Raw genomic sequence first — 41711 nt, 5'->3', positions numbered from 1 at the left:
TCGCCCTGCACACAGCCTCCGGACAGTCCAACGATCTTGACGCGCCCGTAGTACGGAGCCGTGTTCCCCGCCCGACGGCAGGGACCGCCCGGGCCAGGAAGAACACCAGCGTTCCCGAGCGGCAGCCGGACCACGGCCCGGCGACGCGAGTTGAATTCGGCTCCCCGCGCCCGCGGGGCTCAGCCGCACCGGGCCGTCGTCTTCGCGTTGGCACTGTCGGCGTCCCCGCCCGTGGACCGGAGGTCAGGGGTGGAACACCACCTCCGGGTCGGCCGCGTTCGGGCCGTCGATCGACAACCCGGCCGAGACGAAGGACACCGATCCGCCCCGGGGGGACGGGGGTGCCCCGCGCTCGCGGTCGGGCGTTCCCCGGTCACTCGCCCGGGTGCGGTGCGGATGCGCCGAAGTTAGTTTGTACACAGGCGATGCACTCGCAGTGCCGGTGGACCGGCGAACCCGATGGGCGCTTCGGGGCTGGTGACACGAAGCAACGGAACTCCGGCAGAACGGCGAATCGGGCATCGCCCGGTCCGCCAGGAGATGGAAGGGTGTCGCACATGGCAGAGAAATTGTCGCGGGCCTGGACTGCGGACGAGGCTGCCGAACACCGGCGGTCGCGCGGTCCGGACCGGGCGGGCGAGGCCGTCCCGATGGATCGGACTGCGGGGGTCTCCAGTGGTGAGGACCATCTTCCCGGCGTGGAGAGCGACTACGCCGGCGACGACGGCCGCGGTGACGACCCCACGCCGCAGGAGGGATGACCGTGGGACTCTACTTCCAGAACAGCACGTCGAAGACCGTCTGGTTCGCCTACGCCTATTCGGACAGCGGCTGCGCTTCGAAAGGTGACCCGTGGTCGAAGACCGGATGGTTCATGGTCACTCCGCACACCGATCTGAAGGTGCGTTCCGGACCGGTCAACGGGGCGAAGTACTTCTTCTTCGCGGAGAACCAGGACAGAACCCTGAGCTGGGGCGGAGAATTCCTCACCCAGATGCCGGACCGGGCCTTCGACTGGTGCTGGACCACGGGGAGCACCGACTCCCGGCTGCTCGGCATGAAGAAGATCCTCGTGCCGGTTTCCTCGATCAACCATACGATCAACGTCATCGGGCCCTGACGGGAGTGGGCCGTGCGGGCCGCCCGCTCCTATGGTGGAAGAACCCCCGTACGGGCAGGTGGATCGTGAACGGACCCGTCATCGACTACCAGGACGTCTTCCGGGCTCTGCCGAGCGCGGTCGCGCTGCTGACCCGCGACCTGGTGTACGCGGATGCCAACGAGGCGTTCCTGGCCGTCTCCGGACGCACCCGCGAGCAGCTCGTCGGCCGCTACCTGTTCGATGTCTTCCCCGACAACCCGAACGACCCCTCGGCGAACGGCGTGCGCAACCTGCACGCCTCGCTGGAGCGCGTCCTGGCCACCGGCGAGCGTGACACCATGGCCCTGCAGCGCTACGACGTCGAGGACCCGGTGCGCCCCGGCGTCTGGCACGAGCGGTACTGGAGCCCCGTGAACGCCCCCGTCCTCGCGCCGGACGGCACGGTGGCGCTGCTGTTGCACCGTGTCGAGGAGGTCACGGATTTCATGACGGCCCGCGGCTCCCACGACGGCAGCCGCACCCCTGTCCTGGAGGCCGAGCTGTACACCCGCGCCCGGGACCTGCAGGAGGTCAACGAACGTCTGCGCGGCGCCCACGCCCGTGAACGCGAGGTCGCCCTCCACCTGCAGGAGGCGATGCTCCCCGCGCCGCGCCCGCTGGGCCACCACCGCGCGGCCGTACGGTACCGTCCGGCCACCGGGGCCCTGAACGTCTGCGGCGACTGGTACGACCTGGTGGACCTTCCCGGCACGGTCCACACCGCCGTCGCCGTGGCGGTCGGCGACGTCGTCGGGCACGGACTGCGCGCGGCCGGCGTCATGGGCCAGCTGCGCAGCGCCCTGTCCGCCGCCTCCCGCGTCGCCGACGGTCCCGCCGAGGCCCTGGACGTGCTGGGCCTGTACTCCCGCTCCGTCGACGGGGCGGAGAGCGCCACCGCCGTGTCGGTCTTCGTCGACTGGACCAACCACACCCTCACCTACAGCAGCGCGGGCCACCCGCCGCCCGCGCTGTGCGGCCCCGACGGCACCGTGGTCCTCCTCGACCGGGCCACCGATCCCCCGCTCGGCGCCCGCCCGGAACACGTCCCCCGCCCCCAGGTCCGAACCGGCTTCGCCGAGGGCTCCGTCCTCGTCCTCTACACCGACGGGCTCGTCGAACGCCGGCGCGAGGACATCGACACCGGCCTCGACCGCCTCGCCCGCTCCCTCGCCCGGCACCGCCGCGCCGATCCCGAGACCCTCGCCGACGCGCTCCTGGCCGACCTCGTCCCGCCCGCCGGACTCACCGACGACACCGCCCTGATCGTCCTGCGCCTGTGACGGCCGGAGCCCGCGGCCCGAGGAGCCGCGCAACGCCGGAAGGGGGAGGCCGTCACTGGCCTCCCCCTCCCCCGGCGTCACATCACGCGGTCACCGGGTGAGATTGACGGTGAACTCGTTGGCCGGATCGTCGCAGTGCACCACCTTGTTCGGCCGGTTGCCCGGGCCGTCGCCGATGATCGGTGCCGGGGCGTCGACCGCCCACGGGTTGCCGCCGCTGCCGCGGGTGGCGGCCGAGCAGGATGCGTAGGCGTTGCCGTTGGGAGCGGTGGCGGGGAAGTTGGAGAAGTTCCTCCAGTCCCCGCCGTTGATCCGCTGGTTCGACGGGCGGCCGAGGTTGTCGGTCAGCCGGTCGTCGATGTACAGGTACAGGTCGGGCATGTAGGACTGGAAGACGATGCCGTTGGAGGGCGTCGCGTCGCCGTTGCGCTGGAAGTGCATCGGCTTCACGGACCCGTCGGCGCAGAAGGCCGCGGCGATGTCCTGCCAGATCGGGGGCGCGTTGCCGATCATGGAGCCGCCCATGTTGTTGTTCCAGGACCCGCTGTTCTTGAAGAACATCGCGTAGACGTCTCCGGCGAACCGCCGCACCGCGTGGTTGGTCCGCACGCTCGCGTTGACCTTGTCCACCCACGCCTTGACGTTGTCGTTGATCGACTTGTGGCCGATCATCGCGCGGTAGCCGTGCACGCCGCCGCCGACGGCGCGGAAGTCGACGCACTGCTTGGCGTCGTCGATGCGGGCCCCGCGGAAGTGCGGGAAGTACGCCTGGCCCGGGGTGTCCCCGTCCGTGTAGGGGTGGGAGGTCTGGACGTTGCCGTACTCCAGCGCGTCCTGCGTGGTGTAGTCGATGTCCGGTGCCGCGATCCCGTAGTCCGCCTCGATCGTCTTCATGATCCTGGTGACGAAGTGGGGCAGGTGGGCATTGCCGACGCGGGCCCGGTAGTTCGACCCGGCGCTGCCGTCGACGATCTTCCCGTCCTCGCCGACCACGAAGGTCACGTTCACATCGGACTTGATCTTGTAGCTGTTCGGGTCGCTGTACGCCTGGGAGGCGGGCTCGGACACGTCGGGGCGCAGGTTGGACATGGCCATCCAGACCGGGATCGACATCGCGGGGGCGGAGCCGTCCGCGCGCGGGGCCGAGCCGCCGGCCCTGATGTCCTTGGCCCACTGGTCGGCCGCGTCCCAGGTCTGCTGCCCCGTGCACTCGCCGACGGCCTGCGCCGTCGGGCACCGCGCCTCGGAGGCCAGACCCCGGGCGTCGGCCCCGTCCGGGTTGTTCCACAGCGGCCCCTGGTCGGCCAGACCCAGCCCCCAGTCGTAGAGGGCCTTCATGGACCGCACGGGCGAGTTGATCTCCGTCGACACCGGCCAGTTGGAGTTCAGCTCCTGGTTCGGGTCGAAGATCGCGGCCGCGGTCAGGGAGCGCTGGACGAAGGTGCCCCTGATCGGCTTGAAGGCCACGGAGTTCCAGGCGATGTCGCGGTCGGCGGTGCCGCCCTTCGAGTAGTTCGTCAGTGTCACCTTCGGGGTGGAGGTGAACTTGTACGCGCCCAGCGACACCCACTGGCCGTTGTTCGCGTCCTGGTCGACGTACCGCTCGTACGGGCCGCCGACGGCGCCGTCGACGACGTACTTCGCGTCCTTGGTCTGCGCTCCGGTGTCGGGGATGTAGGCGTAGACGGCGGCGAGGTCGTACGACTTGCCCGCCGTCCACTCGCCCACGATCGTCATCCGGTTGCCGTCGCCGCCGTAGTGGTCCTCGTCCCGGGTGTGGGTGTACCAGAAGTGGCCGCCGTGACCGCCGCCGATCGAGTGCAGATCGGCCTTGGCCTCGTAGTGCTGGTCCCAGTCGGGATGGAAGGTGAACTGGAACGTGCCCGTCGACGCCGCCGGCCCGCAGGCCGACCAGGTCGGTGTACCGGCGGGGACGGAGGTGACGACGTCGGAGCCCGCCGGGGCGCCGGCGCACACCGGAGTGCCGTTCTTCAGCCGGTAGCCCCGGCCCGGCTCGGCGCGCAGGGTCTGGTACTTGATGTTCTCGTGCCCGCACGTCTGGTCGCAGTCGGGCTTCCAGGTCGTGTTCTCCTGGTTCCACCAGAACTGGCGGTAGCAGGCCTCGTCCGGGCAGTCCACCGGGCTGGAGGGGTTGCAGTTGTTCTTGGTGTTGCAGAAGGTGCTGATCGGCGGGCTGACCCGGGAGCGGTCGGCGACGGTGGTCCACCAGGCGGGGTTGAAACCGGCGGAGTTGAACCCCGATTCGCCCTTCCAGTCCTGGCGGCCGTCCGTGCCGTAGGAGAAGCCGGTGTCGATGGACCAGGCGGACCAGCCCATCACCTTCATCTCGTACGGCCAGTACTGCGGCGTCGCCGCGTCACGGATGTTGTTCGTGTTGAGGCTCACATCCATGAACGGGTGGTCCCAGGCGCCCTTCTTGTACATGGGGTTGGCGGGGTTGTTGTACCAGCCCAGGCCCCAGGCGCCGCCGTTCTGGCCGGCCGCCGACTTGGGGTTGAAGCCGAGGTTGTAGTTCCAGGCCGCCGTGAACCAGTTCTCCACCCGGGACGGATCGTCGTTGTTGACCGCGATCTTCTGCCCGTCGGCGTGCACCTCGTTCCACTTGTCCGAGAGGATCTTCATGGAGGCGGCGATGTTGGTGGCGTAGTCGACGGCGATCGCCTTCTGCAGCGCCGGATCGAGGCTCGTCTCGCCGGTCTTCTCGTGCCCCTTCAGCCGCATGCCGTCGGTGACCTGGCCGACGCCGTAACCGCAGTCGGACTTGTCCCAGTTGATGCGCCAGTAGCCGAGCAGCGTGTCCTTCGTGCTGTGGCCGTAGTAGCCGTCCACGGCGGCCAGCGGGCTGCCCATCTGGCCGGGGACCGCGCCGGACTCGGCCTGCCACAGGTTGGACTCCTGCGCCAGGATGCCGAGCAGCACATTGGCGGGGATCCGTCCGCCGCCCTTCAGCTCCGGGCGGGGGAAGAGCCCCTGGGGGTCGATCGTGAGGAGCCCGGCCTGGCCGCGGTAGTCGCCCTGACGGATCCAGTTGCTGCGCAGCTCGCCGCGCACGGCCATGTCCACCGCCCACTCGACCTGGTTGGGCGTCGGCTGCAGCGCCTGCACACTCATGTCGTTGCGGGAGACGGAGCACCAGCGGTCGGTGTCACGGGGGTCGTGGGAGTCGGGCGCGGCCGCCGTCGCACGGGCCGTTGTACGCGGCTCGGCGTCGCCGGTCAGGGCCGGGGACGGATCGTCGGCGGGGCTCGGCTGCGTCGGGGCGACCGGCTGCCGGACCTCCTTGCCCGTCGCCGTGACGGTCGACGTGACCGTCGTCGTGGTGCCGCCGGCCGGCGTCCCGGGGGCCGGCCCGGAGGGGGCAGGCGCACCCGCCTCGGGCCCGGCCGCCCCGTCGAAGCCCTTCCCGGCCGCCTTGATCCGGTTCAGTCCGGCGCGGACGCCGGGGGTGAGGACGGGGGCGACGGCGAGGTGGCCCTGGGAGGAGACCTCGGTGCCCGCCGGCACGTCGAGCCGGGTGACTCCGCTCCCCTCCACCTTGACGTCCCGGGGACGGCCGGTGAGGAAGGCGCGGCCCTGCGCGCCGGACACCAGCTCCAGCTCGCCGAGGTTCCCGGTGGCGACCGTGAGCGGCTCACCGGCGCCGCTGTACACCTTCGCCTGCGCCGTCCCCGTGTCCTTGCGGTCCACGAAGCCGATGCGGTCCCCTGCCATGGGGCGGATGTCGAAGGGGATGCTGTCGCCCCCGGCGAGTCGGCTGATCGTGCCCTTGCCGTCGATCCGGACGAGATCGCGGCCCAGACCGGCGACCACACCGTCCTTCACCGGTACCGCCGACGACACCTGCCCCCGCAGCTCCCCGGTCTTCGTGACCGCGGTGCCGGCCGTGTCCACGGTGATCACCTGGGTCTTCACCTGCGCCGCGTCGTTCATGTCGCGGTACTGGGTGAAGGCGGCCGTGTGCGTGGTGGTGTTGCAGGAGGGGTCGAAGTAGGCGAGCGTGGCGGTGAACGGCAGCTTCGTCACCTCACCCGTCGTGGTGTTCACGATCGCCGTGAACGCGCCGCCCTGCATCAGGTCGGGCTTGTTGGTGAACGCGCGCGGGGCGTACACGGCGGCCACGTGCGAGTCGTCCATGACGCACTGGTTGCCGATCCAGGAGTCGGCCGGCAGTCCGGGCTCCGCCAGCGCGGCGACCGTCCTCCACTCGTACGCCGCCGCTTCGTCGGCGACAAGGATCTTGAAGGCCTCGGCGTCGGCCGCGCCGGTCACCGCACGGTCCTCGGAGGCCTTCCAGCCCTTTCCCAGCGTCTGGTCCGGACTGTCCACGCCTAAGGAAACGGCGGGTGGCGGCACGTCCCCGGCGGAGACGGCCGGTGCGGCGGCCGCGGGAAGGGCTTGGAGCAGGCCCGCGGTCAGGGCCGCGCAGGCAGCCACCGCGGCTACCGGCATGCAGGCCCGTCGGATGGATCGCAAAAGAGAACTCCCCCATGGTTTCGTGTCTCGTCGGTCGGGGGCTGTGCCCGCTCGGGAACAGCCGGGTTCACCCGCCCCGGCGGGGCCGCGCCGTCACAGGGCTGCCCCGCCGGGGTGCCTCCCGTCAGTACCGCATCTGCCAGTGCTGCTCCGGCGGGAAGTCCGAGGCGCAGGTCCACAGGGTGAGGTAGGTGCCGTTGCCGGACGAACCGCCCTTGTTGGTGAGGCACTTGTCCGAGTAGTTGGTCTTGATGGACCAGTCCGAGGACCAGAACTGCTGGCTGCGGTTGTTGCCGCTGTCGTCGCACGGCCACAGGGTGAGCACCGCGCCGTTGACGTTGTACGCGTCGCCCTGCGGGGTCAGGCACTTCCCGCTCGCCTTGTGGACCATCTGGTAACCGTCGTGGTCCCACCGCTGGAGCTCGTCCCCCGTACAGGTCCACAGCGTGATGACGGTTCCGTTGGCCGTGCTGTTGCCCTTGGGAGTGGCGCACTTCGCGGGGTACCAGGTGCCGGGGCCGACCGGGGTGATGAGCTCGCCCCAGTTGGGGCCGGCCGCCGAGGCCTGCGGGGCCACGGCGGCATGGAAGCCCGCCGCCATGAAGAGCGCCGAGAGGAACACTATTGGCTTGCGCATGACATACCTTTCGTCAGGGAGGGCCACTGTCTGCAACAAGGGTCGAATCTAGCCGCGCCCGGCGGGGCGGACTGTGCGAGGCGTGCAGCATTCCTCCACCGTCCGCGCAGCGCTTCTCGCACACCGGCGATGACCGAAGCCCGGCGGCGGGGTTCCTTCACCCCGGGTCGGTTCGTCCCCCCGGCTCGTCCTCCCAGCGGAGCAGGTCACCCGGCTGGCAGTCGAGCACCTCGCAGAGCGCGGCCAGCGTCGAGAAGCGCACGGCCTTGGCGCGGCCGTTCTTGAGCACCGCCAGGTTGGCGGGCGTGATCCCTATGCGCTCCGCGAGTTCACCCACGGACATCTTCCGCCGGGCCAGCATCACGTCGATGTCGACCGCGATCGGCATCAGATCACCTCGTTCAACTCGGCCTGCATCAGGGCCGCTTCGACGTCGCGGGCGACGGCCTGGGCGAGCAGCATCCGCAGCACGAGCACGATGAGCGCGACCCCCAGAACGGCCACGCCGATCCCGCCCATGATGAGGGTGACGCCGGGATCGTCCCGCTGGCCCGGCGCGTTCAGAGCCGTGACCGAGAACCACACGAGAGCGGCCGCGACGATCGCGCCGATGATGCCGTCCACGTAACGGAAGGCGGCGTGGGAGAACACGGTTCCGCGGCGCACCATCGCCACCAGTCGCCAGACGCAGAGCAGGGCGACCTGCGCCGCCCCGATGCCCAGGACCGTGACCACCCGCAGCGCGGTCAGCGGGAGCGTCCCGTCCTCCGGGTCGTTCCCGCTGACCAGGGCCCACACCATCATGGCCTGTACGAACACGGTGCCGGTCAGCACCACTACGAGCACGGCGCGCAGCGCGCGCACTGTCAGCTTGCCCATGATCCATCCATCCATCGAGTTGCGATGGGAATCTATCGAATTTCGATAGGGCGAGCAAGGGGCCGCCAGCGGCGGCCTTGCGTACGGACCGCGGCGGATCGCGGCGGATCGAGGCGGATCGCGGCGGATCGAGACGGATCGCGGCCTGTCAGTTTCCGGTGAGGTGCCCCTGGACGCACTGCCTGTACTGCTGCAGGGAGTCGGGCTGGTAGCAGTCCTGCGTCTTGTCGGCGTACCAGACGACGAAGACGGCGACCAGGACGGACACCACGATCGCGAGGGCCGAGGTCACCACGCCGGCGATGGCCCGGCCCCGGCCCACCCCGGTCCGCCCGGCCGTCACCAGGGCGGCGATGCCCAGGGCCAGGCCGACGACGCCGAGCAGACCGCCGACGAAGACGATCGAGGTGCTCAGGCCGATCACGCCCAGGACCACGGCGGCGCCGGCCGGACCGTTCCGCCGGGGTCGGTCGGCCCGGGCGAATGCGGTGTGCCGTATCGGCGTCTCCGTCTCCGGGGTGTTCATCTCTCGGGTGTTCATCAGGTCTCCTCCGGTCAAGTGCTCGGGACACGATCCTGGCGTCCGGGGGCGCTGCCGCACATCGCGGAAAGGCGGGAGGAAGTGCTCCCCCGATCGGGGGAGGTCGCTCGGTCGCACCTCGGCGATACTGGGACGATCATGCTCAAGGGAATTCGGCCGTTGCTGCGCGGCTCCACCTATTCGGGAATGCTGTTCGCCTACTGCGGGGCGTTGGCGAGCCTTCCGCTGCTGCCTTTCGCGCTGCTGCCCACGCTGGTGCGGCCGTCCGCCCCTTACGGGGTGCAGGCCGTGCTGGTCCTCCTGGTCTGGGCGGCACTGACCGGCGCGGTGGGGCTGATTCCCGTCGCGCGGCGGGCACTGATCGCGTTCGCCCGCCACCTGCTGCGGGTGCCGCTTCCCGACCCCGTGGCCGCACGTCGTACCGCGGGCTCCCGCGGCACCGACCGTTGGCGGACGTCGCTCTGGCTGCTGCTGCACGTGGCACTGGGGTGGGCGGGATCCCTGGTGAGCGGGGTGCTGGTCCTCCTGGGCCTGGTCCTGCCGGGCAACTGGCTCGGCGCCGAGGCGGGCCTGAGCCTGTCCGGCCACTCGGTGCATCTGGACGGTGGCTGGCCGAGCTGGGTGGCGGCACTGGGCTGCCTCCTGCTGGCGGCGGCCGTGTGCGCGCTGGTGGCCGGCGCCCTGCGGTGGCTGGCACCCCGGCTGCTGGGCCCCTCCCCGGCCGAGCAGCTCGCGCTGGCGGCCGAGCGGGAGCAGTCGCTGGCCGAACGCAACCGGCTGGCGCACGAGTTGCACGACTCGATCGGGCACACGCTGACCGCGACCACGATCCAGGCCGCGGTGGCGGGCGAGGTGTTCGGTGCCGATCCGGTGGCGGCGAGGGCCGCGCTGCGCAGCATCGAGGAGTCGTCGCGGGCCGCGCTGGAGGACCTGGACTACGTCCTGGGCGTGCTGCGCGACCAGCGGGCGGAGACCGCTCCGACCCGGACCCTGGCCGACCTGCCCGAGTTGCTCGACCGGCTGCGGCACACGGGCGCGGTGCTGGAGCCGGAGCTCTCGGGCGACCTGGCACAGGTGCGGGGGACGCTCTCCCGGGCGGCGTACCGGATCCTGCAGGAGGGGCTGACGAACGCGTTGCGGCACGGGGCGGGCGGCCCGATCGAGGTCCGCGTGGCGGCCACGCCGGACAGCCTGGAGCTCAGCGTGGTCAACAGGACCGGAGCCGCCACCGGCCCGCGTACCGGCGCCGGCCGCGGCGCCTTCCCGACCTCGGGGCACGGGCTGCCGGGTCTCGCCGAGCGGGTGCGGCTGCTGCACGGTGAGATCGAGACCGGCCCGCGCGGGCCGCAGCACTGGCGGCTGGCGGTCCGGCTGCCGGTCAGGGTGTCGGCGTGACCGGCTCCGACGCGAACGCGGCCGACCCGGCCGGCGCCCCCGTCACCCTCCTGATCGCGGACGACGACGCGGTGACCCGCAGTGGTCTGCGCACCCTGCTCTCGGTGCAGCCTGGCATCGCGGTGATCGGGGAGGCCGCCGACGGGGTCGAGGCGGTCGAGGAGGCTCGGCGGCTGCGGCCCGACGTGGTCCTGATGGATGTACGGATGCCTCGCTGCAACGGAATCGAGGCCACCCGGCGGCTCCTTGCCGGACCCGGCGACGCGGTGGATACGGCCGGGTCGGCCGGGTCGCCGGATGCGGCCGGCCCGGTCGATCCGCCGAAGGTCGTGGTGATCACCACCTTCGAGAACGACGACTACGTCACCGCCGCGCTCGGCGCCGGGGCCAGCGGGTTCGTCCTCAAGCGGCTGCCGGTCCGGCAGATCGCCGAGGCGGTGCGCGTGGTGGCGGCAGGGGAGGCGATCCTCTTCCCGGCGGCGCTGAGCCGGATGGTCACCGCCCGACCGCTGCGCGGCGCCGAGGCCTTGCCGAAGGCGGCGCTGACGGGACGGGAGGAGGAAGTCCTGCGGCTGATGGCCACCGGGCTGTCCAACCCGGAGATCGCGCAGTCGCTGGCGGTGAGCCTGGAGACCGTGAAGACGCACGTCGGGAACGTGCTCACCAAGCTCGGTGCGCAGAACCGGACCCACGCGGTGGTGATCGCCTACGAATCAGGTCTGGTGGTGCCGGGGTTCACCGGCTGACGCGCGGATACGGCCGCGGGCGACAGCGGCCGGTGACCTGACCGCCGCCTCACCACCTCACCGCCTCACCCGTGAGCGGCGCGCGTCGGCAGGGGCCGCCGGGCGCCCGGCGGGGTCGAGGGCCTCGCGCAGAGCGGGCAGGTCCGTGATGGCGGCCTGCTCGGCGAAACGTGCCAGCAGCCGGCGCAGGACCCGCTCGTCCCGGTCCCGCACCGCCTCGGCGATGGCCGCCGCCAGCGCCGCCTGGGTATGGGGGTCGGGGGTGCGCGCCGCCGCGCGGCCTGGCCCTTCCACCGCTCGTCTTCCTTCCGCTCGTGGTCCTGGCCGCCGGACGCGGCGTCCTCCGTCCCGGTGCGGCTGCGGCGACCGGCCGCTCCACCGCGTGCGGGGCGAAGACTACCTCTCCGGGCGACACGGGAAAATCTATGCCCGCCGGAGTAGACATTGCCGTGCGCCGTGCTTAGTGTTTCTCTCGTAGACAGCAGTCGATCGGTACCCGCCAGACACGAACTGGCGGGTAGCAGTACGGAAGTGCGCAGGTCGGCACGGTTGCAGGGTTCTGAAGCCAGGATTGGTGCAGTAAGGCGACAGGGCCGGTGGCCGGGCCGGGCGGCCCGCAGGTATCAGGGGCCGCCGACCAGCGGTACCGCAGTTCAGCAGGAGCGGTACCCGTAGGTGAAGTCGAGCGGTACCGGCAGTCGCAGTACGCGGTACCCCGGTGAAGGCGCCCAGGCTGCGGGCGCGCGCACTGGGAGTCCGGCAGTGGGGTTCCAAGCCGAGCAGGTCGAGCAGGACGGGCGACGGGGCTGGCTGCCGGAGTCAGGCAGTAGGAAGTACCCGCAGTACCCGCAGTTGGAAGTACCCGCAATTCGCAGTATCCGGCCAGTACAGAGGATGAATGGAGGGACAGCGCGCCATCAGGATCGCCCGGCCCGTGAGGAAGTCGCCCGGGCGGACTCCGTAGACCCCAAGGCAAGGACGGTGGTTTCCGGTCACGCATACGCGATCCCCGCACTCCCCCTCCCCCGGGGCGGTGCGGATACAAGGAACCCGGCCCCAGAGCCGGTAGATGGTGTAAAACCCTTCGGGGCCCCGGGAGCCGCTATGGCCCCGGGGCCCCTCAGCGCGTCCCCCGACACAACAAGAAGAGGTGCAGTGACCACGGCAACCATTCGACCGCACACCCCCGACTCCCTCGACGACGACGACTACCCCGCGTACACCATGGGCCGCGCCGCCGAGATGACCGGCACCACCCCAGGCTTCCTGCGCGCCCTCGGCGAGCAGGGTGTCATCACACCCCTGCGCTCCGAAGGCGGACACCGCCGCTTCTCCCGCTACCAACTACGACTCGCCATGCGCGCCCGCGACCTCGTCGACCAGGGCACCCCCATCGACGCCGCCTGCCGCATCATCATCCTCGAGGACCAACTCGAGGAAGCCCTGCGCATCAATGAACAGCTCCGCCGCGACGCCGGACAGGAACCCGCAGCCGACACCTGATCCACCCACCAGGCCGACGAGACCGGCCTGTCGGTGAGCGAAACGCGCTCACGACAGGCCGCCCCGGGTACCGTCCCCCGGCCGCCGGCCGCCGGCCGACCGAGCGGCCCGTGCGCGGTCCCGCGCCGGGTGACGCCTCAGCGGGGGCCGAGGGAGACGGCCCGGCGGACGAGGTGGTGCGCGGCCGGCCGCCGACGGTGGGGAAGCAGGAGCCCGGGCATCCGTGCCCTGGCCGCGCGGGCGCGGCGGGAGGTCAGCATCGGGTAGATGTCGAGGAACTCGTGCCAGGTGGCGCAGGCGGCTTCGACCCGCCCGGCGGCGAGCTGGCGTTCGGCCAGCTTGTACAGGACGACGGCACGGGAGCGGGACTCGGCCCGTGACCTACGGGCGGCGGACGCCTCCAGGAGCTCGATCGCCCTTGCCGGATCGCCGAGTTCGGCCTCGACGAGGGCGCGTTGATGGTCCCACGAAGCCCGGTGGTAGTCACCGACCGGCGGCGGCGGACCCGTCACGTCCGTCAGGAGGTCGCGGGCCCGGCCGATGTGGCGCAGTGCGGCCGTCCGATCGCCGACCGCCGCTTCGGACAGGGCGAGTTGACCCAGGACGGAGGCCCGGAGGCGCGGCGCCGAGGAACTGACGCGGCAGTCGGCGGCGGCCTGCGCCAGTCTCAGGCTCTGTCGCCGGTGGCCGAGTTCGTAGGCCTGGGTGGCCATGATCCGTAGCGTCATCGCCTGGGTGGCGGTGTCGCCCGCGAGGCGGGCCAGGTCGAGAGCGAGGTGGTGGTACCGGCCGGCGAGGCCGTTGAGGTCGTCGTCGACATGCATGAAGGCGCACAGGTAGCACAGCCGGGCGGTGGCTCCGAGGATTCCGGCGCGCCGGACCGGTGGAGCGGGTGCGGAGAGCATGTGCGCCGCCGTGGTCGCGAGGAACACGGCGAGTGCGACGCGGGCCCGGCCCCCGCCGTGGACGCGGTCGATCGTGGAGAAGACGGGCAGCAGCAGTTCGAGCATGTCCGGTTCCGCCAGGGGCCCTTCCTCGCCCATGGGTACCGGCAGGCCGATGAGGCTCCCCGGCAGGACCGGCAGCGGCCCCGTCGGCACGGTGACGCCCCCGCCGACGGGTGACGGCTGGTAGGGGAGGAGGGAGCCGTGGCGATCGGGTGCGACGGCGGCGGAGGCGAGCCCCGCGAGCGCTGCCGGGAATTCCGGCGGCGGGAATTCCGGCGGCGGGAGGACCGGCTGCGGGTCGCCGAAGCCGGCGTCGTCCAGGGTGACGGGCCGTCGCAGTCTCCGGCTCAGGGCCGAACACACCAGGTGGGTGACGGGCTTGCGGGGAACCGCGCCAGTGAGCCACTGATGCACCGAGGCGCGCCCGTAGGACAGGGCGCATCCGGACTCCGTGCCGATCCGGTTGACGGCCCGGGCCAGTTGCTCCCCGGTCCACTCGGCTTCCCTGAGCAATTCTCGCAGGCGGTTGTTCGGCACACGGAGGACGGCCATGTCTCTCCCCTGGGTCTTCGGCACCGCGCCCACGGTTGCCCGGTCCGGCCTCCGAGGCACGCGGTCGTACCGCGGATTCTCCGTCATCGTAGCCGCCCGCGGCATTCCGAGGGGCGCCCTTCTCTCCTTCAACTCGACTGATTCCAGCGAAAGTTGACACCCCCGAATAATTGACGTGCCGACCGCCGGGAAAGCCCCGCGAGAACGGTCGCAGACTCCACCATGGAGGACGTCGGAACGTTTCTTCGAACAAGCCCCAGGGCGGAGGCGGGATCCACGATGTCCGGCCCACACAGTCCCACGACCACCGCAGATGTCGTACACCTGTTCCCCGGGCAGGGGGATTTCGGTCTGACGGCACTGCTTCGTACACTTCCCCGCACCGGGTCGCTGGCACACGCGGTCGCCGAGGTCTTCGAGGAGGCCGATGTCGTCGCCCCCGAATTCGATCTGCCGCCGATCGGTCCCCGCCTGGCCGGCAGCGCACCGCTCAGCGTCGGCGCACTGGCCGCGGACCCGCCCGGAACCGTACAGCTCGCCCTGTTCGGTGTGTCCCTGGCGGTGCACCGCGCGCTCGAAGCCGACGGCTGCCGGGCGCAGCGCCTGCTGGCGGTCAGCTTCGGCGAGATCCCCGCACTGACCGCGGCCGGGTGCTGTTCGACCGCCGACGGGGCCCGCCTGGCCTGCCGGCTCGGCCAGTTGCTCACCGGCCACGGCGGCGGCATGACGCTTCTGGGCGCGGGCCCGTCCGCGGCCGCCCGACTGCTCGCGGAGGCGGGACCGGGCGCCCGCACCGTGGTGGTCGCCTGCGTCAACCACAGTGGGGAGACGGTGGTCTCCGGCCCGCTGGACGGGCTCGCCGTCGTCGAGCACTCGGCGGAGGCGCGCGGCATACCGGCGCGACGGTTGCGGCTGCCGTTCATGAGCCACCATCCGGCACTCGCCCGGGAGGCCGCCGTGTTCGCGGACTTCGCCCGGCGGCTGCGCCTGGCTCCCCCGCGCCGACCGGTCTACTCGGTGGTGAGCGGCCGCTTCCACCGCGCGGACAGCGATCTGCCGGGAGCGCTGTCCGCCTGCCTGATCAGGCCGTTCGACCTTCCCGCGGTGCTCGGCGCAGCCCTGCTGGACGCCTCGCTGGTCGTCGAGGCGGGCACCGGCAGCACCTTGACGAACAGCGTGCGGCGGATCGATCCGCGCCAGGAGGCGCTGGCGCCGATCGCCGACGGCCGGTGGCCCACCGAACCGCCGGCGCCGCTCCCGTCCCCGTCCTCCGGCCCGTCGCCCACCGCACCGGAGGAGGACGCGCCGCGCCCTCGTCCCGACCTCGACGGCGGCGCGGAGGCACCCCTGGGCACCGGAGGACCGGCCGAGGACCGGGCCAGGGCGATCGACGTCCTGACCCGCCTCTCGGGACTGCTCCCGCCCCGGCGGGCCGCGGAGTTCGGGCAGCTTCTGGCGGAGCACCGGGCGGGGCAGGAGGCCCTGCGTACCGACCTGCGTACCGACACGAGCGCGCACCGGCGGCTGATGCGACTGGCGGCCTCGCTGCCGCCTGCCGCCGAGGTGGCCGCCGACCCGGACCTCCTGGCCGCGCTCAGCGAGGCGACGGCGCTGGCCGACCCGTCGCTCTACCAGACCTTCCTGTCCCACTACGTCCTGTGCGTCGGCTCGCTCGTCCTCCTGGGCGGCGAAGCCGCGGACCGGGGTGGCGCTCTCGCTCACGCGCGCACCAAAGGCTCCTTCATGGTCACCGAGATCGGCGAGGCCGGCAGCCACCTCGAAATCCGCACCGAGGCCCGGTTCGACCCGGTGCACCGGGTGTTCACGCTGCACACCCCGGACCACCGGGCCGCGAAGTTCTCCTCCGTCGCGGCGTTCGGCCTGCCGCAGCAGGCGGTGGTCTGCGCACGGTTGCTGACCGGTTCGCAGGACGGGGGCGTGTTCTCCTTCCTCGTCGACATCACCGGAGCCGACGGCCGCCCGGCACCGGGCGTGTCCGTCTCCGACCCGATACCGGTGGACGCGCTCCCGCTGCCCTACGGCCTCGTCCGGTTCCACGGTGTCCCGGTCCCGTACGACCGCTGGCTGCCGGACGGTGCGGTGATCGACCCGGCGGGCGTGCTGCACGACCCCCGGTCGAGCCCCGACGCCCGGCTCCGGCGGACCCTGGGCTGCGGTCAGGGGCTCTGGGCCACCCTGCCGTCGGCGATGGCGGCGCTGTCGGGCCGCAGCGCGGCGATGGCCTGGCGGTTCAACGCGGGCCGCCGGTCGCACGGACGGCTGGCGCCCGGGAGGCCGCTCCTGGAGTACCGCACCCAGCAGCACGCCGTCCTCGGAGCGCTGGCGGCGGCCTACTCGCTGCGCCGCACCGCCCGGGCCGCCCTGTCCACCTGGGCGGACCTGCGCGCCGCAAGGAGCGCCGACGGGCCGGACACCGCGATGACCTTCTCCCCCTGGGCCTCGGTCGACCGGTCGCTCGCCCTCTACAAGGCGCACAGCACCCGGACCGCGGCCGAGGTCATCGACGACCTGCAGCACCGCTGCGGGGTGTCGGGCCTCTTCGACCACAACCGGCTGCCGGGCTACCTCGGGTTCGCCCGTGCCTTCGACAGCGCCGGCGGCGACAACACCCTCATCCTCCTCGACGCCGGCCGCGCCCTCGCCGAGGAAGCGGAGGAACAGGCCCGCTCGGGTCCGCCGCCGGCCGGCCCGGGCGCACTCCCGACCGACCCGACCGACCCGGCGTGGTGGCCCGCGGTCGTCACCGTCCTGCGGGACCGACTCGCCACCGACCTCGCCGCCGCGTCGTCGGCCCGTGCCGGGGCGGGCCACCGCGACCTGGAGCTGTGGAACCCGCTGCTGGAGGATGCCCTCGAACTGGGTGCCGTCCAGGCCCGCCGGCTCGCGGCCGAGGCCGCGGCGGGAGGCGACGGCACGGACGGGCGCGGATCGCCGGTCCCCCGGGCGGCCGACCTGGCCGCGCTCGACGGCCTGCGCCAGGCCCGACGCCTCGCCGGCCCCCTGCTGGCCACCGGCGTGCTCGCTCCCGCCACCGTCCGCGCCCTGCCCGCGGCCATGGACGCCCTGTGCGACCGGCTGCACCGGGCCCTGCCGGACATCGTGGCCGCCCTCGACCCCGGGGCCGGCATCGCCCGGACCCCGCTGGACGAGCCCGACCGCACCACCGCACTCCGCGCCCCCGCTCTCCTCACCCCCTTCGGCGCCGCCACCGACGCCGACGACCGTTCCTGGAGCAGATCGTGAACCGGAGCAGATCCCCGGGCATCGGCGTCCTCGGCATGGGCACCCACCTGCCCGCCACGGTCCGCGGCAACCACGAGGTCGGCCCGCCCGCCGGTGTCTCGGCCGCCTGGATCACCGAACGCACCGGCGTGACCGAACGGCACCGGGCCGCACCCCACGAGGCCGCCTCGGACCTGGCGGCGGCCGCCGTACTGGCCGCCTGCGAAGCCGCCGGAATCACGTCGGACCGGCTCGACCTCGTCGTCGCGGCCACCTCCACACCGGACGAGCTCGGGCCGGCCACCGCCTGCCGCGTCCAGGCCCTGACGGGCGCCACCAACGCCGTCGCACTCGACGTCAGCGCGGCCTGCTCCGGCTGGCTGTTCGCCGCCAAGGTCGCGCACGCCTGGCTGGCCACGACGCCCGGCGCCCGGCACGCGGCGGTGGTCGGCGTCGAGGCCTACTCGAAGTTCGTCGACCCGACCCACCGCGGCACCGCCGTCCTCTTCGCCGACGGCGCTGCCGCGGCGGTCCTGGGCCCGGTCGACGGGGACGGCGGCTTCCACGACTTCCACCTCGGCTCGGACGGCCGCGGCGCGCACCACGTGCTCATCCCCGCCGGCGGCAGCCGGATACCCGCCGGGACCGCGAGCCTGGACGCGGGGCTGCACCACATCCACATGGACGGCCGAGCCGTACGCGACTTCATCACCGAGATCTTCCCCCGACTGGTCGAGCAGGCCCTCTCCCACCACGGCCTCGGACTCGACGACGTCGACGCCTTCATCACCCACCAGCCCAATCCACTGCTCCTGCGCGCCGTCGCGAACCGGATCGGCATCCCGGCCGAACGCCTGCACATCACCGGAGACCTGACGGGCAACATCGGTGCGGCCTCCGCTCCGTTCGCACTGGCCGACGCCGCCGCCCGGGGTCTGCTGGCCGACCGGGCGCGCGTGCTCGTCTGCGTCTTCGGGGCCGGCCTGACCTGGGGCAGCACCCTGCTCACCTGGACGGGGGCCCGCTCCCTGCCCGCCCCCGCCCGGAACCCCGACTGACACCCCGCCGGAACCGGAGGAAGCCCTCATGACCGTCCTCAACCACTTCCGCCTCGACGGCCGGCGCGCACTGGTGACCGGCGCCTCGCGCGGCATCGGGCGGGCCGTGGCCGTCGCGCTCGCCCAGGCCGGAGCCCGGCTCGCCCTCTCCGCCCGCACCGGGCCCGCGCTGAAGCACACGGCCGACCAGGTGCTCCGGTACGGGGAATCCCCGGTCCTGGTACCCGGTGATCTCGCCGACACCGGGCAGGCCGTGCTCGTCGACCGCGCCGCCGAGGCCCTGGGCGGCCTCGACATCGTCGTCCACAACGCCGGTGTCCTGCCCACGAACCCGGACGGCAGCACGCTCCTCGCACCGCTCCAGTACCTGCCCCAGGCCGCCTGGGACCAGGTGGTCTCGGTGAACCTCAACGCCACCGCCGCGATCTGCCGGCACGCCCACCCGTACCTGGCGCGGTCGGACAGCGCCAGCCTGGTGCTGATGTCCTCGGTCGCGGGTCTGGTCGGCACGCCCATGATGGAGGCGTACGCCGCGACCAAGGCCGCCCAGGTCTCCCTCGCCCGCAGTCTCGCCGCCGGCTGGGCCCGCGGCGGGATCCGGGTCAACGCCCTCTGCCCCGGCTGGGTCCGCACCGACATGACGGCCGCCGTCCACACCGACGCCGCGCTCAGCGACTGGCTGCTGGCCCACGTCCCCATGGGGCGCTGGGCCGAACCGGAGGAGGTCGCCGCGGCGGCGCTGTTCCTGGCCTCGCCCGCGTCCGCCTTCCTCACCGGGCAGGCGATCGCCCTGGACGGGGGCCTCTCGGTCCCCGACGGCGGTCTCGCGGGCACCCCCAAGCCGCCCTCCCCGTTCGCCGCGGCATGACCTCCCCGCCCTCCGCCCCCTCCGACCGCGCCAGGGCGGTGATCGCCGGTATCGGGTCCTGCCTCCCGCCCCTGGTGGTGACCAACGCCCAGGTCATCGCCCGCGGCCACCTGGACACCACCGACGAGTGGATCACCAGCCGCACCGGCATCCACCGCCGGCGGCTGGCCGGACCCACCGTCAGTACCGGAGACCTGGCCACGGCCGCCGCCCGCGCGGCGATCGATTCCACCGGCTCCCGGGGCCCACGACCGGACCTGCTCCTGCTGGTCACCACCACGCCGGACCGGCCCTGCCCCGCCACCGCACCGGAGGTCGCCCACCGACTCGGTCTCGGACCGGTCCCCGCGTTCGACCTCTCGGCCGTCTGCTCGGGCTTCCTCTACGGCCTGGCCACGGCCTCCGCCCTGCTCCGCAGCGGGACCTGCCGGGCGCCCCTGGTGGTCGCCGCCGAGAAGTACTCGACCATCGTCGACCCCTTCGACCGCGACACCGCGCCGCTCTTCGGCGACGCCGCCGCCGCGGTGGCGCTCCGGCTGGGGGACGCCACCGAGCCCGGGGCGCTGCTGGAGACCGACTGGGGAAGCGACGGCGGTGGAAGCGACCTGATCACCGTGGCCGCGGGCGGCTCACGGCCGCCCACCAGCGATCCCCCCGGACGCGGCGACCGCTGCTTCCGGATGCGCGGACGCCAGGTCTACGCCCACGCCGTACGCCGCATGGCCTCCTCCTCCGAGGCGGTCCTCGCCAGCACCGGCTGGCGGCCCCAGGAGGTCCGGGCCTTCATCGGGCACCAGGCCAACCAGCGGATCCTGGACGCCGTCGCCGACCGCCTCGGCATCCCGCCGCAGCACCGCTTCGGCAACATCCGCGAGGTCGGCAACACCGCGGGCGCCTCCGTACCGCTCGCCCTCGCGGACGCCGCCGCCCGGCACGCCTGCACCCCGGGCGCGCGCACCCTGCTCACCGCCTTCGGCGGCGGCCTCACCTGGGCGTCCGCGACCCTGCTCTGGCCGGACGCACCCGCGCGGACGGCCGCCCCCGAACCCCGCCCGCCGCTCCACGACCACCAGGAGGTCAGCCCACCGTGAACGCCGTCCGCGAACACCTGGTCACCCTGCTCACCGAGAAGTTCGAGGCTCCGCCCGGCTCGATCGACGACGACGCCACCCTGGAGGACCTCGACCTCGACTCGCTCGCCCGGGTCGAACTGGTCTTCAGCCTCCAGGACCACTGGGGTGTGCCCCTGGACGACGACCAGGACTCGACCGCCGATGTGACGGTGGGCGGACTCGTCGACCGCATCCACGGCCTGCTCGCACAGTCCGGCCGGCAGCCCGGCACGTCCGCGACGTCCGACCCGGCCGACGCTCCCGACACGTCCGACACTTTCGACACGTCCGCATGAGCGCGGCCCGGCCACCGCTCGCCGTCACCGGGATCGGCCTGGTCACCCCGGCCGGCCACGGAGCCGGGCCGACCTGGAGCGGCGTCCTCGGAGCCCTCGGCACGGCCGCCCCCGACCCGGCGCTCACCGGTCTCCCCGTCGAACTCTCCTGCCGGGTCCCCGACGACCCCGCCGCGCCGGCCGGAGGGCGCCGGTCCTGGCAGCTGGACCGCGCCACCCGCTTCGCCCTCGCCGCGGCCCGGGAGGCCGTCGCCGACGCGGGCCTCGATCCCGCCCGCTGGGACGGCGCACGGGTCGCGGTGGTCCTCGGCTCCGCGGCCGGCGGCGTGGGCAGTTACGAGCACGCGGCAGAACGCCTGCGCACCCTGGGCCCCGCCGCCGTGTCCCCCATGACGCTTCCCGCCTTCCTGCCGAACATGGCAGCGGGCCGACTCGCCATCGAATTCGGCGCGACGGGCCCGGTGATGCACACCGCCACCGCCTGCGCCTCCGGGGCCACCGCCGTCCACACCGCGGCCCTGCTGCTCCGCGCCGGAGCCTGCGACATCGCCCTGGCCGGAGGCACCGATGCCATGATCACCCCGGTCTGCGTCGCCGGGTTCGCCCGGATGAAGGCCCTTTCCCGCAACACCGATCCCACCCGCGCCTCGCGTCCGTTCGACGCGGACCGTGACGGCTTCGTCATCGGCGAGGGAGCGGGCTTCCTCGTCCTGGAACGCCGGGCGGACGCGGTGGCACGTCGGGCCGTACCCAGGGCGTTGCTGGTCGGCACCGGGACGGCCGCCGACGCCTTCCACCCGGTCGCACCGCACCCGGACGCCCGTGGTCTCGAAGGAGCCGCCCGACTGGCCCTCGCCGAGGCCGGGGCCGTTCCCGACGACGTCGATCACATCAACGCCCACGGCACCAGCACCCCGCTCAACGACTCCGCGGAGGCCCGCCTGATCCACCGGCTCTTCGCCCGGCGTCCCCCGTCGGTCACCTCCGCCAAGGGCGTACTCGGCCATACGATGGGCGCGGCGGGCGCCATCGAGGCGGCATTGACGGTCCTCACCGTGCAGTACCAGCTCGTGCCCGGAACGGCCGGGTTCGCCCACCCCGACCCGGACACCGGCAAGATCGACCTGGTCCGCGACGGCCCCCGTCACCAGCGCCTTCGGCTCGCGCTGAGCACCTCGGCCGGATTCGGCGGCCACAACACCGCCCTCGCCTTCGCACCCGCCGACCCGTCCCCGGGCTGACGCCACCGGCCGGTGGCGCTGGTGCTCGCCCGCACCGCGGCCGCCGACGGACGCGGGCCCCGGCGCACAGGGATCTCCGGAGGGGCTGACGCCCGGGCCCCGGTTCTGCCCCACGAGCCCGGCATCACTGCTGGCCGTGCCATGCCGTGGTGACGGCGATGATGTTCCGGGCCAAGGCTGCGGGCTGCTCCCGGGCGATGAGGTGCCCGGCTCCCCGGACGGACCGGACGGTGGTGCGCGGAGCCAGGCACAGAAGCTGGTCGATGTCCTCGGCGGTGACCGAGGAGCCGGTGTCGCCGTGGACGAGCAGGACGGGGAGGTCGAGCTCCGCGGTGATCCGCCGGAGCCGTGGGACCTGGCCGAGGATGTCCTCGACGAGCAGGGTGTAGGCGCCGGTCAGGCCGCCTGCGGCGAGGAAACGGCGGACCCGGGAGGGGTCGAGGCAGGGGACGACATCGACCAGCACCAGTCCCGCCACCCTTGCCCGTGTCGCCGGATCGGCGAGGGCGGCGACAGCGGCGAGCCCGCCCAGCGAGGCACCGACGACCACGCAGCCCGGCGGCTCGGCGCGGACCATTGCGGCGACGTCCTCCGCACAGGGGGACAGCGCCCGAGGACTGCCGTCACTCTCGCCGTGGCCCCGCTGGTCGAACGCGACGCAGCGGAAGCCGGCTCCGACCAGGACTTCGCTGACCGGCGCCCACACCGTACGGCGTTCGCCACCGGCATGAAGCAGGAGATAGGTCGGTCCGGCACCGACCTCCTCCCCGCGCAGGACCGCATCGGGGCGAGTCATCGTCCGAACCTGCGGGACGGCCGGGTCGACCGGATCCATCATGGACCTGACACCTCACCTTCTCCTCCCCCGCCCGAAGGAATCGGACCGTCAGGGGCCGCCCGGGCCGCCGGACCGAACGCGCCGTCCAGTACCGCCCGCAACGCACACGCACACCAGGAACCGAAACTACACCTGGCCCCGGGCCCGTTGAAGGCACAACGGCAGACGTGGTCCTCGTTGCCCCGCCGACCACCGGCTCGGGGTGAGCGCCGGCCTGCTCGACGCGGCGGCACTCTGCCCGGCCCACCGCCCGAACCACCGCACACCGTCCCGCTCGCCCGGGGAGGAGCCGAGCGGCGAGGTCCCGCCCGGTGCGGTGCCGCCTCGCCGAGGCGGCACCGCACCGGCGGTGGAGACGGTGCCACCTGCCACCGACCGGCGCGAGCGGCCGAACCGGCCCGGGGTCAGTGTCCGAGCCGGCCCGGGCTCACTGTCCGGGCGCGGTCACGGGCTCGGGCGTCGCCGGGCCGTCGGCGGCGAGCGGGACGGTCTCCGCCGCGATGGAGCGGCGCTTGACGACCACCAGGACGATCAGGACGACCTGGAGCAGGATCGGCAGGACCATCCCGGCGTACGCCTTGTTCTCGCTGCCGACCAGGCTGGAGATCAGCCCGAGGTCCCACAGCCCGTGCACGAGCATCGGCAGCAGCAGGGTGCCGCCGACCCGCAGGCACAGGTAGAAGAAGTAGCCGGAGGTGGAGACGATCACGGCCTGGAGAACGGCCTGCGCGCCCTCGCCGAACGCGTTGCTGAGGTGAACCGCGCCGAAGATCAGCGAGGAGTACAGCGCGACCTTGCCCTCGCTGAGCCCGGCCCGCTTGAAGACCTGCACACCGATCCCGCGGAACATCAGCTCCTCACCGATGCCGACGCAGGCCGTCATGGCGATCAGGCTCAGCACCAACGAGACGGGCTGGTCGGCCAGGTTCGGGTAGTTCATGCCCAGCAGGGCCGCGGCCAGCATCGAGATCGGCACGAACCACACCCAGCGGCGCACCGGTGCGCGGTAGCGCAGGACCTCGCCCCACCAGCCGAGCCAGGTCACGACAGCCGCGCCGAACAACACCGACAGGCCGATCGGGATCAGCCCGTTGCGGACCACCACCTCGGTGGTCGGGAACTGGCTGGCCGATCCGCCCCGGTCGGCCCCGATCAGCGCGCCCAGGCCCTGGATGATCGCGAGGTAGACGACGACCACCACCAGGAACCACGGCCAGGTCAGCCGCCGACCGCGCTGGGGAGGGGACTCGATTGCGGACATGAACAGGTCTCCGTTCGCCTACGACAACAACGATGCCGCCGCACAGCCCGCCCCTTTGGAGACCACCCGCGTCAACGACGGGACGTATTGTCCCATGACAGACATAATGTCGCCATGTGATATTCCATCCGTATGAAAATTGTATCGGCGGCATGATCGCCCCACGTGCCGGGGCCGACCTTCCACCGGTCGGACCGTCGCACAGCCGGACGGCACGCTGCCCGCCGCCGGTCCTCCACCGGGAGCGGGCAGCGTACGGATCCGGCGGCCTCAGCTCAGGCGCCTTCAGGTCGGGCGGCCTCAGGTCAGGCGGCGGCGGACGGCGGCGGAGAGCTGGTCGACGGCGATGATCAGGACGAGGACCACCAGGATGTGGGTGAGCATCTCGTCGAAGCGGAACAGCTTGATCGACTGGTTGATGAGGAAGCCGATGCCGCCGGCACCGACCAGGCCGAGGATGAGGGAGGCGCGGACGTTGACGTCCAGGCGGTAGAGGAGCAGGCCGGCCAGCCGGGGGGTGACGGTGGGCAGCAGGGCGTGCAGGGCGGTCTGGACGCGGCCGGCGCCGGCGGAACGCAGCGCGCGGGAGGGGCCGGGGTCGGCGTCCTCGATCGCCTCGGCCCAGAGCTTGCCCATCACGCCGACGTTGTGGACGACCAGCGCGAGGACGCCGGGGAAGGGGCCGAGGCCGACGGCGGTGACGAAGACCAGGGCGAAGACCACGTCGGGGACGGAGCGCAGGAAGGACAGCAGGGAGCGCGCCGCCTGCTGGACGGCGACGGAGGGGGCGACACCGCGGGCGGCGAGCAGGGCGAGCAGCAGCGAGGGCGGGATCGACAGGGTGGTGCCGAGCAGACCGATCCACAGGGTGACCAGGGCGGCGTCGATGCTGGACGTCAGGACGGACCGGTCGAGGCGGGGCGGGAACGCCTCGGAGACGAAGGAGGCCATGCCGTGCCAGCCGTCGACGAGCGCGCCGAGGGACATCTCGGTGGTGTTCCAGGCGATCACATGGACGACGGCGAGGACCGCGGTGACGACCACCGCGGTGACGGCGGCGCGGGGCCGACGGGGACGGCCCGGGACGGGCAGGCGGCGCAGGGGGCGGGGGGCGGTCGTCATCGGAGGCTCTCGGCGAGTGCGGGCTGGTAGAGGTGGTCGACGTTCTGGTCGGGTTCGCCGTCGAGCAGGATGCGGCCCTCGCACAGGCCGACGATCCGGTCGGCGTGCCGGGCGGCGAGCGAGGGCTGGTGCAGGACGGCGACCACGGCGAGTCCTTCCTGATGGGCGAGTTCGGCGAGCAGGGCGAGGACCTGTTCGGTCGCGGCGGGGTCGAGGGCGGAGACGGGTTCGTCGGCGAGGATCACCTCGGGCCGCTGGCACAGCGCCCGGGCGACGGCGACGCGCTGCTGCTGGCCGCCGGAGAGGCGGTCGGCGCGGTCGTGGGCGCGGTCGGCGAGGCCGACCCGGTCCAGGCAGGCCATGGCCTCCTCCCGCAGCTCGCGGGGGAACAGGCGCGGGTGCAGGGACTGCCGCAGCGGGAGCCGGCCGAGGGCGCCGGCGCACACATTGTCGAGGACGGTGCGCCGGGCCACGAGGTGGAGCTGCTGGAAGACGGTGGCGAGGGCGAGCGGGTCGGCCGCCCTGCCGTCGAGGGTGACGGTGCCCTCCGCCGTCGGCTCCAGGCCGGCGGCGGCGCGCAGCAGGGTGGACTTGCCGCAGCCGTTGGCGCCGAGCACCGCGAGGAACTGGCCGCGCGGGACGGTGAGGTCGACGCCGCGCAGTACGTCGCGTTCGCCGTAGCGCACCGTGATGGCGGAGAGCGCCAGCATCAGAGGTCCTTGTCGGTGAGGTGGAGGGTGGCGGCGAGGTCGAACAGCGGCTGGTAGGTGGACTTGTCGACAGCGACCAGCGGGGCGGCGGGCTTGACGGCCAGCAGGGCACCGATCTGGCCGACCTTGTCGGCGGGCAGGTGCAGCAGGGTGTCCGCGACGGCCTTCTTGAACGCGGGGTCGAGGTTGCCGCGGACGGTGATGGGGTCGTTGGGGATGGCGTCGGAGGCCCAGACCTTGCGGAACCTGGCGGGGTCGAAGGTCTTGGACGCGGTGGCGCTGGCCTGCTGCTGGGAGTTGATCTCGGCGGCGTCGACGGTGCCCTTGGCCAGGGCGAGCAGCGATTCGGCGTGGCCGCCGGCGTAGTTGACCTTGACGTCCTCGGGCTTGAGGCCGGCGTCGACGATGGCCTTGCGGGGAAGCGCGTCGCCGGAGGTGGAGCCGACCGAGGACAGCGCGAGGGACTTCCCGGCGAGGTCCTTGACGCTCTGGACGGGGGAGTCCGCGGGCACCCAGATGCCGGCGGTGTAGCTGGAGACCTTGCCGGTGCTGTCGCCGAAGGAGGCCACCGCCTCGGCGCCGGCCCGCTGCTGGGCGAAGACGTAGCCGAGCGGGCCGAACATGGCGATGTCGAGCTTGCCGTTCTGCAGTGCCAGGACCTCGGCGGAGTAGTCCTCGGTGATGGTGAGCTGCACGGGGCAGTTCAGCTGTTCGCCCAGGGAGTCGGCCAGCACCTTGGCGGCGGGGGTGAGCTTGGCGGGGTCCTCGAAGGGCTCGACGCCGAAGCGGATCTTCCCGCCCGGGCAGGTCGCGGACTTCGCGTCCGAGGAGGAGCCGCCGCTGCCGCAGGCGGTCAGGGAGAGCGCGGCGAGGGCGCCGGTGAGCAGCAGGGCGAGGGGACGAAGACGCACGGTGGGCTCCGGGTGAGCAGGAAGGGCGAGCAAGGGGAACGAGAAAGGAGAGCGAGCAAAGAGGGGTGCAGTGGGGAGGGGCCGGAGGACGGGGCCGGCGGTGACCGCCCGGGCGCCGCCGGAGGTCCGGCAGTCGGAACGCTGTCAGGCTCCACCGCCACCGGTCAACCGCTTGTTGTGACAAGTCATTTCCTGTTCACCCACCCGTGACCTCCCCTCCCGGCGGGGGAAGGTCGACCGGGATGGGGGACGAACAGCTGGACAGCCTGGCCATCGACCTTCCGTGCGCGCATCGGAAAGGGAGTGCGGCTCGCAGTCGGGCGGCCGTTCATGGCACCCGACGAGTGAACAGTGAATGACTTGTAGTGACAGGTCATTGTCGCTGGGGCAGCTTCGCTGCGACGGTTTCGGCCGAAGGAGGAACACCTGCCATGAACCAAGACGGAATCCACCGACGGTCCTTCCTGGTCGGCGGCGCAGCCGCGCTGACCACCGCCGTCGCCACCACCGCCCTCACCACGCCCGCCCACGCCGACACCGCCGCCCCACCGCGTGCCGCGGTGCTGGAGTACCTGGACCCGTGGACCAGGGCCACCGGCCTGGCCGAACTGCTGCGCCGGGCCGGCTTCACCGTCGTCCCGCTGGACACCGCCAAGGCCGCGACCGCACAGGGCGTCGACCTGATCGCGTTCGGCAGCTTCACCAACAACGGCACGGCGTACCCGGCCTACGTGGCCGCGCAGGCCGCCTCGCTGCGGGACTTCGCGGCCGCCGGCGGCACCGTGCTGGACCTGGCCCAGTCCGACCAGTTCGGCGCGGCCGTCTCCTACCTGCCGTCCGCGCTCACCGCGGTGCGCACCGACGCCGACTACGACACGGTCCTGCCGGTGGCCGTCGACCACCCACTGGTGGCCGCGCTGCCGGTGGTGGGCGGCAAGGTGCTCACCGGCCGCGCCTCCGGCATCCGGGTCAGCTGGGAGACCGTCGACAGCTGGCGCACGATGCGGGTGCTGCTGGCCTGCACCGCGAGCGGCACCGCGCCGGCCCTGCTGGAGGGCGCGTACGGCGCGGGCCGCTTCCTGGTGACCAGCCTGACCGTCGACAAGTGCTTCGACAGCGCCGGGACAGCGATCCAGCCGGTTGCCGCGGTGCAGGACAGCGTCGCGTTCTTCACCGCGCTGGCCGGGTACGTGGCGCGGGTCAGGGCCGGGACGGCGCCCGCCGTGGTGCCGACCCCGATGCCCGCGCAGGCCCCGGTCGGACCGCTGGTCGGCCACGTCGACACCACCACCGCGCGGCTGTGGGCCCGGCCCGGCCTGGACCCCGTCGCGTACCCGACCTGGCGCTGCACCGTGCGCCGGGCCGACGGCTGGACCACCGCCGTGGACGTCCCGGTCTCGACCGCCAACGACAACACGCTGCTGGCCGACGTCGCAGGTCTGCGGGCCGCCACCCGCTACGGGTTCACCATCGCCCCCGCGGTCGCCGCGCCCGGCTTCACCCCGCTGGCCGGGTCCTTCACCACCTCCCCGGCCGCGGGCGCGGCCGCGGTGGTCACCATGGGACTGGGCTCCTGCGCCCCGTCCGACCCCAACCCGGTGTGGACCCGGATCGCCACCGAGGGCTGCGACAGCTTCGTCATGCTCGGCGACAACCCCTACATCGACTCCGGCGACCTCGCCGTGGCCCGCGCCAAGCACCGCACCTTCCTCGCCCAGCCCGAGCTCGCCGGGCTGATCGCCACCACACCGACCTGGTTCACCTGGGACGACCACGACTTCGGCACCAACGGCGTCAACGGCTCCTTCAGCGGCAAGGCCAACACCCGCGCGGCGTTCGTCGACTACCGCGCCAACGCCTCCTTCGGCCACGCCGCCGACGGCACCCGCCTGACCACCAGGACCGCCGGGCAGGGCGTCCACACCTCCTTCCGCCGCGGCCCGATCGAGGTGTTCCTGCTCGACCCGCGCTGGTTCAGCACCACCGCCCCCAGCTTCGCCGACCCCACCAGGACCACCTGCCTCGGCCAGGTCCAGTGGGACTGGCTGCGTGCCGCCCTGCGCGCGAGCACCGCCCCGTTCAAGGCCATCGCCTCCGGCATGATCTGGGACGACAAGGGCAACGCCGAGACCGACGACTGGGCGACCTACCAGTACGAGAAGGACGCCCTCCTCGACTTCCTGGCGGCCGAGAGGATCCCCGGCTGCTTCCTGGTCAGCGGCGACATCCACAGCTCGCAGGCCCTCGACTACGGTCCCCGGATCGGCTACGACCTGTGGCAGTTCGTCGTCAGCCCGCTGCACGGCAGCACCATCTCCGGCCTCAACGCCGGCAACCCCGCCCTGGTCGCCGGCGCGGTGGAGCCCTACACCTTCCTCAAGCTCGTCGCGGACACCACCGTCTCCCCCGCGACGCTCACCGCCACCTGGATCAACCGCGACGGCAGGCGCCTGTTCGAGGTCCACCGCACCGCCACCGACCTCGGCCACCCCGCCTGACGCCTGACCCACGAACACCGCTTCCGGACCCCTGCCCACGCCGCGACCCGTCGGCGGGGGCAGGGGTTCACCCATTCTTCTCGTCTCTTGTCATGACAAGTACTTGATCAGGGTCGAGTTTCATGACAAGTTCGGTGCATGAGCGTCACCACCGACACGATCCCGGTCCGCCTCGCCCGCTGGGACGGCGTCCAGCGGCCCTTCGCCCTGCTGGAGAGCAGCACCCCCCGCACCCCCGGCCCCGGCGAACTGCTGGTCCGCATCGACCTCGCCACCATCTGCGGCAGCGACCTGCACACCGTCGAAGGCCGCCGCCCCTCCCCGGTCCCCTCCCTGCTCGGCCACGAGCAGGTCGGCACAGTGGTCGGCGTCGGCGCGGGCGGCGTGCGCTGTGTGGACGGCCTCCCGGCCGAGGAGGGCATGCGGGTGGTCTGGTCCGTGGCCGCGTCCTGCGGCGTCTGCGAGCGCTGCACCGGCGACCTGCCGAACAAGTGCCTGGACCTGCGCAAGTACGGCCACGAGCCGTGGTCCCCCGACGCCCCGCTCAACGGCGGCTTCGCCACCCACTGCGTGGTGCTGCCCGGTACCGCCGTCGTCGCCGTCCCCACGGAGGTGCCCGACGCCGTCGCCGGCCCCGCCTCCTGCGCCACCGCCACCGTCGCGGCCGCCCTCGACGCCGCCGGCCCACTCGCCGGGCGCCGGGTGCTGATCACCGGCGCCGGCATGCTCGGCCTGACCGCCGTCGCGATGGCCGCCACCGCCGGGGCCCGCGTCACCGCCGTCGATCCCGACCGGCAACGCCGCACCCAGGCCCTGCGCTTCGGCGCGAGCACCGCCCTCGACAGCGCGGAGGAGGCCGGCCCGGCCGACATCGCCCTCGACTTCTCCGGCCACCCCGCCGCCGTCCAGCGCTGCCTGGACTCGCTCGCCGTCGGCGGCCGCGCCGTCCTCGTCGGCTCCGTCTCACCCGGCCCCGCCGTCGCCCTCGACCCCGAACGCCTCGTGCGCGGCCTGCACACCGTCACCGGCGTCCACAACTACCGCCCGAAGCACCTGGACGCCGCCGTCCGCTTCCTGGCCGCCCACCACCGCGACTTTCCGTTCGCGGAACTCGTCGCCGCCCCCCACCCCCTCGACCGCATCGCCGACGCCGTCGAAGCCGCCCGCACCGGCGCCGCCCCCCGCCAGGCCCTCGCCCCCAACCCCCGGTGAAAGCTCGCCCCCACCCGCGGGAGAGGGCGCTACAACTGCGCGGAGCGCGCCGAACGCGTGTTGGTCACCGTCACGTTCGCCACGTCCGGCCGATAGCGGTCCTCCGACCATTCCACCGCCACGCCCCGCGCGTCCCTGGTCAGCCGCCGCTCCCGCAGCAGCGGCGTGCCGACCCCCACCTCCAGCAGCTGTGCGTCGACCTCGTCGGCGGCCACCGCGTCGAAGGTGTGCCGGGCCGCCGCCAGCTCCACCCCGTTCGCGGTCAGCAGCGCGTAGATCGAGCCCGCGTCCAGGTCCGCGTCCAGCAGCGGACGGCCCACCGCCTCGATGTACGTCATCCGCTCCAGCATCGCCGGACGCCCGTCCAGCAGCCGCAACCGCAGCAACTGCACCACCAGCACGTCGGGGTCCAGCTCCAGCGCCGCCGCGACGGCCGCCGGTGCCCGGCGCAGGGCGATCTCCTGCAGGCGCTGGCCGGGGATGTGCCCGGTCAGCCGGGCCCGGGTGGTGAAGGAGAGCAGTGACTCGAACGGCTGCGAGGGCACCGCGTCCAGCACCACCGAACGCCGCCCCTGGCCGCCGCTGACCAGCCCCTCCTCCCGCAGCGCCGCCAGCGCCTGCCGCACCGGTGTCCGCGAGGCCGCGAACTCCTCGCACAACTCCGCCTCCGAGGGCAGGAACTCGCCCACCTTCAGTGACCCGCTCCTGATCCGCCGACGCAGTTCGGCGGCGACCACGCCGTGCAGTGACTCCTTCACGGAACCGACCCTACAGGCACCACCACCCGCGCCCGCACCACCTGTCACCACATGTTGTCCACCGCGTCCGGGCCCACACCGAGCCTTCTTTTCAGGCCCTTTCCGGGCAGTGCCGCCACTCCGTCCCGGCATCCATTGGGTGAACAACCCACTCCTTGTCACGATAAGCCGCCACCAGACGTCCCCCTTCCCCGCACCTCCTCACGAACAGGACCCACCATGACCACCGCTCCCCTTCCCATCCAGCTCGTCTGCCTCGACATGGCCGGCACCACCGTCCATGACGACGGCGCCGTCCTGGCCGCCTTCCACCACGCACTCGGCACCATCGGCATCCCCACCGGCAGCCCCGAGCACGACACCGCCGTCGCCTACGCCCTCGACACCATGGGCCAGTCCAAGATCGAGGTCTTCCGCGCCCTGACCGCAGGCGACGAGCACCGCGCCCGAACCGCCAACCACGCCTTCGAAGCCGCCTACGACCGGTCCGTCGACACCGACGGCGTCCGAGAGATCCCCGGCGCCGCCGACACCATCGAACACCTGCGCACCGTCGGCTACCACGTCGTCCTCACCACCGGCTTCTCCCCGGCCACCCGCGACCGCATCCTGCGTGCCCTCGGCTGGCACGACCTCGTCCCCCTCGCCCTCTCCCCCGCCGACGCCGGTCGCGGCCGCCCCCACCCCGACATGCTCCTCACCGCCCTGCTGCGCACCGGCACCGAATCCGTCCACCACCTCGCCGCCGTCGGCGACACCACCAGTGACCTCCTCGCCGCCCACCGAGCCGGCGCACGCATCGCCGCCGCCGTCCGCACCGGCTCCCACACCGACACCGACTTCGCGACCGTGCCCCACACCCACATCCTCGACAGCGTCACAGCCCTGCCCGCCGTTCTCGGCGCCGCCACCGACGCCACCGCTGCGGCACTCCTCCGATCGCCGCTCTCCTGATCGACCGGACCCGAATCCGGCGGCGCTGATCCGGGCGCGAAGGCGATGACGCCGGTCACGGCGCTGTGGGCCGGAGCCGACCCCGCGGCTACCGCGGTAACCGCGTCAACGTGGCGTCAAGGACGAGGGTGGTCGAATCATGAAAGCGTCAGGGGCCGGGGCGGCGCGGGAGCCGTGAGCGGCGCATCCGGCGCAGGTGCTGCTCCGGCAAAGGGAGGAATCGTGGGCGCGGCGACCGGAGTCGCATTCGCCGTGGCGGTGTTCGCGGGCCTGGCGGGACTTCGGGGGCTGCGACGGCTGCGACGGCTGCGCCGCGTCGGTGTACCGGGCCTCGCGCTGGTGCGCGATCGCCTCCCCGGGCCGAAGGACGGCCCGGGCGTTCCCTACAACACCCTGACGCCTGCGGACCTTGTCCCCGGTCCGGTCGGCTTGCCAGGGTTGAGGGTCCGAACGGGCTCGGTTCCGAAGGGAATGACGTGACTCACCGCATCAGATCCGGCCGGTCGGCCGTGGCCGCCCGACTGCTGCGCGGACCCGATCGGTGGTCGGCGCGATGAGCACGCACGGCACCACCGGCGGCGGATGCCGGGTCCGGATCCTGGACGGTCTGCACGAGTTGACCGTCCACACGCTGACCACGACGGCGGAGGGGTTCACCGTCACCTACTCCGTCACCCCGCCCCTCCCGGGCGACCTCATCCCCGACGCGCCCGGTGTGCCGCCGCTGTTCCTCTGGCTGGAGGCCGTCGACGACCGGGGTCGCCACTACCTCGACTACGGGGGCGCCCACGGGCTCGGCGCCGACGGGCTGCGGACCGACGGCAGCATCTGCGGGCGCCCCACCGTGGGTCCGGACGTCGGTGTGCTGACGGTCCGGCTGGTCTTCCTGCGGGGCGGGACGGAACAGGCCTACGACATCGCCTTCCCGCTGTCCCCGGCGGCCTGCTGAGACTCCGGACCTCACCGTGACGGCCACGCCCTCCGCCGACCGGCCGAAGGCGCGCACCCGGGACGTCCGGGTGCGCGCCTTCGCACATCCGGGACCTTGGACCCCACCTGCGGACCCGGCCGGCCCTGGGACGCGGGGCCGCCCTCGGCGAGGCTGGTCCCGGCCCCGGGCGGTCGTGCCCGAGGCGGTCCCGAACAACGGAAGGCGGGGTACTGCCATGAGCAAGTCCGTACTGGCCGGCATCGACGGTTCGGCCGAGAGCACCGCGGCGGCGCGGTGGGCGGCCGACGAAGCGGTGCGCCGCGGCCAGGCCCTGCGACTCGTCCACGCCTGGACCTGGGAGGACGACGTCCGTGCCGATCCCGGCCGGCCGGCACAGGTAGGCTCCCTGACCGAGCGTCTGCTCGACGACGCCGCGCGGCAGGTGCGCTCGGCCCACCCGGGGCTGGAGGTGCACACCGGGCTGCTGGCCGGTCACGAGCCCACCGCCTCGCTGCTCGCTGCCGCGGCCGAATCCGAGCTGTTCGTCGTCGGTTCGCTGGGCCTGGGCGGCTTCGAGGGCCTGCTGGTGGGGTCGGTCGGTCTGGACGTCGCGGCACGGTGCGAGGTGCCCGTGGTCCTGGTCCGGGCCGCGCAGACACAGCCGGCCGGTGCCGACGGGGCCACCGAGGTGGTCGTCGGCGTCGACACCCGTGCCCCGGCGGACGAGGTCGTCGAATTCGCCTTCCAGCAGGCCGCGGCACGTGCGGCCGTGCTGCGCGCGGTTCACGGCTGGACCCCGCCGCCCGTCTGGGGCTACGCGGGCTGGGTGGCCCCGCCGGTCGAGACCGAGCGGTTCCGCGCCATCGAGGCCGAGCTGCTCGGCCTGGCACTCAGCGGATGGCGGGCGAAGTACCCCGAGGTCACCGTGGTCGAGGACACCCGGATCGGCGGCGGCGCCGGCGCGGTGGTCGACGCGTCCGGCAACGCCGCCCTCGTGGTGGTCGGCCGCCGACGCCACCACCGCCTGGGCCTGCGCCTCGGCCCGGTCGCCCACGCCGTGATCCACCATGCCCAGGCACCGGTCGCCGTCGTCCCGCACAACTGACGGAGCCCCGGCGCCCTCCGGCACCGGGCACGAGGAACGCCGCTCCGATGCCGCGTCCACCCCCGGTGGACGCGGCATCCGGCTTCCGGCCCGCGCTCGACGTGTGGCGACGCCGGCCCGCGACGTTCGACGGGCGTGTCCTCGACGGACGTGTCCTCGACGGGCGCCGACAGCAGTCGACGGCCGGTCGCCGAAGGAGCGACCGAGCAGCGGCGTGGATCCGTTGTCGACGGTGCCGCGGGACAACCGCACGTCCGGACCACCACCGCCCAACGCCGTGGCCCGCCACCGTGGTTTCGGGGGCGGGCCGTGCACGCGGACGTGCGGCGCGATCCGGGGCCGGCTGTCGCGCAGGGGTGACGAGGCCGTAGTGGCCGTCGTAGCGGTGGTACGGGACATTGCCGCGACCGGTCTCGCCGTTGGTGAAGAAGACGAACGGCTGCCCGCTCAGATCCGGAGGACGGCGAGCAGCGTCGTCCTGGCGTACTCGGGCGCGGCGAGGGTGACCTCGCCGCGGGTCGTCAGCGTGGTCTCGGTGCCGGGTCGGATCCGGAGGCTCATCGCGGGCCTCCTTCCTCGTGGGTCAGGCTGTGGTGTGCGCTACGGCGAGGTCGCCTGCCGCCGTGGCCCCGGAGGCGGCTCTCCCGCCCTCGACGGCGGCCCGGACGGTGGTGCCGGTGGTTCCCAGCAGCGTGCCGAGTGCGTTGTCCAGCGGGCCGATGGCGGCGATCCGGCCGGTCCGCTCCGCGAATCCGGCGGCGGCCTCGGCCTTGGGGCCCATCGAACCCTCGGGCAGGTCGAGTGCGCGCAGGGTCGCGGGGGTCACGGTGGCCAGCGGACGGGGGTGGGTCGTGCCGTACCCCGTGAACACATGGGTGACGTCGGTGAGGATCAGCAGCGCGTCGGCGTCGAGCCGGCGGGCGAGCAGCGCGGCGGTGAGGTCCTTGTCGACGACCGCTTCGACCCCGCGCACCCGGCCGCTGTCCGGATCGCGGGTCACCGGGACCCCTCCCCCGCCGGCGGCGACGACCACGGTTCCGGCGGCCAGCAGCGCCCGGACGGCCGCCAGCTCGACGATCGCCTTCGGCTGCGGGGAGGGAACCACGCGGCGCATGCACGTACCGTCCCGCGCGGTGGTCCAGCCGCGCTCGACCTCCATCGTCCGGGCCTGTTCGCCGGTGAGTTGTCCGCCGATGAACTTGGCCGGCCGCTGGAATGCGGGATCGCGGCGGTCGACCTCGGTGTGGGTGACCAGCGCGGTGACGGCGCGGCCCGGCAGCCGGCCCATGAGTTCACGGGCGAGCAGGGTGCCGATCATGCCCTGGGTCTGGGCCCCGAGGACGTCCAGCGGGTACGGCGCGGTGAGCGCCGGGTCGCTCTCGCTCTCCTGCGCGAGCAGACCGATCTGCGGACCGTTGCCGTGGGTGATCACCACCTCGTGCCCGGCGGTGACGAGTTCGGCGAGCGAGCGGGCGGCGTCGTGGACGTGCCGGGACTGTACGGCGGCGTCGGGGTGCTCGCCCCGTTGGAGCAGGGCGTTCCCGCCGAGGGCGGCGACGATGCGCATGGTCACTTCCTCCCCAGGGTGGCGACGAGGATCGCCTTGATGGTGTGCATGCGGTTCTCGGCCTGGTCGAAGACCAGCGAGGCGGGCGACTCGAAGACGTCATCGGTCACTTCGAGGCCGTCGAGGCCGTGCCCGGCCGCGAGTTCGGCGCCGAGGTCGGTGCGGCGGTCGTGCAGGGCGGGCAGGCAGTGCAGGAAGGCGGTGTCCGGGTTTCCGGTCGCCGCCATCGTCTTGGCGTTGACCTGGTAGGGCAGCAGCCGGGCGATGCGCTCCGGCCACTGGGCGTGGTCCTCGCCCATGGACACCCACACGTCGGTGCAGAGGAAGTCCGCACCGCGCACGGCCTCCTCCAGCTCGTCGGTCAGGGTGAACCGGGCACCGCTCTCCTGGCCCAGCAGCAGGCACTCGGAGACGAGCGCCGGGTCGGGCCACAGGTCGCGCGGGGCGGCGATGCGCACGTCCATGCCGAGCAGGCTGCCCATGGCCATCAGGGAGTGGGCGGTGTTGTTGCGGGCGTCACCGAGGTAGCAGAAGGAGATCTCCTCCAGCGGCTTCCCGGTGTGCTCGCGCATCGTGAACACGTCGCACAGGCTCTGGGTCGGGTGCCACCGGTCGGTGAGCCCGTTGTAGACGGGGACGCCGGCGTGGGCCGCGAGTTCGGTGACGGTGTCCTGGTCGAAGCCGCGGTACTCGATGGCGTCGTACATCCGGCCCAGCACCCGGGCGGTGTCGGCGGGGCTCTCCTTGTGGCCGATGTGGGAGCTGTCCGGGCCGAGGTAGGTGGTGGTGGCGCCCTGGTCGGCGGCGGCGACCTCGAAGGCGCAGCGGGTCCGGGTGGAGTTCTTCTCGAAGATCAGGGCGATCCTGCGACCGGTGAGGCGAGCGGTCTCGGTGCCCGCCCGGCGGGCGGTCTTCAGTTCGGCAGCGAGGTCGAGGAGTTGGTGGATCTCGGCGGCGGTGAAGTCGAGTTCGCGCAGGTAGTGGCGGCCGTTGAGGTCGACGGTCATGACGGGTTCTCCTTGCCGGTCGGTCGGTCGGTCAGTCAGTCGATCGGTCGAGTCGGTCGGTCGAGTCGGTCGGTCAGTCAGTCAGTCAGTCAGTCGACGGGGTCGCGCTGGATCGGGCAGCTCATGCAGCGCGGGCCGCCGCGGCCCCGGCCGAGTTCGGAGCCGGCGATGGTGACGATCTCGATGCCCTGCTTGCGCAGGTGGGTGTTGGTGGTGGTGTTGCGCTCGTAACCGACGACGACGCCGGGTGCGAGGGCGAGGAAGTTGGAGCCGTCGTCCCACTGTTCGCGCTCGGCGGTGCGGGCGTCCTGCTCGGCCGACAGGAACCGGACCTTGTCCAGGTCCAGGGCCTCGGCGAGCGAGACGGTGAGGTCGGCGTCGGGTCGGACGTCGAAGCCGACCGGTCGCTCGGGTGCGGGGGTGAGCGTCCACGACCGCAACTGGTGGGCCAGGCCCGGGTAGACAGTGAAGGTGTCCCGGTCGATCATCGTCATGACGGTGTCGAGATGCATGAACGCCCGGCTCTCCGGCAGGCGGACGGCGATCAGCCGGTGCGCGGTGTTGGTCAGGAACAGCTGCTGGGCGAGGGTTTCGACGGCCTGGGCGGTGGTGCGCTCGCTCATCCCGACCATGACCACGCCCGGGGCGACGACGTGGACGTCGCCGCCTTCGAGGCTCAGCCCCGGGGCGGTGGTGGTGCCGTCGAGCAGCGGCGGCACGGTCTCGGCGAACAGCGGGTGGAAGCGGTAGATCGCCGCGGTGTGCAGGGTCTCCCGTCGGCGGGCCGGCCTGGCCATCGGGTTGAGGCTGTAACGACTGCCGATCCAGCAGGAGTTGTCACGGGGGAAGAGGTGGTTGGGCAGCGGCGGGAGGGCGAAGTCCTGCTCCCCGAGGGTGTTCCAGAGCAGGCTGTGCGGGCTCGTCAGCGGGAGGTCGTCCTTGAGCACGCCGCCGATCAGGTACTCGGCGAGGGTGGCGCCGTCGAGCTGTTCGCACAGCTCCCGCACCGGCTCGACGAGAGCCGGGCCGACGACAGCCGGGGTGACCACCTGGCCGAGCAACCAGGCGCGGGCCGGAGGCAGTTCGAGGGACTCGGCGAGCAGCTCGGCGTAGTGGTGGACCCGGACACCGTGGTCGCGCAGGACCTGGGCGAAGGCGTCGTGCTCCTCGCGGGCGCGCTTGGCCCACAGGATGTCGTCGAAGAGCAGGCCGTCGACGTTGCGCGGGGTCAGCCGGGCCAGTTCCAGGCCGGGGCGGTGCAGGATCACCTGGCGCAGGCGGCCCGCCTCGGAGTCGACACGAAGGGTGGACATCAGGGGTACTCCTGGGGGTTCGGTACCGGTGGCGCGGGGGTGTCGCGCCACCGGAGGGCTGGGTGGCTGTCGGCAGGCCGCCAGGGCGGCGGGTTCGGGCCGCTCCGGCAGCGATCCGTCGCGGTGGGTCGCTGCCGTGGCGGCGGTCGGACCGTCGGCGACGGTCAGGCCGCCGAGGCCGGCCGGGTGTGCGGTCGCTTGAGCCAGATGTAGACCGGGATGCCGAGCAGGATCGTGAACAGCCCGTAGTAGACGGTCCGGTAGCCGCTGCCCTGGATCGACCAGTACGAGAAGGCCAGCGCCAGGACGGTGACGACGACGTCCCTGGCGAATCGCCGCCGGTCCAGCTCCGCCCGGCCGCGCTGTGCCAGCCAGTACAGTTGGGCGGCGGCCGAGACCAGGTACGGGATCACGGCGGTGAGCACGCTCAGCAGCACGATCTCGGTGAACACCTTGGTGAAGCTGGTGTAGCTGACCACGGTGAGCAGCGACGCGAGGGCCGTCGCCGAGACGATGCCGAACGCGGGTACCTCGCCGCGGCCGCGGGTGCGGGCGAAGGCGGCCGGGAACAGTCCGTCCCGTGCGGCGGCCATGGGCATCTCCGCACAGATCAGGGTCCAGCCGTTGAGTGCGCCGAGCCCGGAGACGATCGCCGCGGCGGCGACCAGGTTTCCGGCCCAGTGGCCGCCCGCGATGTTGTTCATGGCATCCGTGAACGGTGCGGCGGAGGAGCCGAGTCGGTCGTGCGGGACGGTGCCGAACACGGCCAGGGTACCGAGCAGGTAGATCGCCGCGCAGGCCAGCGTGCCGTACACGGTCGCCCGGGGCACGTTGCGCTTCGGGTCCCGGACCCGGCCGGCGGCGACCGAAGCGGTCTCCAGACCGATGTAGCTGAACAGGGCGATGGCACCGGCCGCCGAGACCGCGCCGAGCGCCGAGCCACCGCTCGCGTTGAAGGCCCCGAAGTTGCCGGACCTGACGAACAGCAGTCCGGCCGTGGCCATGAAGCCCAGCGGCAGGAACTTCAGGACGGTGGTGACCACCTGGAAGGCCCCGATGTTCCGCACGCCCGTCAGGTTGACGACCGCGGGCAGCCAGAGCCCGGCCAGCGCGATCGTGATCGACGCCCAGGTGTGGTGGGCCTTGTTGACGAACACCTCGACGTAGCCGACCCACGCCACGACGATGGCCGCGTTGCCCGCCCAGGCGGTGATCCAGTACGACCAGGCGGTCAGGAACCCGGCGAACTCGCCGAACGCCTCCCGGGCGTAGACGTACGGGCCGCCGCTGCCCGGCACCCGCTCGGACAGGCGCCCGAACACCACCGCCAGCGCCAGGGCTCCGACGGTCACGGCGACGAACGCCACCAGGGCGATCGGCCCGTAGGGTGCGAGCGCGGACGGCAGGGCGAACACCCCGGTCCCGATGATGCTGCCGACGACCAGGGCGGTCGCGGCGGGAAGACCGAAACGTGTGTCGGGTCCGCGCTGCCCCGGGGCAGCCGCGGCGGCCCGTCGATTCCCGCGGTCGGGTGCGGACATGAGGGTGCTCCTCTACCTGGGTGGAAGTCCGTGGCGGGGGTGGCCTTGCCCACCGCTCGCTGTGGAGGATCCTCGGCTCGCCGGGCCGGTCCGTCCGAGGGCCGACGGTCCCCATCTCCCGTGCCGGCGGTCCCGGTCCGGCCGGACCAGCAGTCCCGGGTCCCGGGCCCGCCGCGGCCCGCATGTGCGCGAACCGCACGACGGCGGCTGCCCCGGTGCCGGCCGGGACCGGTTCGACCGGGACCACCGGCCCGTCGCCGGGCCCTTCGGTCCCTTCTGGCAACCGGCGCCCGGGCGGGAGATTCGGAGCACGCCCCGGCGCCGGACCTCTCCGGCCCGAGCCCCTCGGCGTCACGAAGGGAAGCCACCATGACCCGCTTGGTCCTTGCCGGAATCGACGGATCGCCGCAGAGCGAGGCCGCCGCCCTGTGGGCGGCCGCGGAGGCCCGCCGCCGGGGCTCCGCGCTCCGGCTCCTGCATGCCTGGCCCTGGCTCGACGCCGGGGACGGCGAGGCCTCGTGGCCCGGCGACCTGCGGCCGAGGGCGTTGGACGCGCTCCGCGGGATCGCCGACCGGATCCGGCGCGACAAGCCGGGCCTGCCGGTGGAGACCGCGGTGATCGCGGACGACCCCGTCGACGGGCTGGTGGCCGCGGCGAAGGGGCAGGACCTGCTGGTGCTGGGGTCCCGCGGACTCGGCGGGTTCGCCGGCCTCCTGGTCGGCTCGGTGGGACTCGCGGTGACCGCGCGCGCTCCCGTCCCCACGGTGCTGGTCCGCTTCGGCCAGGCGCCCGGCGAGCGGCCGGCGACCGCAGCGGGCGACCGCGAGGTGCTGGTCGGTCTCGACGCGGGTGAACCCGATGACACCGTCCTCGAATTCGCCGCCGCCGAGGCCGAGCTGCGCGGCTGCCGGCTGCGCGCCGTCCACGGCGGGAGCCGGCCGCCCGCCCGGGCACTCGCGGGCCCGGTACCGCCCCGGACCCACCGCATCGCGCAGGAGTCCACCGGGGCGGCGCCGATCTCCCGGTCCCTCACCGAGCTCCGGGCGAAGCACCCGGGCGTCGACATCGTCGAGCACGTCCGCCCCGGCGGCGGAGCCCAGGCCCTGTTGGAGGCTTCGGTCCGCGCCGACCTGGTCGTCGTCGGCCGGCGGGAGCGCCGACACCTCGCGGGACCGCGCCTCGGTCCGGTGACCCATGCCGTTCTGCACCACTGCGCGGCCCCGGTCGCCGTCGTCCCCCACCCGTGAGCCGGGCCTGCCCCTCACCACCGCCCGTCCGAGCAGCGACAAGGAGCACGCCATGAACAGCACCCACCGGCCCGAGGGCCCGCCCGCGCCGCCGTGCGGCCACCTGCGCCGCGCCCTGGGACGGGAGCGCAATCCACTCGGCCGGACGCTCGACCTGTCCCGGAGCCGCGCCGTGGTGCTCACGGCTCTCGGGGTCGTGCTCGCGGGGCTTCTCGGGGCCGGAGCCTTCGCCGTCCGCCTCACCGTCGAACAACAGCGGACCGCGGTCGCGACCGCGGTCCTGCACCATGTCGAGGCCCTGGTGGAAGGCTCCGTCCGGAAGGCGGAGAGCACCGTCCTCGGGGGGAGGACCGTCTACCGTGCGGACGCCACGTGGAACTTTCCCACCGACCGGAGCAACACCGGCGTCATCGACGTCCCCCGGAAGACCGAGCCAGGCGCCACCATCGGCATCTGGGTCGACCGGAACGGCCGGCCGGCCGCCACGCCCCCGAGCACCGCCGACCTGGTGGCCGACGCCGTGTGCCTGGGCCTGTTCTTCTTCGGCCTGCTCAGCGCTCTCGCCGCCGCCGGGCTCTTCGCGAGGCTGAGTGTCCTCGACCGTCGGGCCGACCGGGCGTGGACGCGGTCCTGGGCCCGGCTGGAGCCGGTGTGGAGCGGCCGCGCCCCGCGCGGCAGCCACCACGACTGACGGGGCGCCACCACGGCCCCCTCCGGTGCCGGCCACCGCCCGGCGGAACTCGCCGGGTCCACCCGCGGGAGGGGCGCGGAGCTCTCCCGCTCGTCCGGATGCCCCGTGCGC

Annotated in this window: 35 protein-coding genes and 1 pseudogene; 18 read left to right on the top strand and 18 right to left on the bottom strand. The window is 73.1% G+C overall.

Annotated elements, in window-relative coordinates; all coding sequences use genetic code 11:
* Nucleotides 1–757 precede the first annotated feature (757 nt).
* Nucleotides 758–1120: a DUF1036 domain-containing protein gene (locus ADK60_RS34110; protein ID WP_079008921.1), complete on the top strand. Its 363-nt coding sequence runs from the start codon at nucleotides 758–760 to the stop codon at nucleotides 1118–1120.
* 65 nt (nucleotides 1121–1185) lie between these two features.
* Entirely contained in the window at nucleotides 1186–2421 is a 1236-nt protein-coding gene (locus ADK60_RS34105) for a PP2C family protein-serine/threonine phosphatase (protein WP_199839819.1), read from the top strand.
* A 90-nt stretch (nucleotides 2422–2511) separates the two neighbouring features.
* Here ADK60_RS34105 and ADK60_RS34100 read toward each other — a convergent pair whose 3' ends face one another.
* The 5 genes from ADK60_RS34100 to ADK60_RS34080 all read right to left on the bottom strand — a co-directional run bounded on the left by ADK60_RS34100 (nucleotide 2512) and on the right by ADK60_RS34080 (nucleotide 8972).
* Nucleotides 2512–6768 carry a golvesin C-terminal-like domain-containing protein gene (locus tag ADK60_RS34100; protein ID WP_053650785.1) on the bottom strand — a complete coding sequence of 1419 codons (4257 nt, stop codon included), beginning with the start codon at nucleotides 6766–6768 and terminating at the stop codon, nucleotides 2512–2514.
* A 271-nt stretch (nucleotides 6769–7039) separates the two neighbouring features.
* On the bottom strand, nucleotides 7040–7552 hold the full coding sequence (locus tag ADK60_RS34095; protein ID WP_079008920.1) for an RICIN domain-containing protein: 513 nt from the start codon (nucleotides 7550–7552) through the stop codon (nucleotides 7040–7042).
* 157 nt (nucleotides 7553–7709) lie between these two features.
* Complete coding sequence (locus ADK60_RS34090) at nucleotides 7710–7940, bottom strand: helix-turn-helix domain-containing protein (protein WP_053650783.1); 231 nt, start codon at nucleotides 7938–7940, stop codon at nucleotides 7710–7712.
* Entirely contained in the window at nucleotides 7940–8431 is a 492-nt protein-coding gene (locus ADK60_RS34085; protein ID WP_053650782.1) for a DUF2975 domain-containing protein, read from the bottom strand. The genes ADK60_RS34090 and ADK60_RS34085 overlap by 1 nt, the downstream gene beginning before the upstream one ends.
* 148 nt (nucleotides 8432–8579) lie before the next feature.
* Nucleotides 8580–8972, bottom strand: a complete 393-nt coding sequence (locus ADK60_RS34080) for a DUF4190 domain-containing protein (RefSeq protein WP_234371426.1) — start codon at nucleotides 8970–8972, stop codon at nucleotides 8580–8582.
* Nucleotides 8973–9110: 138 nt separating this feature from the next.
* Here ADK60_RS34080 and ADK60_RS34075 point away from each other — a divergent pair, with 138 nt between their 5' ends.
* Together ADK60_RS34075 and ADK60_RS34070 are read left to right on the top strand one after the other, a co-directional pair.
* Nucleotides 9111–10367, top strand: coding sequence for a sensor histidine kinase (locus tag ADK60_RS34075; RefSeq protein WP_045944255.1), 1257 nt, complete (start codon nucleotides 9111–9113; stop codon nucleotides 10365–10367).
* Nucleotides 10364–11113: a response regulator gene (locus ADK60_RS34070; RefSeq protein WP_053650781.1), complete on the top strand. Its 750-nt coding sequence runs from the start codon at nucleotides 10364–10366 to the stop codon at nucleotides 11111–11113. Before ADK60_RS34075 ends, ADK60_RS34070 begins: the two co-directional genes overlap by 4 nt.
* Nucleotides 11114–11170: 57 nt before the next feature.
* On the opposite strand, the gene ADK60_RS34065 is transcribed toward ADK60_RS34070, so the two are convergent.
* Nucleotides 11171–11407 (bottom strand): hypothetical protein, encoded by a 237-nt coding sequence (locus ADK60_RS34065; protein WP_053650780.1) that lies wholly within the window; start codon nucleotides 11405–11407, stop codon nucleotides 11171–11173.
* A 930-nt stretch (nucleotides 11408–12337) separates the two neighbouring features.
* Between ADK60_RS34065 and ADK60_RS34060 the strand changes: the two genes are divergently transcribed.
* On the top strand, nucleotides 12338–12616 hold the full coding sequence (locus ADK60_RS34060; protein ID WP_234371427.1) for a helix-turn-helix domain-containing protein: 279 nt from the start codon (nucleotides 12338–12340) through the stop codon (nucleotides 12614–12616).
* Nucleotides 12617–12753: 137 nt separating this feature from the next.
* Here the strand turns inward: ADK60_RS34060 and ADK60_RS34055 are convergent, their stop codons facing one another.
* Nucleotides 12754–14115, bottom strand: coding sequence for an NsdA family TPR-like regulatory protein (locus ADK60_RS34055; RefSeq protein ID WP_053650779.1), 1362 nt, complete (start codon nucleotides 14113–14115; stop codon nucleotides 12754–12756).
* Between the two features lie 279 nt (nucleotides 14116–14394).
* On the opposite strand from ADK60_RS34055, the gene ADK60_RS34050 reads away from it, so the two are divergent.
* The 6 genes from ADK60_RS34050 to ADK60_RS34025 are packed head-to-tail and all read left to right on the top strand — an operon-like array spanning nucleotide 14395 to nucleotide 21933.
* The gene (locus ADK60_RS34050) at nucleotides 14395–17379 is read left to right on the top strand and encodes an acyl-CoA dehydrogenase family protein (RefSeq protein ID WP_053650778.1); all 2985 of its coding nucleotides are present in this window, start codon (nucleotides 14395–14397) and stop codon (nucleotides 17377–17379) included.
* A gap of 35 nt (nucleotides 17380–17414) precedes the next feature.
* Nucleotides 17415–18416: a 3-oxoacyl-ACP synthase III family protein gene (locus ADK60_RS34045; protein ID WP_053650790.1), complete on the top strand. Its 1002-nt coding sequence runs from the start codon at nucleotides 17415–17417 to the stop codon at nucleotides 18414–18416.
* A 28-nt stretch (nucleotides 18417–18444) separates the two neighbouring features.
* Nucleotides 18445–19284, top strand: coding sequence for an SDR family NAD(P)-dependent oxidoreductase (locus ADK60_RS34040; protein ID WP_053650777.1), 840 nt, complete (start codon nucleotides 18445–18447; stop codon nucleotides 19282–19284).
* Nucleotides 19281–20375 (top strand): beta-ketoacyl-ACP synthase III, encoded by a 1095-nt coding sequence (locus tag ADK60_RS34035; protein WP_053650776.1) that lies wholly within the window; start codon nucleotides 19281–19283, stop codon nucleotides 20373–20375. Before ADK60_RS34040 ends, ADK60_RS34035 begins: the two co-directional genes overlap by 4 nt.
* Nucleotides 20372–20692 (top strand): acyl carrier protein, encoded by a 321-nt coding sequence (locus ADK60_RS34030; protein ID WP_053650775.1) that lies wholly within the window; start codon nucleotides 20372–20374, stop codon nucleotides 20690–20692. Before ADK60_RS34035 ends, ADK60_RS34030 begins: the two co-directional genes overlap by 4 nt.
* The gene (locus ADK60_RS34025) at nucleotides 20689–21933 is read left to right on the top strand and encodes a beta-ketoacyl-[acyl-carrier-protein] synthase family protein (RefSeq protein WP_053650774.1); all 1245 of its coding nucleotides are present in this window, start codon (nucleotides 20689–20691) and stop codon (nucleotides 21931–21933) included. Before ADK60_RS34030 ends, ADK60_RS34025 begins: the two co-directional genes overlap by 4 nt.
* Nucleotides 21934–22057: 124 nt before the next feature.
* Here ADK60_RS34025 and ADK60_RS34020 read toward each other — a convergent pair whose 3' ends face one another.
* From ADK60_RS34020 to ADK60_RS34000, 5 genes are all read right to left on the bottom strand, one after another.
* Entirely contained in the window at nucleotides 22058–22729 is a 672-nt protein-coding gene (locus tag ADK60_RS34020) for an alpha/beta fold hydrolase (RefSeq protein ID WP_199839818.1), read from the bottom strand.
* A gap of 469 nt (nucleotides 22730–23198) precedes the next feature.
* The gene (locus tag ADK60_RS34015) at nucleotides 23199–24032 is read right to left on the bottom strand and encodes a CPBP family intramembrane glutamic endopeptidase (protein ID WP_053650773.1); all 834 of its coding nucleotides are present in this window, start codon (nucleotides 24030–24032) and stop codon (nucleotides 23199–23201) included.
* A gap of 300 nt (nucleotides 24033–24332) precedes the next feature.
* Entirely contained in the window at nucleotides 24333–25154 is an 822-nt protein-coding gene (gene phnE, locus ADK60_RS34010) for a phosphonate ABC transporter, permease protein PhnE (protein WP_053650772.1), read from the bottom strand.
* Entirely contained in the window at nucleotides 25151–25864 is a 714-nt protein-coding gene (locus tag ADK60_RS34005; RefSeq protein ID WP_053650771.1) for a phosphonate ABC transporter ATP-binding protein, read from the bottom strand. The genes phnE and ADK60_RS34005 overlap by 4 nt, the downstream gene beginning before the upstream one ends.
* Nucleotides 25864–26775 (bottom strand): phosphate/phosphite/phosphonate ABC transporter substrate-binding protein, encoded by a 912-nt coding sequence (locus ADK60_RS34000; protein ID WP_053650770.1) that lies wholly within the window; start codon nucleotides 26773–26775, stop codon nucleotides 25864–25866. Before ADK60_RS34000 ends, ADK60_RS34005 begins: the two co-directional genes overlap by 1 nt.
* Before the next feature lie 431 nt (nucleotides 26776–27206).
* On the opposite strand from ADK60_RS34000, the gene ADK60_RS33995 reads away from it, so the two are divergent.
* Nucleotides 27207–29273: an alkaline phosphatase D family protein gene (locus ADK60_RS33995; RefSeq protein ID WP_053650769.1), complete on the top strand. Its 2067-nt coding sequence runs from the start codon at nucleotides 27207–27209 to the stop codon at nucleotides 29271–29273.
* Nucleotides 29274–29411: 138 nt separating this feature from the next.
* Nucleotides 29412–30485, top strand: coding sequence for a zinc-binding dehydrogenase (locus ADK60_RS33990; RefSeq protein ID WP_053650768.1), 1074 nt, complete (start codon nucleotides 29412–29414; stop codon nucleotides 30483–30485).
* Between the two features lie 29 nt (nucleotides 30486–30514).
* On the opposite strand, the gene ADK60_RS33985 is transcribed toward ADK60_RS33990, so the two are convergent.
* Nucleotides 30515–31243, bottom strand: a complete 729-nt coding sequence (locus ADK60_RS33985; RefSeq protein ID WP_053650767.1) for a GntR family transcriptional regulator — start codon at nucleotides 31241–31243, stop codon at nucleotides 30515–30517.
* 219 nt (nucleotides 31244–31462) lie between these two features.
* Here ADK60_RS33985 and ADK60_RS33980 point away from each other — a divergent pair, with 219 nt between their 5' ends.
* From ADK60_RS33980 to ADK60_RS33970, 3 genes are all read left to right on the top strand, one after another.
* Complete coding sequence (locus ADK60_RS33980) at nucleotides 31463–32197, top strand: HAD family hydrolase (protein ID WP_053650766.1); 735 nt, start codon at nucleotides 31463–31465, stop codon at nucleotides 32195–32197.
* Between the two features lie 553 nt (nucleotides 32198–32750).
* On the top strand, nucleotides 32751–33146 hold the full coding sequence (locus ADK60_RS33975; RefSeq protein WP_063783349.1) for a hypothetical protein: 396 nt from the start codon (nucleotides 32751–32753) through the stop codon (nucleotides 33144–33146).
* Nucleotides 33147–33363: 217 nt separating this feature from the next.
* Entirely contained in the window at nucleotides 33364–34233 is an 870-nt protein-coding gene (locus ADK60_RS33970; RefSeq protein WP_053650764.1) for a universal stress protein, read from the top strand.
* Between the two features lie 403 nt (nucleotides 34234–34636).
* Here the strand turns inward: ADK60_RS33970 and ADK60_RS48245 are convergent.
* From ADK60_RS48245 to ADK60_RS33950, 5 genes and pseudogenes are all read right to left on the bottom strand, one after another.
* Nucleotides 34637–34684: pseudogene (locus ADK60_RS48245) on the bottom strand (hypothetical protein); the annotation flags it as partial.
* A gap of 132 nt (nucleotides 34685–34816) precedes the next feature.
* Entirely contained in the window at nucleotides 34817–35800 is a 984-nt protein-coding gene (locus ADK60_RS33965; protein ID WP_053650763.1) for a carbamate kinase, read from the bottom strand.
* Nucleotides 35801–35802: 2 nt separating this feature from the next.
* Nucleotides 35803–36807 (bottom strand): ornithine carbamoyltransferase, encoded by a 1005-nt coding sequence (argF, locus tag ADK60_RS33960; protein ID WP_053650762.1) that lies wholly within the window; start codon nucleotides 36805–36807, stop codon nucleotides 35803–35805.
* A gap of 89 nt (nucleotides 36808–36896) precedes the next feature.
* Complete coding sequence (locus ADK60_RS33955) at nucleotides 36897–38120, bottom strand: arginine deiminase (protein WP_053650761.1); 1224 nt, start codon at nucleotides 38118–38120, stop codon at nucleotides 36897–36899.
* A gap of 164 nt (nucleotides 38121–38284) precedes the next feature.
* Nucleotides 38285–39661 carry an amino acid permease gene (locus tag ADK60_RS33950; protein ID WP_079008918.1) on the bottom strand — a complete coding sequence of 459 codons (1377 nt, stop codon included), beginning with the start codon at nucleotides 39659–39661 and terminating at the stop codon, nucleotides 38285–38287.
* 369 nt (nucleotides 39662–40030) lie between these two features.
* Between ADK60_RS33950 and ADK60_RS33945 the strand changes: the two genes are divergently transcribed.
* The gene (locus ADK60_RS33945; protein WP_053650760.1) at nucleotides 40031–40909 is read left to right on the top strand and encodes a universal stress protein; all 879 of its coding nucleotides are present in this window, start codon (nucleotides 40031–40033) and stop codon (nucleotides 40907–40909) included.
* A 52-nt stretch (nucleotides 40910–40961) separates the two neighbouring features.
* Nucleotides 40962–41600: an Rv1733c family protein gene (locus ADK60_RS33940; RefSeq protein ID WP_053650759.1), complete on the top strand. Its 639-nt coding sequence runs from the start codon at nucleotides 40962–40964 to the stop codon at nucleotides 41598–41600.
* The last annotated feature ends 111 nt before the right edge of the window (nucleotides 41601–41711 follow it).

Source organism: Streptomyces sp. XY431 (assembly GCF_001279805.1).
GTDB lineage: Bacteria > Actinomycetota > Actinomycetes > Streptomycetales > Streptomycetaceae > Kitasatospora > Kitasatospora purpeofusca.
This window is presented reverse-complemented; position numbering and strand designations above follow the sequence as displayed.

Coding starts and splice junctions, on each gene's coding strand:
- ADK60_RS33955 (WP_053650761.1), bottom strand. CDS start 38,120: ATGTCCACCCTTCGTGTCGACTCCGAGGCGGGCCGCCTGCGCCAGGTG.
- phnE (WP_053650772.1), bottom strand. CDS start 25,154: ATGACGACCGCCCCCCGCCCCCTGCGCCGCCTGCCCGTCCCGGGCCGT.
- ADK60_RS34035 (WP_053650776.1), top strand. CDS start 19,281: ATGACCTCCCCGCCCTCCGCCCCCTCCGACCGCGCCAGGGCGGTGATC.
- ADK60_RS34015 (WP_053650773.1), bottom strand. CDS start 24,032: ATGTCCGCAATCGAGTCCCCTCCCCAGCGCGGTCGGCGGCTGACCTGG.
- ADK60_RS34055 (WP_053650779.1), bottom strand. CDS start 14,115: ATGGCCGTCCTCCGTGTGCCGAACAACCGCCTGCGAGAATTGCTCAGG.
- ADK60_RS33975 (WP_063783349.1), top strand. CDS start 32,751: ATGAGCACGCACGGCACCACCGGCGGCGGATGCCGGGTCCGGATCCTG.
- ADK60_RS33980 (WP_053650766.1), top strand. CDS start 31,463: ATGACCACCGCTCCCCTTCCCATCCAGCTCGTCTGCCTCGACATGGCC.
- ADK60_RS33995 (WP_053650769.1), top strand. CDS start 27,207: ATGAACCAAGACGGAATCCACCGACGGTCCTTCCTGGTCGGCGGCGCA.
- ADK60_RS33990 (WP_053650768.1), top strand. CDS start 29,412: ATGAGCGTCACCACCGACACGATCCCGGTCCGCCTCGCCCGCTGGGAC.
- ADK60_RS33965 (WP_053650763.1), bottom strand. CDS start 35,800: ATGCGCATCGTCGCCGCCCTCGGCGGGAACGCCCTGCTCCAACGGGGC.
- ADK60_RS34110 (WP_079008921.1), top strand. CDS start 758: ATGACCGTGGGACTCTACTTCCAGAACAGCACGTCGAAGACCGTCTGG.
- ADK60_RS34080 (WP_234371426.1), bottom strand. CDS start 8,972: ATGAACACCCGAGAGATGAACACCCCGGAGACGGAGACGCCGATACGG.
- ADK60_RS34060 (WP_234371427.1), top strand. CDS start 12,338: ATGGGCCGCGCCGCCGAGATGACCGGCACCACCCCAGGCTTCCTGCGC.
- ADK60_RS34075 (WP_045944255.1), top strand. CDS start 9,111: ATGCTCAAGGGAATTCGGCCGTTGCTGCGCGGCTCCACCTATTCGGGA.
- ADK60_RS34005 (WP_053650771.1), bottom strand. CDS start 25,864: ATGCTGGCGCTCTCCGCCATCACGGTGCGCTACGGCGAACGCGACGTA.
- ADK60_RS34025 (WP_053650774.1), top strand. CDS start 20,689: ATGAGCGCGGCCCGGCCACCGCTCGCCGTCACCGGGATCGGCCTGGTC.
- ADK60_RS33940 (WP_053650759.1), top strand. CDS start 40,962: ATGAACAGCACCCACCGGCCCGAGGGCCCGCCCGCGCCGCCGTGCGGC.
- argF (WP_053650762.1), bottom strand. CDS start 36,807: ATGACCGTCGACCTCAACGGCCGCCACTACCTGCGCGAACTCGACTTC.
- ADK60_RS34050 (WP_053650778.1), top strand. CDS start 14,395: ATGTCCGGCCCACACAGTCCCACGACCACCGCAGATGTCGTACACCTG.
- ADK60_RS34090 (WP_053650783.1), bottom strand. CDS start 7,940: ATGCCGATCGCGGTCGACATCGACGTGATGCTGGCCCGGCGGAAGATG.
- ADK60_RS33950 (WP_079008918.1), bottom strand. CDS start 39,661: ATGTCCGCACCCGACCGCGGGAATCGACGGGCCGCCGCGGCTGCCCCG.
- ADK60_RS34040 (WP_053650777.1), top strand. CDS start 18,445: ATGACCGTCCTCAACCACTTCCGCCTCGACGGCCGGCGCGCACTGGTG.
- ADK60_RS34085 (WP_053650782.1), bottom strand. CDS start 8,431: ATGGGCAAGCTGACAGTGCGCGCGCTGCGCGCCGTGCTCGTAGTGGTG.
- ADK60_RS34045 (WP_053650790.1), top strand. CDS start 17,415: ATGGGCACCCACCTGCCCGCCACGGTCCGCGGCAACCACGAGGTCGGC.
- ADK60_RS33970 (WP_053650764.1), top strand. CDS start 33,364: ATGAGCAAGTCCGTACTGGCCGGCATCGACGGTTCGGCCGAGAGCACC.
- ADK60_RS33945 (WP_053650760.1), top strand. CDS start 40,031: ATGACCCGCTTGGTCCTTGCCGGAATCGACGGATCGCCGCAGAGCGAG.
- ADK60_RS34020 (WP_199839818.1), bottom strand. CDS start 22,729: ATGACTCGCCCCGATGCGGTCCTGCGCGGGGAGGAGGTCGGTGCCGGA.
- ADK60_RS34095 (WP_079008920.1), bottom strand. CDS start 7,552: ATGCGCAAGCCAATAGTGTTCCTCTCGGCGCTCTTCATGGCGGCGGGC.